Below are 57,671 nucleotides of genomic sequence, written 5' to 3' on the forward strand. Positions count from 1 at the left end.
ATGTACGTCACCGGCGGCGTACTCCTGCCGTTCTTCTCCTTCATGACGTTCCTCATCGCCGTACCGACCGGCGTGAAGTTCTTCAACTGGATCGGGACCATGTGGCAGGGGTCGTTGTCCTTCGAGACGCCGATGCTGTGGGCGACCGGCTTCCTGATCACGTTCGTCTTCGGTGGTCTGACCGGCGTCATGCTCGCCTCGCCGCCGATGGACTTCCCCGTGTCGGACACCTACTTCGTGGTGGCGCACTTCCACTACGTCATCTTCGGCACGGTCGTGTTCGCGATGTTCGCCGGATTCCATTTCTGGTGGCCCAAGTTCACCGGCAGGATGCTCGACGAGCGGCTCGGGAAAATCACCTTCTGGACCCTGTTCATCGGCTTCCACGGCACATTCCTCGTGCAGCACTGGCTGGGCGCCGACGGAATGCAGCGCCGCATTCCCGACTATCTGGCGGTGGAAGGCCTGACGACGCTCAACACGGTGTCGAGCATCTTCTCCTTCGTCCTCGGGCTGTCGTTCCTGCCGTTCTTCTACAACGTCTGGAAGACCGCCAAGTACGGCGAGAAGATCGAGGTCGACGACCCGTGGGGCTACGGCCGTTCGCTCGAGTGGGCGACCTCCTGCCCGCCGCCGCGCCACAACTTCCTCACCGTGCCCCGGATCCGCTCCGAATCCCCGGCGTTCGACCTGCACCATCCGGAGGTCACCACGGCGGGCGTGTCCTCGGGCCCGGCGGTGGGCACAGCCGCCGGGGCACCGGTGGAGGTGCGATGACGGCCAGGGACGACCACCTACCCGACGCGAACGTGCTGATCAGGCAGTTGGAGGGCCACCTCCTCGTCGAGGCCGCGCGGGCGGAGGGCAGGGCCGAAGCCGTCCTGTTCACCGGGTCGTTGCGATGGCTCACGGACACCCAGCGGGAGGAGGTGGAGTCACGCTTCGCCGAGCACCATCTCGCGCTCACCCGCCGCTGCTGGGAGCGCACGGCGGAACGCGGAGCGCAACTGCGTTCGGAGTACGAGGCGTTGTACCGCTCCCTGCGGCGCCGTCTCTGCGCCGGGGCGGTGCTGGGCGCCGCCCTGGTCTCGGCGGCGTCGCTCGTCCTGGCCGTCACGGCCGCCCGGCGCTGAGCCGTTCGGCGCGGCGGGGCTTCAGCCGCATCCGGGACGACTCGTCCACGAGGTGCCGCAGTACGGCCAGGTACTCCTCGTCGCCGCCCAGTGCGCGCAGCAGCCGGTACGCGTCGCCGCGGAAGGCGTCGAGGTCGTCCCGGCAGCTCCGGAGCAGCGGGGCGTCGACGAGCGCCGCGGTGACCTCTGCGCGCGCGGAGCCGGAAGTCGGGGCGGCGGCATACGACTTCAGCAGGCGTGCCCTCCCGGCGGGCGGGGCGTCCTGGAGCGCGCAGGCCAGCAGGTAGGTCACCGTGCCGTTAGCCAGGTCCTCGTCGCGGCCCGACAGGATGTCCTCCTGGTCGTTGAAGATCTGCCACAGGACGCCGAAGACGTAGCCGAATTCGCGCCACAGTTCGGTCCTTTCCGCCGGCGCCCCGGCCAGGATCGCCGCCATCGCCGTGATCATGGCGAACGGGGCGCCGGACTTCCCCCGGTAGGCGGCGACCACCCGTTCCCGGTCGGCGCAGGCGACATCCGTCCTGAGATCGTGCAACTGGCCCTCGGCGGCGCCGACGAGGCCGTTCAGGACCTCGGCCGTCAGGTCGCCGCGCACGGCCTCGGGGATCCGTGGTGACCGCAGGGCCAGGACGGGCAGCGGCAGCCCGGCGACGACGGCCGCGAGGAGCGCTTCGTTCGGGTGCAGGTCACCGACGCGGACCGCGCCCTGCGCGTCGGCCAGGTCGTCGAGGTGGCAGGCGGACGTCCACCACAGCACGTGCACGGCGGCCAGCGGGGCGGCCGGGCCGGGGACGCCGGTCTCCACGGCGTGCACGATCATCGGCAGCACCGACAGCGGATACGCCAACTCGCGGTGCCGCAGGAGTCCCGTCACCGCGCTCCTCACGGCGGGCGCCGAGGGTTCGAGTCGCCCGACGGCGGCGCGCACCTCGGCCTCTATGTCCGCGGACACCTGTCGGTGCAGGTCCACGTACGTCGTCACTGGCACAGCCGTTCCCTTCGCTGAGGACGAAGAGGTGATTCGATCATCGGGCGGAGAGCGGAGCCAGAGCGCGTTCCGGCCACGTCCCCGCGCGGCCGGACCGGTGGACGGAGCGGGTGAACGGCACCGCGCGGCACCCCGCGACGGGGGGCCTCAGGAGTGGTGACCGTCCGGGGACCAGCCCACGGGGCGCAGGACGGCGAGCAGTTGGCGGACGAGTTCCTCGACGACCTGGTCCAGGGTGGCCTCGACCCGGCCCGCGCTCCAGTCGTGGAGCAGTCCGTTCACGCCACCGATGAACGCGGTCGCGGCTATCCGGTAGTCGCGGGGAGCCGCCTCGCCGCGTGCCACCGCCGCGTCCGCCTCCGCGCAGATGAAGTCCACCCAGCGGGCCCGGCGGTCGAGCCGCTGCTCCTCCAGCGCCGGGCTGACCCCGATGATCTCGACGAACGTGATGCGGATCCGGCGTGGATCGGCGGTGACGTCGGCCGCGTAGGCCCCGAAGACCGCGGCGACACGCTCGGCGAGCGGCAGGTCTCGGGCCTCGGCGAGCGCCGCGAGGGCCGCCGCCTCTGCCCAGTCGTTGACCTGGAGGTGCAGCGCGGCCAGCACGTCCTCCAGCGTGCGGAACTCCTCGTAGAACTGGCGCGTGGACAGGCCCGCCGCCTCGCTGAGCGCCGCGACGGTGGCCGCCCGGAAGCCGGGCCGGTCGCCGAACACCTGGAGACCGGCCTCCAGGAAGCGCCGCCGCCGCTCGGCCTGCCGCTCCTCGGCGGACCGGCCGCCGTACCGTCCGGTCGGCTGTCTCAGCCTGCCCGCCACCCCTGCCTCCCTCGCCGCCGGCCGGTCCGGCCCGCCGTCGATTTTGTCGTGCACGGAGTCTTGTGGAGAGGGCGCCTCGCTCCTTACTTTCCAGTAAGTCAACTCTGAACGCGGGCGTGTTCAGATTCCCTTGTCATGCCCTTGCCACTCTCACCCCCCGCCTACGACAAGGACCGCCATGTCTGCCCCTCGCCCAAGGCACCTGTGCACCCTGGCCACCGCGCTGACCCTCGCCCTGTGCGGCACCACGACCGCCGCCACGGCCGCCTCCCCCGCGGCCCCCTCCGCCGGACCGCGCGAGGTGATGTTCGTGGGGAACAACTGGGACGGCACCGCCGACGTCATCGAGTCCACCGGGGACCTGGCGAGAATCGGCCGGATCGACGTCGTACCGGACAAGGCGGCGCGCCTGGCGGAGATCAACGCCGATCCGATCAAGTGGGCGTTCTTCCTCGGCATCCGCAACGGCGTCGGGGAGGGCCACGACCAGCTCGTGGACGACATGTACGCCACGCCCGACGGGAAGTCGATGGTCGTCTCCCGCCCGAGCTTCGCCGACGTGGTCTCGATCGACCTCGCCACCGGCCGGATCAACTGGCGCTTCAAAGTCTCCGGTTACCGGGCCGACCACATGGCCGTCTCCCCCGACGGCACCCGTGTCGCGGTCTCGGCCTCGACCGCGAACACCGTGCACGTCCTGGACATCGTCAGCGGCCGGCAGATCGGTTCCTTCGCCACCGGCGACAAGCCGCACGAGAACGTCTTCTCGCGCGACGGCCGGTACATCTGGAACATGTCCATCGGAGACGTCAACACCGCCCTGGACGAACCGTGGCTGGACTGGACGAAGGGCGACCGCCGCATCACCGTCGTGGACACGAGCACCTTCAAGCAGGTCAAGGTGATCGACATGCGGCAGCGGCTCGACGCGATCGGCCTCAAGGACTATTCGGACGCCGTCCGGCCCGCCGTCTTCAGCCCCGACGAGTCGAAGCTGTACTTCCAGGTGTCGTTCTTCAACGGCTTCCTGGAGTACGACGTCGCGAGCGACCGGATCACCCGTGTGAAGACCCTCCCGAAGAACCCGGCCACCACCACCGACCGCACGAAATGGGTCAACGACTCCCGTCACCACGGCATGTCGATCAGCCCCGACGGCACCAAGCTGTGCGTCGCCGGAACGATGGACGACTACGCCACCGTCGTCGACCGGGAGACCCTCCAGGAGGGGCCGCTCGTCACCGCCTCCAAGCCGTACTGGGCGACCGTCAGCGGCGACGGGCGGTCCTGCGTCGTCTCCGAGAGCGGCGCCGACCGGGTCACCGCGATCGACTTCGCCACCGGCCGCAAGACGGCGTCCGTGGAGGTCGGCGACCACCCGCAGCGCGTACGGCTGGCCCGGGTGCCGGCCGGCTGGACCGGCCCCTCGGCCGGCTGACCTTCGCCGCCGCCCTGGCCACGAGCTCCGGACGGGCCGCGCCGGCAGAACCGCGGACGGCACCATGGCGTCGTCCGCGGCCGGCCCCGCCATCCGGCGCCGCCCTCCCGCTCAACTTCCCACCCTTCGCGTCACCTTGAGCAGATATCCCTTGCGGTCCAGCGGGTTGTGGTCCGTGCGTGGGCGCTCCGGGACGGTCCCCCGCGCGACGGGTGCGTAGTGGTCGAACACGGCGTCCAGTTCGGCCTCGCCTCGGGACAACCCCGGTAGCAGCAGACCGAGTTCGTGGACCGCCGCCGCCGGGATCCGGCCCTCCAGCACACTCGTCGCACCGCGCGTCCCGGTCGTCTCGGGAACGGCCCGCAGCTTCGCCAGCACGGGCAGGACGGCCGTGAGCGTGTCGGCCGGTGTCTCCAGGCGTAAGCGGTGCATCGGCTCGTGCACCCGGGAGCCCGCCCGCCGCAGGGCGCTCATCAGGACCAGCGGGGTCAGCCCGCGGAAGTCCGCGCCCGTGCTCGACATGCTCTTGTCGAAGCGCTGGTGCGCGTGGCTCTGGCGCGGCGAGTAGCCGGAGTGCGTCATGGTCACCGTGCAGTCGGTGACCTCCCAGCCGTGCACCCCCTGGCGCAGCGTGTCCCGCACGGTGTCCTCGACCGCCTTGAAGAAGGCGTACGGCATCGACCCGAGCTCCACCGCGAGCCGGAACCGCACACCGCTCCCCGCCGGGGCCGGGTCGACCCGCAGCCCGACGGTGGCGAGGAACGGGTTGGGCTCCCTGCCGTTGAACTCGACCGCCGCGCCGCTGCCGACGGGACGCTCGACGCAGATGGTCGTCGTCTCCCGGAAGGTGACGTCGAGTCCGAACTCGTCCGCGAGGGTCGCCTGGACGACCTCCTTCTGCACCTCCCCGTACAGCGACACGGAGATCTCCTGCCGCAACTCGTCGGTGCGCAGCGCGATCAGCGGGTCCTGTTCGGCGAGCTGGGTGAGCGCCACGTGCAGCGCGCCCCTGTCGCCGGGCCGGCGGGGGACGACGACCGTCTCCAGGGTGGGCGGCGCGAAGTGACGCTCCGCGCCCCGCCCCGACGGCCGGCCGAGGGTGTCCCCGACGCGGATGTCCGCCAGCCCCCGGAGTCTGCCGATCCGTCCGGCCGCGACACTCGTGCCGTCGACCGCCGTTCCGTTCTCGAACACGCTGATCCCCGTGACCTTGCCCTCCCGGCCGTCCCCGTAGGCGATCCGGTCGCGCGTCCGCAGGGTTCCGGAGAACATCCGGGCGTAGGCGATCTTCTCCCCCGCCGGACCCCGCTCGACCTTGAAGACGGTCCCTTCGACCTCCCCGTCGGTCCGGCCCCCGGCGGCGGGCAGCAGCTCCCTGATCCCGGCGACCAGCTCCGGGACCCCCGCTCCCGTGATGGCGGACCCGAAGTACACCGGATGCACCCGGGCCCGCCCGGTCTGGCGCACGAGGGAGGCACGCAGCCGGTCGTCGGTGACGCCTCCGTCGACGTACTCGGCGAGCAGCGCGTCGTCGTGCCCGGCGAGCACGTCGAGCAGTGGCGCCCGCAGCCGCGCCGGAGTGAAGGGCACGAAGCCGACGTCCGGGGTGCCCGGGGCACGGACCTCGCCCATGGGGACGATGGCCGGGGTGAGCCTCGCGGCCACGCTCTCCAGCAGCGGCGCGTACCGGGCGCCGGACCGGTCGGTCTTGTTCACGAACACCAGGGTCGGGATCCGCAGCCGCTGCAGGGTCCGCATCAGCACGCGCGTCTGCGCCTGGACGCCCTCCACGGCCGAGACCACCAGGACCGCCCCGTCGAGCACGCTGAGCACGCGCTCCACCTCGGCGATGAAGTCCGGGTGGCCGGGGGTGTCGATCAGGTCGACGGTGAGGTCGCCGAGCGCGAACGACACGACGGCGGACTTGATCGTGATGCCGCGCTGCCGCTCCAGCGCGAGGGTGTCGGTGCGGGTGCTGCCGTCGTCGACACTGCCGAGCTCGTCGATGACCCCGACGGTGTGCAGGAGCCGCTCCGTCAGGCTCGTCTTACCGGCGTCTACGTGCGCGAGGATTCCCAGATTCAGGGTGGGCACAGGGCGTCATGTCCTTTGAAGAGGTGATCGTTCCTTCGGCGGTGGACATGGACGCTGCGCGCATCGGTGCTCCTCGTTCGGGGACAGCTCGTCCCAGTGCAGCAGGCCCTGGTGGCCGGGGGCAACGGGATTTGGCGCGGAGGAGATCGTTCGGGGCGCGGGTGATCCGTGGTGCCGTGGGTACCCGCAGCGTCGCCCGTGCGTGACGGGCGACGCCGACGGCCCCGCGGAAGGGGCGCGGCGCCACGGTCGCCGCAGCGGTTCGGTGTCCCCGGCACGCCTGGCGGACCCATCAGGACACCGGTGTGCGCCCGAACGGCGCCCCGGTCGACCCGGAAGGCTGATCATGAACGAGCGCACCCCGTCCCAGGCCGAGGGCGAGCCGGACACCGGCACGGACACCCCGGGCACCGGTTCCTCCGGGGCCACCCACGACACCGGGCACACGGACCCCGGCCTCCCCACCCCCTCGCAGGCCGAGGGCGAGCGCGACGACGACGAGACGGCCGAGACCGCCGAGACCGCTGACGAGTCCGGTACCTCTTGAGCGGGGCCCAAGGGACATCGGCGGGAGCGGGCGATGCGTGAGATCCTCCCGGCGCTGAGCCGCTGGTACGCGCAAGGGTCGCCCTTCGGCCTGGCCACCGTCGTCGCCGTCAGCCGCAGCGCGCCGCGCGATCCGGGGGCCGCCATGGCGGTGGGCCCCGGCGACGAGGTCGTGGGCAGCGTGTCCGGCGGCTGTGTGGAGGGGGCGGTCTTCGAGCTGGCGCGCGAGGTGCTGGAAAGCGGCGAGGCGCGGCTGGAGACGTTCGGGTTCAGCGACGAGGACGCCTTCGCCGTGGGGCTGACCTGCGGCGGGGAGATCACGGTGCTGGTGCGCCGCGTCTCACCCGGCGACGACCCCGCCTTCGGGCTCCTCGCCCGGTCCGTGGCGGCGGGCCGGCCGGTGACGCTCGCGACGGTGACCGACGGGCCCGCCCGGCGCGGGGCCTCGCTCGCCGTGTGGCCGGCCGGGGAGGCGGCGCCCGACGACGGCGTCCACGGCACGCTGGGCACGAGCGGACTGGACGTCGCCGTGAGCGCCGACGCGCAGGGCGAACTGGCCCAGGGCGCCTCGGAGCTGCGCCACTACGGGCCGCACGGCGAGCGCCGCGAGGACACCGTCGCCGTCTTCCTGCACTCCTTCGCGCCACCGCCGCGCATGCTGGTCTTCGGCGCCATCGACTACGCGGCCGCCGTCGCCCGCATCGGCGACTTCCTCGGCTACCGCGTCACGGTGTGCGACGCCCGGCCTGTCTTCGCCACCCCTCAGCGCTTCCCCGCGGCCGTCGAGGTCGTCGCCGAATGGCCGCACGTGTACCTCGCCGGCACGACGACGGACGAGCGCACGGTGATCTGCGTCCTCACGCACGACCCGAAGTTCGACGTCCCGCTGCTGGAGGAGGCATTGCGCCGTCCGGCCGCGTACGTCGGGGCGATGGGCAGCCGGCGTACCCACGAGGACCGGACGGCGCGTCTGCGTGAGGCCGGCCTGAGCGCGGGCGAGCTGGCCCGGCTGCGGTCGCCCCTCGGGCTGGACCTCGGAGCCCGTACTCCGGACGAGGTGGCCGTGTCGGTCGCCGCGGAGATCGTCGCGCTGCGGTGGGGCGGCAGCGGTGCGCCGCTGACGGCGACGGCGGGCGCGATCCACCCGCCCGGCACAGTGTCACGCTGAGCGGACGGCCGCGGCCCCGGCCGAGGAACGGCCACTTGTGCACCGACGCCGGCGGCATGCACACGAGCCGGGTCGCCGTCCCCTCCCGGGGACCTGGGCGCCGGATGACCGTCACCCGGCCCAAGACATACGCGTCCGGGTCCCCGTCGGTGACGGGGACCCGGACGCGCGGGTGAGGACGGTCGGCTCCTGGAGCGCCGTAGGAGACCCGTGGGTCGGCCAGGCGCCCTGGGGAGCATCCCTAGGTCAGCAGCTTCGTCTTCGCCCGCTGGAACTCCTCGTCCGTCAGCGCGCCCTTGTCCCGGAGCGCCGCCAGCCTGGCGAGTTCGTCGACCTTGCCGCCGCCACCGGAGTCGGCGCCGGTGCCGCCTTCCGCCGCGGCCTCTCGGACGTACGCCTTGAAGGCCGCCTCCCGCTCCTGGGCCTGCGTGACGTCCCGCTTGCTCATCGACTTCCCCCGGGCGATCACGTAGATCAGGACGCCCAGGTAGGGCACCAGCAGTGTCAGGACCAGCCAGCCGGCCTTGCCCCAGCCGCTGAGGTCGTGACTGCGGAAGATGTCCGAGATGACCTTGAACAGCAGGAACAGCCACATGATCCAGAGGAAGAACCAGAGCATGGTCCAGAACAGGTTGAGGAGGGGGTAGTCGTCCATCGTCGCTCCCGCCGATCTCCGGGCCGCCGACCCGAATGGCCGGGCGCCATTCCTTGGTATCACCACAAATCGGGCGCCGCTCGTTGTGGCCGGTTCCGGGGACCCTTGGCCGGTTCGCCTCGCGGCCGCCGTGACGCAGGTCGCGGGACCGTGCCCGAGCGGCGGCCGCTCAGGCGGTGCCCCACTCGTGCGGAGGCCCGCCGCGCCACTCCACACGGCCCGGGTCGTCGAGGATCTCGTCCGGGTCGAGCAGACCGGCGGCCTCCAGGAACACGATCAGGTCGTGGTCGGAGTGGGCCAGTCCGAGATCCACGTCCCGGCCGCCCCGGCGCACGCTCACCCGCCTGCCACCGCTGGACGAGGGCCGGTGCACGACGATCAGAGAGTCTGCCACGGGATCAAGAGTGCCCCGGCGACGAGACCGGCGCAGCCCGGCGGTCCCGGCCCGCGTTCCGCGGGCCGGACGATCGGACGGCCTGCGGCGGTCCGGTGGACGGGACTGCGGATTGGTGACGCGCCCGCCTGGCCGGCCAGCGGGCAGTGTCCGGCGAACGGACGGAGCGGGCCGGTGCACGGTCCCTGCCTGCCGCTGGGCCGGACGGTCGGACGGAGGACCGGAGTGGCCAGGGGGGTGGGCCGGACAGCCGGGCGGAGGGCCGGAGTGGCCGGGGGGGGGGGGGGGCGGCCAGAGTGCCGGGCGGTGGGACGGGCGGCCGGGCGGGGCTGCCGGTTTCGGTCAGCTCGGTCGCCGGGCCGGCCGGCTCGGGCCGGTGGTCGCGCCCCGGGCGGCCGTGGCCGCCCGGGGCGCGTCGCGGTCAGCGACCGCGGACCGCTCCGCGCTGCTTGTTCGCGGGACGCGAGGGAGGCAGGAAGGACGCCTCTTCCTCCTCGTCCAGCGGCGGCAGGTCGACGGTGTAGCACGGCTGGAGGAACAGACCGTGGTGCTGCGGCGCAGCCGGCGTTCCTGCCGGGTTCTCCACGGGCTGGGCGGAGTCGTGCTGAGGCGAGGCGGGCATCCAAGACCATCCGGAGTTGAGGGTCGCACGGATCGGAGACGGAACTGTCGAACGATGCCGTTCGGTATCTGTCCGTCTCGCGTGCGGCTGCCCATTAGATCCTATCGGCGGCGGCAGGACGACAGGGCGCGGTGCGCGAACCGGCACGGACGGGAGCGCGCGCCCTCCGCGGACGCGCCCCGGACACCGGTTCAGGTGCCCGGAACAGGGTCGTCGCTCGCCTCGCATGGCGCCGGGACGTCACCGCAGGGCGCTGCCCGCCCGCCACTTGGCCCAGTCCACGTTCCAGTCCCCGTAGCCGTTGTTGGCCGGCACGGTGCCCTTGGAGTTGAGGACGGTGACCGGGTCGCCGTAGTCGACGTGCTCGAAGAACCACTTGGCGTCCCCGGTGCTCATGCCGATGCAGCCGTGACTGCCGTTGACCCGCCCGAACTTGCCCTCGTTCCACGGCGCCGCGTGGGCATAGGTGCCCGAAATCGTCAGCTGCACGTCCCACTTGACCTTGCCGAGGTCGTACGCCTCGCGGCCGAATATGCCGACGGTGGACGAGTCCATCCGGATGGAGGGGACCTTGCTCAGCACCACCATCGTGCCGTCCCAGGTCTCGAACCCCTTCTTGCCGGTGGACACGGGCAGGGTCCGCAGTTTCCTGCCGTTCTCGGTGACGGTCATCGTCTTCTTCGCCACGTCGACGGTGCTGACGACGGACTTCCCGACGGTGAAACCGATCTTCCGGGTCTGGGTGCCGTAGAGCCCGCCGCCGGCGGCGACTCCGTCGAGGTTCATGCGCAGGGTCACCCGGGTGTCCGGCTTCCAGTACTCCCGGGGGCGGTAGTCGATCCGGTCCTTGCCGTTGCGGTCCTTCATCCAACTCCACGCGCCCTCGACGGCGGGGGACGACGTGACCCGGAGACGGCGTTCGACGGCCGCCTTGTCGCTGATGGGCTTGTTGAAGACGATCGACACCGGCAGGGCGGTACCGACGGTCGAACCCTTCTCGACGTTGTACTCGCCGACGAAGGTGCGCGACTTCGGGGGCTCGGCGGTGGTGAAGGTGCGGCGTTCGGTGATCTTCCGGCCGTCGGACGCCGTGGCCCTGGCCTCCACGGTGTAGGTCACGCCGGGGGCCAGCTCGGCGCCCGAGGTCCAGGAGTCCCTGTTCCCGGAGTACGTGCCCTTGAGGGCGCCCGGACCGGGGGCGGTCACCTTCACGGACGTGAGCTTCCCGCTGCCCGCGCGTATCCGCACCTTCTTGTCCACCGGCACGGACGAGGCGTCGGCGGCGGGGGCGACGCGTATCCGGTGCGACTCTGCGCTCCGCTTGCCGTCGCCGTCGTCCGACGACCCGCTGCAGGCCGCGAGGGCGAGGGACCCGGTCACCGCCAGCACGGCGATACTCGTGGTCGTTCGGTGCCCGGGAGACCTCCCGGCGGGCCGTCGCTGTCCGCGTACTTGGTCCATGACCCCCTCCAACGGCGATACCGGCGGCAGACTCGTGGCCGAACCGCCTCCCGGACGGTCTCGGCTCGCCCACCGCCTACCCCTCGAACGGCCTTTCACAGCTACGGGACCGTCCACGGCGCCTCCCCGCCACAGAACGTCCGGAACCGGCGCACCCTCGTGCGGTGTCGCGGACGCCGGGCCGACCGGTCCGTAAGCACGGGCCGCGATCGGAATCTGACGGACCGTCTGATCGCTGTCGCACTCGGCCTGTTGCTGCATCCAAGGCGCCCGAGACTTCGACCGCGCTCCGCCGTCGTCGGTGCTTCCGAAGAGGCCCGTGCCGCTGTCACGGAACGGGCTCACCGGCCCCCGGGGCGGCGAACTGACGTCACCCGTCTTGTCCCGCACTCCCCCGCGCCCCTACAGTCCCTCGCAGCGGCGATTGGGAGCGCTCCCACGCCCGTTCGGCCCGACACGGGCGTCCGCGGGCCCGGCCTGGCCCCGAAGGTCCGGCCGCGGGCGTCGGCATCCCGCACCTCCCACTCCACCAAGGAGCCCGGACGTGAAACGACGCAGAACCACGCTCCTCACCACGGCGGCACTCGTCGCGGCGGCGCTCGTCACCGTGCCCGCCGGACCGGCGGCGGCCGACGAGGTCGAGCAGGTGAAGAACGGCACCTTCGACGACTCCAGCGCTCCGTGGTGGACCACGAGCAACGTCACGGCCGAGCTGTCCGCGGGGCAGTTGTGCGCGGACGTGCCCGGCGGCACCGCCAACCGCTGGGACGCGGCGGTCGGACAGAACGACATCACGCTCGTGAAGGGCGAGTCGTACCGGTTCAGCTTCACCGCGTCGGGCGTGCCCGAGGGCCACGCCCCGCGGGCCCTGGTGGGCCTGGCCGTCGAGCCGTACGACACGTACTTCGAGGCGAGTCCGGCGGTGAGTGTCAGCGGTGACACGTACACCTACACGTTCACCTCGCCGGTCGACACCGCCCAGGGGCAGGTGGGCTTCCAGCTCGGGGGCGGCGCCGACCCGTGGCGGTTCTGCATGGACGACGTGTCGCTGCTCGGCGGGGTGCCGCCCGAGGTCTACGAGCCCGACACCGGGCCGCGGGTGCGGGTCAACCAGGTCGCGTACCTGCCCGCGGGCCCGAAGAACGCCACGCTGGTCACCGACTCCACCGAGCCGATGCCCTGGCAGCTGAGGAACGCCGACGGCAGGACGGTGGCCCGGGGCCGGAGCGTGCCGCGCGGCACCGACGTGTCCTCCGGCCAGAACGTCCAGTCGATCGACTTCGGCGCCTACCGCAAGCGCGGCGAGGGCTTCACCCTCGTCGCCGACGGGCAGACCAGCCGCCCCTTCGACATCGGCACGGCCGCCTACGAGGGCCTGCGGGCCGACGCGTTGAAGTACTACTACACCCAGCGCAGCGGCATCGAGATCCTCGGCTCGCTGCGCCCCGGGTACGCGCGTCCGGCCGGGCACGTCGACGTGGCGCCGAACCAGGGCGACGGGAACGTGCCCTGCCAGCCCGGGCTCTGCGACTACACGCTCGACGTCACCGGCGGCTGGTACGACGCGGGCGACCACGGCAAGTACGTCATCAACGGCGGCATCGCCACGTGGGAACTGCTGAGCACGTACGAACGCTCCCTGACGGCCCGGACGGGCAGCCCCGGCAGGCTCGCTGACGGCACGCTGGACATCCCGGAGAGCGGCAACAAGGTGCCGGACATCCTCGACGAGGCGCGCTGGGAGCTGGAGTTCCTGCTGAAGATGCAGGTCCCCGCCGGCCGGCCGCTCGCGGGCATGGCGCACAGCAAGATCCACGACGAGCAGTGGACCGGGCTGCCGCTGCTGCCGAGCCAGGACCCGCAGAAGCGCGAGCTGCACCGGCCCACCACCCAGGCCACGCTGAACCTCGCCGCCACGGCCGCGCAGGCCGCCCGCCTGTACCGGCCCTACGACCGGGCCTTCGCGGCCGAGGCGCTCAAGGCCGCGAGGACCGCCTGGAAGGCCGCGCTCGCCCACCCCGACACCTACCCCTCGGAGACCGACGGGACGGGCGGCGGCGCGTACTACGACTCCGACGCGCAAGACGAGTTCTACTGGGCGGCCGCCGAGCTGTATCTCACCACCGGGGACAAGGAGTTCGCGGACCACGTCCTCGGCTCACCGCTGCACACGGCCGACGTCTTCGGGCCCACCGGATTCGACTGGTCCAGGACGGCGGCACCCGCCCGGCTCGACCTCGCGACCGTCGCGAACCGGCTGCCGGGCCGCGACAAGGTCAGGCGCTCCGTCGTCGAGGCGGCCGACGCCTACCTCGCCACGCTCGACGCCCAGCCGTACGGCATGCCGTACGCCCCCGCCGGCAACGCCTACGACTGGGGCTCCAGCAGCCAGGTGCTGAACAACGCGGTCGTCGTCGCCACGGCGTACGACCTCACCGGGCGGAGCCGGTACCGCGACGGCGCGGTGCAGAGCATGGACTACATCCTCGGCCGCAACGCGCTGAACCAGTCGTACGTGACGGGCTACGGCGAGGTCGCCGCACACAACCAGCACAGCCGCTGGTACGCGCACGAACTCGACCCGAACCTGCCCGGCCCGCCGAAGGGGACCCTCGCCGGCGGCCCCAACTCCAGCATTCAGGACCCCTACGCGCAGAGCAGACTCACCGGCTGCGTGGGCCAGTTCTGCTACATCGACGACATCCAGTCCTGGTCGACGAACGAGACGGCCGTGAACTGGAACGCGGCGCTGGCCTGGATGGCGTCCTTCGTGGCGGACCAGGGCTAGGGCCTGTCGTTTGGATCAGGTCGGCCGTGACAGACGGTTCGTCCCGGCCGACCCGAGCGGGGTCTGGTGCGTGCAGCTGCAAGGCGGAGGAGGGAGTCGAAGCGGAGCTTCGGCGACCGACGACAACGCCGCAGATGTGCGTGCCAGACCCCGCGACACCGGCCTGATCCAAACGACAGGCCCTAGGGCCTGTTCCCCCGGGGCGGCAGCCGGTGCAGGACGACCTCCGTCAGGCCGCCGTCGGCCACCCGCGCGGTCATGTACGTGCAGTGCGGCTGGCGGCGGCGGTCCGTCGGGGAGCCCGGGTTGAGCAGGCGCAGCCCGGGCTCCGCCGTCGTGTCCCAGGGGATGTGGCTGTGTCCGAAGACGAGGACGTCCAGGTCGGGGAAGCGCTCGGCGCAGCGGCGTTCGCGTCCCTGGGCGGCCCCGGTCTCGTGGACGACTCCGAAGCGCAGGCCGCCCAGTTCGGCGCGGGCGACCTCGGGGAGGCGGGCGCGCAGACCGGGGCCGTCGTTGTTGCCGTACACGCCGATCAGGGCCCTCGACCGGGCCTCCAGCAGGTCGAGGGTGGCCGTGTCCACCCAGTCGCCCGCGTGGATCACCACGTCGGCGAGCGGGAGTTCGGCCAGCAGCGGCGCGGGGAGTTCCTTGGCGCGCTTGGGCAGGTGGGTGTCGGACATCAGCAGCAGACGCACCCGCTCAGGGTGCCATCACGGGGGCGGCGGCGCTCACTCCAGGACCAGCTCGCTCCACACCTGCTTGCCGCCGCTGACCGGCACGGTCCCCCAGGACGCCGACATGGCCTCGACCAGGAGCATGCCGCGGCCCCCGGTGGCCTCCCAGCCGATGCTGGTCGGCTTGATCGGGGTGCGCGGCGAGTTGTCGGCGACGGTGATCCGCAGCCGGTTGCCGAGGAGGGTCAGGTCGAGTCGTACCGGCCCGTCGGTGTGGACGAGGGCGTTGGTGACGAGTTCGGAGACGACGAGGAGCACGGCGTCCGCGTCGACGCCGACGCGCCACGCGCGCAGGGCGCGCCGGGTGAAGCGCCGGGCGTGCCGGACGGCTTCGGGGACCCGCCAGACGGTCCAGCTCTCCCGTAGCGGGCGCAGCGCCATGCCGTCGTAGCGCAGCAGGAGGAGGGCCACGTCGTCGCTTCGGTTGGCGTCGGCGAGCAGGGCGTCGGCGACGAGTCCGAGGTGGGCGGGGTCGGAGGCGGCGAGTCCGGCGGCGAGCCGGCGGAGGCCGTCCTCGATGTCGAGCTCAGCGGACTCGACCAGGCCGTCCGTGGTCAGCGCCACCAGCGTGCCGGGCTGCAGGCGCAGCGGGCTCATGGGGAAGTCGGCCTGCCGGACGACGCCGAGCGGCGGGCCGCCTTCGGACTCGGCGATCTCCGTACGGCCGTCGGGGTGGCGCAGCACCGGCGGGAGGTGTCCGGCGCGGACGAACCAGGCGGACCCCTCCTCCATGTCGACGTCGACGTAGCAGCAGGTGGCGAAGAGGTCGGTCTCCATGTCCATGAGGAGGCGGTTGGCGTGGGAGACGACGACGTCCGGGGGGTGTCCCTCGACGGCGTACGCGCGCAGGGCGGTGCGCATCTGGCCCATCAGGGTGGCGGCCCCGGCGTTGTGTCCCTGGACGTCGCCGATGACGAGGGCGACGTGGTTGTCGGGCAGCGGGATCACGTCGTACCAGTCGCCGCCGACCTCCAGGCCGGCCGTGGTGGGCAGGTAACGGGCGACGGCGACCGCGCCCGGCAGTTTGGGCAGCCGGCGCGGCAGCAGGGTGCGCTGGAGCATGCCGACGAGCTCGTGCTCGGCGTCGAAGGCGTGGGCGCGCATCAGGGCCTGCCCGGCCAGGCCCGCGGCGGCGGTGAGCAGGGCGCGTTCGTCGGGGCCGAAGTCGTGCGGGGTGTCCCAGCCGATCAGGCAGGCGCCGCCCATGCGCCCGCCGGCGGCCAGCGGCAGCACGGCGAGTCCGCCGGGCCCCACCTCGGCGAGGGCGGGCTCCAGGTCGGTTCCGGCGGGCCAGATCCCGGCGCGGCCCTCGCGCAGGGCCGCCGCGAGGGTCGGCATGGTGCGCACGGGCGCGTCCGGCCACTCCGAGCGCCACTCCGTGCGCCACAGCTCGGGCCAGGCGTCCGGCTCGGGCGGGTCCAGGACGGTGACGACGAGACGGTCCCCCTCCAGTTCGGCGAGGGCGATCCGGTCGGCCTGGAGGGGCTTGCGCAGGGCGGTGACCACGGCGTGGCTGACGTCGCGGACCGTGCCCGCGGTGGCGAGCGCGGCGGCGAGACGCTGGACGCGGGCCACGTCGTTGACGCCGGAGCGCAGTTTCGAGGCGTCGGCGACCGTGCCGACCAGGCGGGCGGGCTGGCCGTCGCCGCCGGGCAGGAGCCGCCCGCGCAGCCGCAGCCACCGGGGGACGCCGGACGGCTGGAGGATGCGGAACTCCAGCTCGCGGTCGCCGATGGACATGTGGTCGGCCTCGACGACCGACATCAGCGCGGGCAGGTCCTCGGGGACGGTCAGGGAGAGGAGGGTCTCGACGTTGCCGTCGAAGTCCTCGCGGCTGATGCCGAAGAGTTGCAGCATCTCGTCGTCGATCTCGACCCGGCCGCTGTCCATGGCGAGGCTGAAGGAACTGGCGGGCAGCTCGTCGGGGTCGCCCGCCGGGGTGGGCGAGGGGAAGGTGGCGGCGTCGGCGATCAGGGTCAGGCACTCGCGGTCCTCGGCGTCGAAGCCGCGCTCGTTCTCGCTGACCGCGGCCAGGCAGCCGCCGCCACTCAGCGGCAGGACGGCCAGGGAGAACTCCTGGGTGGGCAGCCGCCGGGCGTCGGAGCAGCGGGCGAGGTCCTTGGGGGTGAGCCAGCGCGGACGTCCCGAGCGGTGGACGTCGGCCGCGGGGGCGGTGCCGGCCAGGGGGTAGCTGTCGCGCAGCCCGTACAGCGTCCTCGGCAACCCGGCGGACTCGACCAGGCACAGCTCGTCGCCGCCCTCGCCCGGGGCGTACACGGCGGCCAGGGTGACCCCTGCGAAGACGAGCGCCTGTTCGAGAACGCGGCGCAGCCGTTCGCGGGAGCCGAGGTCCGCGGTGAGCGCCTTGAGGGCAAGTTCGGCACGCGACGATCTCGTTCTGCGTCCCGCAGCGCCCTCACTGACCACGTCCGTCATTACAGCGCTTCCCGGACGCGCGCGCAGCCCCTGGGACGGTTCCCGGGCCCCGGGACGACGGCCGAGGCCCGCCGCCGGGCAGGGCCCGCACAGGGCGTCACACCGGGGTGACCCTTCGTCTTCGTACGGGCGTACGGGTACTCCTGTGCGAGCACGTACGTCCCGCCGCGCGTGTCCGAGACGGGACCGGGGCGCGACCGCCCAGGTCCCCTCCGTGCGGGCGCCGCCCCGCTCGCCGTGCGGGAAACGGCCGCGCGCGAGAGCCTTGACCCCTGAGGACCCGTCGCGGCCATGCGAGGAGGTGGTCGGCGTGTCCGACTGGCAGGCGTCCGGTCAGGCACCGGTCGCCCCACGGGCACCGGTCGGCAAACCGCTGCTCTCGCTCACCCTCGCCACGATCATGGACGACGTCGAGGCCCATTCGGGTGCCGTGTACCTGCTGGCGCCCGACGAATCGGTCCTGGAGATGGCCGTCATGGCGGGGCTGCCCCGGGCCTTCGCCGCGCCCTGGGAGCGGGTCGGGATCAACGCGCCGATCCCCGTCGCCGAGGCGCTGCGGCGACGACGGCTGATCTGGGTCAGCGGCGAGGAGGAGATGGCGCGCTGCTATCCCCGTATCGCGGTGGTCCTGCCCTACCCCTTCGCGCTGGCCGCCGTCCCGGTGGCGACCGGGCACACCCCGTACGGCGCGATGTTCGTGACCTGGCCGAGCACGCATCCGCAGGAGCTGTCCGACCGGGAGCGGTCCCATCTCATCGCCGCCGGCGACCGGCTGGCGCTGCGCCTGGAGCGCGCGGTGAAGCAGAACCGCCCCCTGCCCTCGGAACCCGATCTGCCCACCTCGGCGACGGAACTGACCGGCAGGTTCGGCTCGGTGGAGGCGGCGCGCCTGGTGGAGCGGCTGCCCTACGGGCTGTGCGCGCTGGACCTGCACGGACGGGTCAGCTTCGCCAACCAGGCCACGGCCGAGCTGCTCGGAGTGCCCGTCGACGACCTGGTGGGCACGCAGCCCTGGGCGTCCGTGCCCTGGCTCAACGACCCGGTGTACGAGGACCGGTACCGGGCGGCCCTGATGAGCCAGCACGTGACGTCGTTCGTTGCGCTGCGCCCGCCCGGCGAGTGGCTGTCGTTCCGTCTGTACCCGAGCACCAGCGGGCTCAGCGTCCGCATCGCCCGGGCCCGCGCGGTGTCCGAGATGAACCGCGCGCAGCCCCGGCGCACGGACACCAATCCGCGGCTGGTGACCATCTCCCACATCCTCAGTCTGGCCAGCGCGCTCACGGAGGCGGTGAGCGTGCAGGACGTGGTGCAGCTGGTCGCCGAGGAGGTCGCGCCCGCCGTCGGCAGCAAGGCGCTGGTCGTCCTCGGGACGCAGGGCGGGCGCATGCACGTGCTAGGGCAGCACGGGTACACCGACTCCCGGGTGGTGGAGCACTTCGACGGGCTCCCGCTCACCGCGCACACCCCGGGCACCCGGGCGCTGAGCACCGGTGTGCCCGCCTTCTTCGAGTCGCGCGGGCAGCTGGAGCACATCTACCCCGCCCGCGGCGCGACGCCCGACGGCATGGCCGCGTGGGCGTACCTGCCGCTCGTCGCCTCGGGGCGGCCGGTCGGCACGTGCGTGCTCGCCTACGCGGAGCCGCACGCCTTCCCCGCCGACGAGCGGGCCGTGCTGACCAGCCTCGGCGGGCTCGTCGCCCAGGCGCTGGAGCGGGCGCTCCTCTACGACGCCAAGCACCAGCTGGCCCACGGCCTGCAGGCAGCCCTGCTTCCGCACTCCCTGCCGTCCCTGCCCGGGATCGAGGCGGCGGCACGCTATCTGCCCGCCACCCTCGGCATGGACATCGGCGGCGACTTCTACGACCTGGTGCCCACCGGCGGGCAGGCCGCCGCGGTGATCGGTGACGTCCAGGGGCACAACGTGACGGCGGCCGGCCTGATGGGGCAGATCCGGACCGCCGTACGGGCGTACACGACCGTCGGGCAGGCGCCCGGCGAGGTCATGCGCAGCACGAACCGGCTGCTGATCGACCTGGGCGCCGAGCTGTTCGCCAGCTGCCTGTACCTGCGGCTCGACCCGGCACGCGGACGGGCGGTGCTGGCGCGGGCCGGGCACCCTCCGCCGCTGCTGCGCACACCGGACGGCCGGGTCCGCGTCCTCGACCTGCCCGGCGGTCCGCTGCTGGGGATCGACGCCTCGGCCACGTACCCGACGACCGAGCTGGAGCTCGCCCCCGGTTCCGTGCTCGCCCTGTGCACCGACGGTCTCATCGAGGCGCCCGGTGTGGACATCGAGGACTCCCTGGCCGAGCTCGCCGGGCGGTTCGCCGAGCTGGGCGACCAGCCGCTGGACACGCTGGCCGACACCCTGGTCCGGAGCACCGAGTCGGCGCAGGAACGGCCGGACGACGTCGCGCTGCTCCTGCTGCGGACCCGCGGCTGACACCCGGGCGGGACACGGAGCGGTCCGGCCCTCCCGCCGGAGAGCCGGACCGTTCCACCGCCCGGACGAACCGCTTTTGCGTCCGGTACGGCGGTTCCTGTGCCGGTGACCCGGGCGCTGTCCTCACCCGTGGGTCACCGGTCGCGGCCGGCCGGTGTCAGTGGCCCTCGACAGCCGCGCCTGAGCCGTCGACAGCCGCGCCTGAGCCGTCGTCGGCCGCGCCCGAGCCGTCATCGGCCGCGCCGTCCGCCGGGGCCGAGGGGTCGACCGCCTCGCCGCCGCCTCCGGCCTGCTCGTCCCCGCCGGCGCCGGCCCCTTCCTCACCGGCACCGGCCTGGCCCTCCTCGCCGGCCTGGTCGCCCGCCTGGTCGCCGGCCTCGTCGCCCGCGCCCGCTCCGCCGGCGCCGAGGGTCGCGCCGACCGCCTCCAGCGCGGTGGTGACGGGCTGGAAGAACGTCTCCCCGCCGTTGGTGCAGTCGCCGCTGCCGCCCGAGGTCAGGCCGATCGCGCTGCCGTCCTGCGTGAACAGGGAGCCGCCGCTGTCCCCGGGTTCGGCGCAGACGTCGGTCTGGATGAGACCGGCCACCGTGCCCTCCGGGTAGTTCACGGTGGCGTCGAGGCCCGTCACGCTGCCGTCGTTCAGACCCGTCGTGCTGCCCATGCGCAGGACCTGCTGGCCCACGGTCGCCTCCGCGGCCTGGGCGATCTCCACCGTCTTGCCGTCGCCGACGTCTACGGTGCTGGGGGCCTCGGTGTTCGGGTCGTCGTACTTGACCAGCGCGAAGTCGCCGGCCCCGGGGAAGGTGGCCTGGTCGACGGTGGCGATCGGGGCGCCGTCCTGCGCGTCCGACCACTCGGCGGCGGCGACGCCGCAGTGACCGGCCGTCAGGAACGCCGGACTGCCGTCGTCCGCCGTCACGTTGAAGCCGAGGGAGCAGCGGGCCCCGCCGCCGAAGATGGCGTCGCCGCCCTCCACGAACGTCTTGAAGGTGCCGGAGGAGCGCTTGACGGTCGCGACGTCGGAGCCGAGCGACTTGACGGTCGAGGTGAGCTGGTTCCAGCGGGCGCCGGTGACGGTGCTGTCCGCGGTGACCCGGATCTCGTTGGTCTTCGGGTCGACGGACCAGGCGGTGCCGGGGATCGTCGCGTCCGTCCGCAGCGTTCTGGCGGCGGCCTTGAGGGTGGCGGTGCTGTTGTCCACCTGGTTGGGGACGGCACCGGCCTCGCGGATCTCGTTGACGACCTCGCTGTCGTCACCGACGACGTTGATGATGATCTGCTGCCTGCCGGCGTCGTAGTACGAGCCGGCGAAGGCGTCGCCGAGCCGGGACGCGAGCTGCGCCGCGACGTCCGAGGCGTCGGCCGCCTTGAAGGTACGGGGAGCGTCCGCCTGGTCCGTCTGGGACGCCATGGCGTTGGGCAGCACGAGTGCCGCCGCTCCGAGCGCCACCACGCTTCCTGCCGCGATCGCGGCCTTGCGCTTGGGTATGCGTTTGTGACTCAACTCTCGACCTCCTGGGGGGCGGGGTCCGAGCCGCCGTCCGGCAGCTGACTGGGGGCGCCTGGATGGCAGTTGATACGCACGGGCCGTCCGGGGCGTTCAACGGGGGAAGAATCGCCGCATGACACTGACACGCGCCGAAGCCGACCGGATCCTCGCCGACAACTTCGCCCCCTGGGTGCTCGACCTGGGCCTTTCCGTACGGCAGTTGGGGGACGACCGGGCCGTCCTGCGGCTCCCGTGGTCGGCCCGGCTGGCCCGTACCGGCGGCTCCCTGTCCGGTCAGGCGCTGATGGCGGCCGCCGACACGGCGACCGTGATCGCGGTCTCGGCGGCACGCGGCGGCTTCGTGCCGATGACGACGGTGCAGCAGTCCACGAGTTTCCAACGGGCCGTCACGGACGCGAACGTCTCGGTGGAGTCGGTCCTCACCAAGCTGGGCCGCCGGATGGCCTTCGCTGACATCACCATGACCGCCGAGGGGTCGGACGACGTCGTGGCGCGGGCGAGCACGGTGTACGCGCTGCTGGGCTGAGGACGGCACCCTCCGGAGTCGCCTGGTGACGTTCCGTCCAGGACACGGAGCGGAATCCCGGCTTCAGCGAATCTGCACATCGAATGCGCAACGAGGGCACCGCGCACGGCGGATCTGCACACGCGGCCGCCGTGCGCCGCGCCCCGGGCCCGGACTGTCCCTTTCGGACTCCGGGAGGCAAGGGGTAGCGCGAACCGATGCCGCGCAGCATGTGAAGAAGTCGCCGCCGAGACGTGGGCACGCCTGCACGCTTGGACCGCCTCGGCTCCCAAGTGCCCTGGTCGGAGCCCTGATTGATTGGAAGGGCGGCGCGCCACCGTGCTTTGATCCGTGGCACCGCGGTTCGCACGAAGGTTCCCGGAGACGGGAGCCGCAAGCCCGCGGTCGCGGCCGACCATCTGTCCCCAGAGGGGGCCGCTCCCCCCTTATGAATCCCCATACGAAGGGAAGTTCCATCATGAACTCCACCCCCCAGGTTGCGACCGTCGAGATCTCCGACGCCGAGCTCGACAACGTCGCGGGCGGCCTGTCCGTCCAGGCCGTCGGCACCGTCACGGACCTCGTGGACTCGGTCGCCCCGGTCTCCGGCCTCGTGGGCACCGTCGTCGGCACCGTCGAGGGTGTGACCGGCCTGAACACCGCCCCGGTCACCGGCCTGGTCGCCGGTCTCTGATCGCATCCACGCGCCGTCGAGTCCCGGAACCACTCCCCGGTTCCGGGACTCTCGGATGCCCTGACTCTCCCGGACAGCCGAGGGAAGACCCGTGCAGTTCCGCCAACAGGCCCTCACCAAGCTGCAGTCGCCGGAGGAACTCGACCTCCCGGTGCGTTTCGCCCGCCCCCAGGGCTGGCTCGTCCTGTCCGTGACGGTCGTCGTCATGGCCGCCGCGTCCGTGTGGGCCGTGACGGGCACCGTCGCGTCCACGGTCAGCGCCCCCGCCGTCCTCACGCACGGGGAGGGCAGCTACGTCCTGCAGAGTCCGGTCGCCGGGCAGGTCACCGCGGTTCTCGCCGAGGAGGGCCGGCGGCTCCCCGCGAACTCCCCCGTCCTCGAAGTCCGCACGGCCGAGGGCGAGAAGAGGGTCGTCCGCACCGTCGCCGCTGGCCGGATCACCGCGCTCGCCGCGACCATCGGGGCGATCATCACCACGGGCGCGAACGTCGCCGCCGTGGAGAAGGTCGCCCGCGTCGGCGACCCCCTGTACGCGACCGTGTACGTCCCGGCGGAGAACGCCTCGGGCATCCCGGTCGACGCGGCGGTGGACCTGACCGTCCAGTCCGTGCCGACGCAGCAATACGGCGTCCTGCGCGGTCATGTGAAGGCGGTCGACCGGACCGCGCAGACCCGGCAGCAGATCACCGCCTACCTCGGTGACAGCCAGTTGGGCGAGCAGTTCACCGAGAAGGGCAGGCCGGTGGCCGTCCTGGTCCGCCTCGACCGGTCTTCCGGCACGAAGAGCGGCTACCGGTGGTCGTCCGCCGACGGGCCGCCGTACGCCCTGGACTCCATGACCCTGGCCACGGGTTCGATCCGCCTGGCCGATCAGCGCCCCGTCGATTGGCTTCTGCCGTGACCGCTCCCCAGGACACCCTCCCGCCACCCGTCCGGGGCAGACGCCGCGCCGCCCCGCCCCGGCGCACCGTGCCCAAGGGCCGCGGGAAGACGGTCCGCACCCCCACCGTCCTCCAGATGGAGGCCGTGGAGTGCGGCGCCGCCTCCCTCTCCATGGTGCTCGGCCACTACGGGCGGCACATCCCGCTGGAGGAGCTGCGCATCGCCTGCGGGGTCTCCCGCGACGGCTCACGGGCCAGCAACCTGCTGAAGGCCGCCCGGAGTTACGGCCTGACGGCCAAGGGCATGCAGATGGACACGAGCGCGCTCGCCGAGGTGCGCGCGCCCGCGATCCTGTTCTGGGAGTTCAACCACTACGTCGTCTACGACGGGATGGGGCGCCGGCTCGGCCGGCGCGGGGTGCACGTCAACGACCCCGCCAAGGGCCGCCGTTTCGTCCCGATGGAGGACTTCGACACCAGCTTCACCGGCGTCGTCCTGGTCATGGAGCCGGGCCCCGACTTCCGCCGGGGCGGCCGCAGGCCGGGAATCCTGGGTGCCATGCCGGCCCGGCTGCGCGGAACGTCGGGCACCATGCCCGCCGCCGTGCTGTCGAGTCTGCTGCTGGTGGCGGTCGGCGCGGCGGTGCCCGCGCTGAGCCGCACCTACATCGACATGTTCCTGATCGGCGGTCAGACGTCGCTGCTGGGCGTGCTGTTCGCGTCCATGGGCGCCTCCGTACTGCTCACGGTGGTTCTCACCTGGCTCCAGCAGGCGAACCTGCTGCGCGGGCGGCTCATCTCCTCCACGCTCAGCAGCGCCCGTTTCCTGCGGCACCTGCTGCGGCTGCCGGTCACCTTCTTCTCCCAGCGCAGCCCGGCGGACCTGGTCCAGCGGCTCCAGTCGAACGACGCGGTGGCCGAGACCCTGGCCCGCGACCTCGCGGCGGCCGGGGTGGACGCGGTCGTGGTGGTGCTGTACGCCGTGCTGCTCTACACGTACGACCCGCAGCTGACGGCCGTGGGCACCGGCGTCGCGCTGCTGAACGTGGTGGCGATGCGGGTGGTGATCCGGCTGCGAGCCAACCGGACCGCGAAGCTGCGGGCGGACAGCGCCCGGCTGACCAACACCGCTTATACCGGCCTCCAGTTGATCGAGACGATGAAGGCCACCGGCGGTGAGGACGGCTACTTCCGCAAGTGGGCCGGGCAGCACGCCACCACTCTGGAGGAGCAGCAGCGGCTCGGCGTGCCGAGCGCCTGGCTGGGGGTGGTCGCGCCCACACTGGCGACGCTGAACAGCGCGCTGATCCTGTGGATCGGCGGCCTGCGCGCCGTCGAGGGGCACATCTCGGTGGGACTGCTCGTCGCCTTCCAGGCGCTGGTGACCCGCTTCACCGCGCCGATCACCCGGCTCAACGGGGTCGCGGGCCGCATCCAGGACTTCGCGGCCGACGTGGCCCGGCTCAAGGACGTGGAGAACTTCGAGGCCGATCCGCTCTACGCGCGTGGCGGCACCGGCGACTCCACCAGGCGGCTGCACGGCCATGTCGAGCTGGAGAACGTCACGTTCGGCTACAGCCCGCTCGACAAGCCGCTGCTCACCGGGTTCTCGCTCACGGTGGGGCCGGGGCAGCAGGTCGCGCTGGTCGGCGGCTCCGGCAGCGGCAAGTCGACGGTGTCGCGGCTGATCTCGGGGCTGTACGCCCCGTGGGAGGGCACGATCCGCATCGACGGTCGGCGTCTTGAGGACATCCCGCGCGGCGCGCTCGCCGCCTCCGTCTCCTTCGTCGACCAGGACGTGTTCCTCTTCGAGGGGACCGTCCGGGACAACGTGGCGCTGTGGGACCCCTCGATCCCGGACGACGCGGTCACCGAGGCGCTGCACGACGCGGCGCTGTACGACGTGGTGACGCGCAGGCCGGGGGGCATCCACAGCCGGGTCGAGCAGGACGGGCGGAACTTCTCCGGCGGTCAGCGGCAACGCCTGGAGATCGCGCGGGCGTTGGTGCGCAGGCCCAGCATCCTGGTGCTCGACGAGGTGACCAGCGCGCTGGACGCGGAGACCGAGCAGGTCGTCATGGACAACCTGCGCAGGCGCGGCTGTGCCTGCGTGGTGATCGCGCACCGGCTGAGCACGGTGCGCGACAGCGACGAGATCGTGGTGCTCCAGCACGGCACGGTCGTGGAGCGGGGCCGGCACGACGCCCTGGTGGTCGCCGGCGGTCCGTACGCCGAGCTGGTCAGGGAGCGTTGAGATGACGACGGTTCAGGACGGCGACCTCGTCCTCGGGGCGCTCGGCGGCATGGGGACGCCGGTCGACTGCGCCGGGTCCAACCGGCTCGACCTGGAGGGCCCTCAGGTCCTGTGGCTCGTCGCGGCGGGGGCCATGGACCTGTTCGCGGTGGACGCGGCCCTGCAGGGACACTGGCACCATCTGGGCCGCCTGGAGGCGGGTTCGCTGCTGCTCGGCCCGGTCGCGGGGCCCCAGCACACGCTCGTGGGGCGGCCGTCGCGGGACTGCGCGGTGCGCCGGATCGGGCTCCGCGAGCTGTACCAGCAGGCCCCCACGCAGACTTGGTCGTACGACGCGTACGGCAACCCCCAGTACGTGCCGCCGACATCGAGCCCGCTGGAGTACGCCCTCGCGCTCGGTGTCGGCCGCAGTCTGTCGATCCTCTTCCAGGCGCCGATGGCCACGGAGAGCGCCGCGGCGCCCACCGACGACGACGTCTTCTGGATGCAGGTGCCGCCCGGGAGTGTGCAGTACGGCTCCCTGTACGGCGCTGAGGCGGCGGCCGACCTGCTGATGGACCCAGGTGTCTGGCAGGGCATGGTCGACCAGCAGTACCGCCTGCTTGCCACGCTCGACCGGTGGATCGAGCGGTTGGAGGAGCACCACGAGCACCGTACGGCGGCCGGCATCGAGGCGGGCGAGGCCGTCCGCGCCCAGGCCGACCGCACCCTGCTGGCGTCGATCGGCAGGCAGTCGGGCAGGCGACCGACCGCCGCCGACGCGGACGCCACCTACGCGGCCTGCGAACTGGTCGCCCGGGCGGCCGGGATCACGCTCGCGCAGCCCGCGCGCGGCGGTGCCGACGGCGAGCGGCTCGACCCGGTCGAGCGCATCGCCCTGGCCTCGCGCGTACGGGCCCGGGCCGTGCGCCTCGACGGGCGCTGGTGGCGCGACGACATCGGTCCGCTGGTGGGCCACCGTGCCGTGTCGGGGGCGCCGGTGGCGCTGCTGTGGCGGCGCGGCGGATACGTGGCGGTGCACCCGTCCTCGGGCCGCGAGACACCGGTGGAGAAGGCCAACGCGGCGGAGTTCGAGCCGCGGGGCGTGATGTTCTACCGGCCGTTGCCCGAACGCCGGTTGAGCCCGCTGCGCCTGATGCGGTTCTGCCTGCGGGGCAGCGGCGGCGATCTGCGCAATCTGGCGATCAGCGGTCTGGTGACGGTGGCGATCGGGGCGCTCGTGCCGATCGCCACCGGCAAGGTGCTCGGCGAGTACGTCCCCAAGGCGCAGCACGGGCTGATCGCGCAGGTCTGCCTGGCCGTCATGGTGTCCGGCGTGGTGTCCGCGGCGTTCATGCTGCTGCAGAACCTGACCGTGCTGCGGATGGAGGGACGCATCGAGGCGGTGCTGCAACCGGCGGTGTGGGACCGGCTGTTGAGGCTTCCGACGACGTTCTTCACCTCGCGTTCGACCGGTGAGCTGGCGAGTGCCGCCATGGGGATCAGCTCGATCCGCCGACTGCTGGCGGGTGTCGGGCCCACGGTCCTCCAGGCCGGCACGGTCGGCGCGATGAACCTGGGCCTGCTGCTCTGGTACAGCGTGCCGATGGCGCTGGCCGCGATCGGGATGCTCGTCGTCATCGCGGCCGTGTTCCTGGGACTCGGTCTGTGGCAGGTGCGCTGGCAGCGCAGGCTGGTCGTGCTCGGCAACAAGCTGAACAACCAGGCCTTCCAGACCCTGCGCGGGCTGCCGAAGCTGCGCGTCGCCGCGGCGGAGAACTACGCGTACGCGGCCTGGGCGGGCGAGTTCGCGCGCAGCCGTGAACTGCAGCAGAGGGTCGGCCGCATCAAGAACCTCACGACCGTGCTGGGCGCGGTGTACCTGCCGTTGTGCTCGCTGCTGATGTTCATGCTGCTGGCGGGCCCGGCGCGCGGCTCCCTGACGGCCGCGGAGTTCCTCACCTTCAACACCTCGGTCACCATGCTGCTCACCTCGGTCACCCAGCTGACCAGCGCGTTCGTCTCGGCGGCGGCCGCGCTCCCGATGTTCGAGGAGATCAGGCCGGTGCTGGACGCGACGCCCGAGGTGCGTACGGCGAGCACGCGACCGGGCCCGCTGTCCGGGGGGATCGAGGCGCGCGGGCTCTCCTTCCGGTACTCCGACGACGGTCCGCTCGTCCTGGACGACGTGTCCTTCGCCGTCCGGCCGGGCGAGTTCGTGGCGATCGTGGGGCCGAGCGGCTGCGGCAAGTCCACGCTGCTGCGGCTGCTCATCGGCTTCGACCGGCCGGTCTCGGGCAGCGTGCTGTACGACGGTCAGGATCTGGCGGCCCTCGACCAGTCGGCCGTGCGCCGTCAGTGCGGGGTGGTGCTCCAGCACGCCCAGCCGTTCACCGGGTCGATCCTGGACTGCATCTGCGGCACGGAGCCGTACACGCCCGAGGAGGCGATGGCGGCGGCCGAGATGGCCGGCCTGGCGGAGGACATCCGGCGGATGCCGATGGGGCTGCACACCATCGTCTCGGGCAGCGGCGCGGTCTCGGGCGGCCAGCGGCAGCGCCTGATGATCGCTCAGGCGCTGATCCGCCGGCCTCGGATCCTGTTCCTCGACGAGGCGACCAGCGCGCTGGACAACGAGACGCAGCGCACGGTCATCGAGAGCACCCGGGCGCTCGACGCCACGCGCGTGGTGATCGCGCACCGCCTGTCCACCGTCATGGACGCGGACCGCGTCATCGTGATGGAGGACGGCCGGATCGCGCAGCAGGGTCCCCCCGCGCAACTCCTCGCGGACACGGGCGGCCGGCTGCACGAGCTGGTACGACGCCAGATGCACTGAGCACCCACCGACGCAGGCCGAGACCGGCGTCCCCGAGGGGACCCGGCCTCCTACGCGAGGACGCCCGCCGCGCCGCCGGTGCGGCGGGGACGATCGGCGCCGCCGGGCACTCGGTGCGGCGGGCTCGGTGCCGTGGCGGGACCGGTGCCGCCGGGCGGCCGGTACCCCGGGGCGGCCGGGGCAGTAGGCGCAACGGACTGGCGGGTGCCCCGAGGCCGCTGGTGACGGGGCAGCGGCGCTCCGGGTCGGCCGAGGCCCAGGCGCCCGGCGTTCCGGCGCTCCGAGCCGACCGGTGATCCCAGGCAGCCTGCGCCCCGGGGCAGCCGGTGCTCCAGGGCGGCCGGTGCTCCGGGCCGCCGACGCCCCAGGGCAGCCGGTACTCCCGAGCGGCAAGGGCTTCGGGCCGCCCGATACCCCCGCGCGGCAGGCGCTCCGGGCCCGCCGATGCCCTGCGGCGGCCGGCGCTCCGGCGGTCCGGGCCGGCGCGTGCGCCCGGCCGGCCGGCAGTCCTGGGCAGCCGGCGCTCCAGAGGGCCAGCGCTCCGGCGCTCCGTGCGGGCCGGTGCTCCCGGGCCGCCGCCGCCCCCGGCCGGCCGGGACTCCGGGGCGGCCGGTACCACCGGCGGGCGGTGCTCCCAGGCGGGCGGCCTCCCCGGCCGGGGTGTGAGGGCGGTGTCGCGCGCCGACGCCCTGCGGCGGCCGGTGCTCCGGCGCTCCGGGCCGCCGGGTGCGCCTGGCCGGCAGGCAGTCCTGGGCAGCCGGCGCTCCAGGGGGCCGGCGCTCCAGGGGGCCGGTGCTCCAGGGGGCCGGCGCTCCGGCGCTCCGTGCGGGCCGGTGCTCCAGGGACGCCGATGCCCCCGGCCAGCCGGGGCTCCCGGGCGGTCGATGCCACCGGCGGGCGGTGCTCCCAGGCGGGCGGCGCTCCCGGCCCGGGCGTGAGAGCGGTGTCGCGCAAGCGAAACTTTGCCGTTTCGATCGGCGTGGTCTACGCTCGACGTGTACGAAACCGTTTCGTTTACGTATCCGTAACGCAGCGCAACTTCCCTGGAGCGTTCTCTGATGTCCCCGACCCTGACCGAAAGCACCCGCGCGGGTGCGGCGGAAGCGCCCGCGGCGCATCCGGCGAAGCGGTGGTGGATCCTCGCGATCGTCGGCATCGCGCAGCTGATGGTGGTCCTCGACGCCACCATCGTGAACATCGCACTGCCCTCCGCCCAGGCGGACCTCGGCTTCTCCGACGGCAACCGGCAGTGGATCGTCACCGCCTACTCGCTGGCCTTCGCTTCCCTGCTGCTGCTCGGCGGGCGGATAGCCGACCTCTTCGGGCGCAAGCCCGCCTTCCTCGTCGGCGTCGCCGGCTTCGCCGGGGCGTCCGTGCTCGGCGGCGCGTCCACCAGCTTCGGCATGCTGGTGATGGCGCGCGCCCTCCAGGGCGTGTTCGGCGCACTGCTCGCCCCCGCCGCGCTCTCACTGCTGAACACGACGTTCACCGAGGCCCGGGACCGCGCCAAGGCATTCAGCGTGTACGGCGCCATCGCGGGCGCCGGCGGTGCGGTCGGACTGCTGCTCGGCGGTGTCCTGACCGACGCGCTCGACTGGCGCTGGACGCTTTACGTCAACGTCGTCTTCGCGATCGTCGCCTTCGTCGGCGGCTGGATGCTGCTCGGCAACCACCGTGACGCGGCGAACTCCAAGCTCGACCTGCCGGGCACCCTGCTGGTCTCCTCCGGTCTCTTCGCCGTGGTCTACGGCTTCTCCAACGCCGAGACCCACGACTGGAGTTCGCCCGCCACCTGGGGCTTCCTGGTCGCCGGCGGCCTGCTGCTCGCCGTGTTCGGCTGGTGGCAGACCCGGGCCAAGCACCCGCTGCTGCCGCTGCGCGTCCTGCTCGACCGCAACCGCGCCGCGTCCTTCGTCGCCGTGCTCATCACAGGTGCGGGCATGTTCGGTGTCTTCCTCTTCCTCACCTACTACCTCCAGCTGAACCTCGGCTTCAGCCCCACGAAGACCGGCGTCGCCTTCCTGCCGATGGTCGCGGCCATGATGGTCATGGCCCAGCTCTCCACCACCGTCCTGGTGCCGCGTATCGGGCCGAAGGCAGTCATCCCGGCGGGCTTCGCCATCGCCGCGGCCGGCATGGCGTGGCTGACCGGCATCGGTGTCGCCTCGGACTTCTCCACCGCCGTACTGCCCCAGGTGATCCTGATCGGCGCGGGCCTCGGCATCGTGATGCCGCCCGCGATGGCGCTCGCCACGAGCGGGGTGGCCGCCGAGGACGCCGGTGTCGCCTCCGCGACCGTCAACACCATGCAGCAGGTGGGCGGTTCGATCGGCACGGCCCTGCTGAACACCCTGGCCGCGAGTGCCGCGACGAGCTACCTGGCCGGCCGGGACGCCACCGACAAGCTCGTGCAGGCGCAGTCCACGATCGAGAGCTATACGACCGCCTTCTGGTGGTCGGCCGGCTTCTTCGTCGCGGGCACGGTCATCGCCTTCCTGCTCTACCGCCGCGGGACGCAGGAGCCGGACCCGGACGCCGCACCGGTCGTCCACATGTGAGCGGGTCCGGACCGCCGACGCCGGTCCGGAGCGAGTTCACCCGCGAGCCGAGGGGCCGCCGTCCTCAGGGAGACGGCGGCCCCTCGCCCGTGCCCGGTACCGGGCGGTGGCGGCGGCGAGACGCGCCTGCTGGGCGAGCTCGTTCTGCGGCAGCGCCGGCCGGTAGACGACCAGTGCCCGCGCGGCCTTCGTCAGTGTCAACTCGTCCGGGGACCGGACGACTTCACCGTCGTGGGCCAGCGGCCCCGTCCCCGCGAGGCCGGCCAGCTCCACCCGTGGCACGGTCTCGCCGCTGTACACGCGGGAGCGGCCCAGCGCCCCGGCCACCGCGGAGACGAGCACCCGGGTACGCGCGAGACGGTGACCGGCGTCGACCATCCGCAGGTCCAGCAGCCCGTCGTCCAGGCGCGGCCGGTAGGTCGGGGCGAAACCGTCGGGCAGATAGCGGCCGTTGCCCGCGAACAGCAGCCAGAGCCGCCGCGGCCGGCCGTCGACACGCAGCTCGACGGGCGTGGACGTGCGCAGGACCCGGGCCGTGGCCACGGCCGCCGCCGGCCACTTGCCCCAGCGCTTCTCCAAGTGCTCGCGGATCCGGACCAGTTCCGGGTAGAACCCGATGCTGAAGGTGTTGAGGAACCGCACCTCCTCGCCCGTCGCCGACGCGGCCACCCCGATGTCCACCGCCACCGCCTCGCCCCGTGTGACGGCGACCGCGGTGTCCTCGAACTCCGGTACGCCCACGTCCAGCGCGAAGTGGTTGAGGGTGCCGCCCGGGAACACGGCGAGTGCCAGGCCCGCCTGTGCGGCCGCCCGGGCCGCCGCGTTCACGCTGCCGTCGCCACCGCACACTCCCAGCGCGCCGCCCGACCGCGCGGCCCGCTCGACCGAGTCGGCGAGCAGCCGCGTGAAGTCGTCCCCGGGGCCGCACTCGACCAGTTCGGCCCGCGGCAGCAGTCCGCGCAGCCGGTCCACGGCCGGCAGCGGTGGACTCGGCACGCCGTTGCCCGCGCCGCTGTTGACGAAGACGACCAGTCCCTCGCCGTCGGGCAGGGCGGGGGCGCCGGCCGCCGGACGTTCGCGCTCCGGGGCCGGGGTGCGCGGGGGCCACCACCGGCAGGTGAGCGCGGCGGCCCCGACTCCGATGGCGGCGCCGGCCAGCACGTCTCCGGGGTAGTGCACCCCGACGTAGACCCGCGAGAAGGCGACGGACGCCGCCAGGGGCGCGACCAGGGCGCCGTAGCGGGTGGACTCCAGGGCGACACCGGTGGCGAAGGCGGCGGCCGAGGCGGCGTGCCCGGAGGGGAAGGACGTGGTGTGCGGCTGGCGCCGCAGGTGCCGTACCGGCGGCACATGGTCGAGGAGCGGACGGGGGCGCCGGGCGCCCCACTTCACGACGGTGTTCACGGTGAAGGAGGCCAGGGCGAGCGAGCCGGCGCCGCGCAGGGCGGCCCGCCGGGCGGTGCGGCCGCCGAGCACCGCCAGTCCGGCGGCGGCGCCCAGCCAGAGCCTGCCGTGGTCGGCGGAGCGGCTGAGCCGGGTCACCGCCGGATCGGCGCCCGGCAGCCGCGTGCCGGCGACCCGCGTGAACAGCAGTCGGTCCCACTCGCCCAGTACACCCATGCTCCACCGTTACGGGATCGCGCCCCGACCGGCATCCGGGGCGACCCGGACCGGTGACGCCGCTGCTCCGGTCGGCGCACCCGTGCGGCGGTCGCCAGGAGGGCGTGCTTCGACGGCAGCCGGGTACTTCCCGGGACATGCGACTGAGCGTGGTGGATGTGGGATCGAACACTGTCAGACTGGTTGTCGCGGACGCGGAGGGCGGGGTGCCGTTGCCGGTGCACACGGCCAAGTGGCGCCTACGGTTGTCCGAACACGTGGAACCGGACGGCCATATACCCGAGGAATCGGTGCAGCAACTCGTCCTCGCGGTGCGCGCCGCCGCGCGGACCGCTCAACGGTGGGGTGCCGTGGGCCCGTTGGCGTTCGCCACCGCCGTGGTGCGCAACGCGCCCAACCGCACGGAGATCCTGCGGGCCGTACGGAGCGAGACAGGCGTGCCGCTGTGCACCCTGCCGGGCGAGGTGGAGGGCGAGCTCACGTTCCTCGGCGCCCGAAGATGGATGGGCTGGCGGTCGGGGCCGCTCGCGCTGATGGACATCGGCGGCGGCTCACTGGAAGTCGCCTTCGGCCGGGGCAGGTTGCCGGACTTCGTGGCCTCGCTGCCGCTTGGCGCAAGCCGGTTGACGCAGGAGTTCCTGCTGGACCAGGACCCGCCGACGCCGGAGGCGCTGCGGGCGCTGCGGCGCCGGGTGCGCCACCAGTTGCGGGACGTCGCGGCGCGGATCCGCTGGGAGGGGCCCCGTACGGCGGTGGCCACCTCGCGGACGTTCCAGCAGCTCGCGCGGCTGTGCGGGACGGCGCCCGGTCGCAACGGGCCCTTCGTGGAGCGGGAGCTGCACCGCAGGGAGCTGGGCGCCGCGATCCCGCGCCTGGCCGCCCTCCCGGCCCGCGAACGCGCCCGGCTCCCCGGCATCTCGGCGCCCCGTGCCGCGCAGAGCCTCGCCGGCGCGGTGGTCGGGCACACGACGATGAAGCTCACGGGCCTGAAGAGGGTCAGCATCTGCCCGTGGGCGATCCGCGAGGGCGTACTGCTGAGGCACATCGAGGAGGGCGGGTCCTGGTGGGCCGAGATCAGCGAGCACTGCGACGACATGCCGCCTCCGCCCACCGGCGCGGGGACCGTGCCGCTGCGCATCGCGGCGCAGGCCCGCTGACCCGGCACTCCGGCTCCGGGTGACCTGTCCGCACCAGGCCGGGCGGGACCGCCGCCTCACTGCGGCGGCGCTGCGAGCGGGTTCTCGGCCAGGGCGCGCGCGACGCCGTACAGGTTGGCCGCCATGGCCCGGCCGGTGCGGTGCGACCATTCCCGGCCGCGCTCGTCGTCCAGGTAGTCGGGGCCGGGTCCGGGGCCCAGGTGCCAGTACGTCCATGCCTGGCCGGGGATGGTGTAGCCGATGTCGGCGAGCGCGCCGGAGATCTCGCTGATCACGTGGTGCGCGCCGTCCTCGTTGCCGGTGACGACGACGCCCGCGACGCGGTTGTAGGCCACGGGCCGGCCCTGGTCGTCGGTCTCGGACAGCATGCCGTCCATGCGTTCGAGCACCCGCTGGGCTACGGACGAGGGCCGGCCGACCCAGGTCGGCGACGCCATCACCAGGATGTCCGCGGCCAGGAGTTTCTCGTGGACGCCCGGCCAGGCGTCGCCCTCGCCGGCGGCCTCGCTGGTCACACCCGGCAGGATGTCCAGGTCGACGGCGCGTACGACCTCGACGGCGACGCCCTCCTTTACCAGCTGCCCGACGACCACTCGGCCAGGGCCTCGGTGTTGGAGGGTGCGGGGGACCGCTTGAGCGTGCAGTTGACGACGAGTGCCTTCATGACGCCTCGGAGTACCCGCCCGGCGCGTCCCCACACCGCGGATGACCTGGCGCGTGGCGGGTACCCGGCCGCCATGACAGAAGATCGTCCAGGACCGAAGCTGCCGCGGGGCCGCGGCCCCCTCTCGACGGCCGTCACCGCCCACCTGACGGGCACGGGCGCCCTCCCCACGCCCGAGGACGTCCGGGCGGCGTCGCCCTACGGCGACGACCTGCAGCTGGCCCTGTACTGCTGCTACGAACTGCACTACCGGGGCTTCGCCGGGGTCGATCCGGACCTGGAGTGGGACCCGGAGCTGCTGAGGACCCGGCGGGCCCTGGAGGACCGGTTCCTGAGCGCCCTGCGCGCCGACACCCAGGTGCACGACAGCGTCGAGGCGGCGGTCAAGGAACTGCTCGTGGAGCCGGCGGAGGGTACCGGAGTCAGCCACCATCTGCGCGACGAGGGCGAGTTGTGGCAGGTCCGCGAGTACGTGGCCCAGCGCTCGCTCTACCACCTGAAGGAGGCCGACCCGCACGCCTGGGTGCTGCCACGGCTGTGGGGCCGGGCCAAGGCGGGCATGGCGGCCGTCGAGTTCGACGAGTACGGCGGCGGCAGGGCCGAACGGGTGCACGCCCAGCTCTTCGCCGACATGATGGAGGACCTGGGGCTGGACACGGCGTACGGCGCCTACCTGGACTCGGGGTCCGCCGAGATGCTGGCCGTCGTCAACATGATGTCCCTCTTCGGTCTGCACCGGTCGCTGCGCGGCGCCCTGGTCGGCCACTTCGCGGCGGTCGAGATCACCTCCTCGCCCGGGTCCCACCGGCTCGCGGAGGCCATGCGGCGTACCGGCGCGGGCCCCGCGGCCGAGTTCTTCTACGACGAGCACGTCGAGGCCGACGCGGTGCACGAGCAGGTCGTCCGCCGTGACGTGATCGGCGGCCTGCTGGCCGAGGAGCCGCACCTGGAGGCCGACGTGGTCTTCGGCATCGACGCCACCGGCCATCTGGAGGACCGTCTCGCCGAGCGTCTCCTCGCGGAGTGGAGGGTCGGAAGGTCCACGATGCGGGATACCCATATTTCATGATTCCCCGGGTACTCGGCCCCGCGTGAAACCTCTGGCACTCCCGGGCGTGTACGCCCCACAGGATGACACCACTCTGCTGGTCGACGCGCTGGCCGACGAGCCGCTCGCACCCGGGGCCCGGGTGCTGGACGTCTGCACGGGTACCGGCGCCCTGGCCCTGGAAGCCGCGCGGAAGGGCGGCCGGGTGACAGCCGTGGACGTCTCGTGGCGGGCCGTGTGCACCGCCCGGCTGAACGCCCGCCTGGCCGGACTGCCCGTGCGCATCGTGCGCGGGAACCTCTTCGCCCCGGTGGCGGGCCAGTCGTTCGACCTGATCCTCACCAATCCGCCGTACGTGCCCGCGCCCGGCGCCCAGAGCATGCCGCGGGGCGCCGCCCGGGCCTGGGACGCCGGTCAGGACGGCCGGCTCGTACTGGACCGGATCTGCCGCGAGGCGCCCGCCCTGCTGCGGCCGGGGGGCGTGCTGCTGATGGTCCACTCGGCGCTGAGCGGGGCCGATCCCACCCTCAGGCTGCTGCGGGCGGCCGGGCTGACCGCCTCGGTGACGGAGCGGCGCTGGGTCGCTTTCGGACCCGTGCTGCGCGAACGGGAGGGCTGGCTGCGCGAACGCGGTCTGCTCTCCGCCGACGACGAGAAGGAAGAGCTGGTGGTCATACGTGCCGAACGACCCGTCTGACGCCGCGCGCCGGATCACCGTGCAGCGCCGCGGCCCGCTCCTGGTGGACGGCCCGGTCGAGGTCGAGCTGGAGGACGGCAGCGTCGTCTCCTCCGACCGCTTCCGCGTCGCCCTGTGCACCTGCCGGCTCAGCCGCCGCTACCCCTGGTGCGACACCAGTCACCGGCGCTCGAAGCCGACGTGAGATCCGGCGGACCTCCGCCGTGCTCCGCTCCAGGACGCCACCCTCGTATGCGGCGATGCGCTCCGCCCCGGGCACATGCCGAGGGCCGGCGGACGGCCCCACTCCGTCCTGCCGGCCCTCGGTGCGAGATCACGTGGTCCTCCGCGACGGGGGCTCGCACTCCCCAGTTACGGCCCTCGACAGATGCTCACGGGGGCCGCGCGATCCCGGTCCCTCAGAACGCGAAGACGGTCATCCCGTAGGAGTTCTTCACGCACTCGTTGGCGAAGGTGCGCTCGTACGACACGCGGCGGCCCTGCCATACGCCGTCGACGGTCACGACCACCGGATCGAACTGCTTGGTGCACATCACCTCGTCCCTGACGTCCAGGGCGTCGAAGTCCCCGCCGGAGGCGCGGAGTTCGGCACACGCCCGGACCGGGTCCGGATGGGTGCCCGAGGCGGTCGGGGCACAGCTCAGAGTGACCGCCCGTTCGGGCGTGACGCCCTCCGCGCCGTCGCCGTGCCCGGTGGTGAGCACCAGGGCCGAGGGGGCGTAGAGCGAGGCGGGCGCGGGGGTGGGGGCTGCGAGGGCGGAGCCGGCGAGGGGTCCGCAGACGGCGGTGGCCGTGAGGGTCAGGGTCGCTGCCCAGCGCGCGGTGTTCGGCATTGTGTGCATCCTTCCGCTGTTCGGAGGCGTACCGGCTCGGGTTGGTTGCCGGTGCGGCGAGCGCGAGTCTGCCGAGTCCGGCACGGAAACACACATCGACCCCACGCGTTTCGGTAACTTTGAGTATTGAATCAGTGGCGCGAAGTCACAGAATTCGAACGTGCAAGCCCCATGGCTACGGGGTCGGTGATCGCCGGAATCGGCCCGCTGGCCGGTTTCCCACGGCTCGGCAATAGGCCTGAAACATTCCGGTTCGGCCTGCGGCGACACCGTCCGGCGGCGTCCCGGACACCTCTACGCCGAGGCGCGCACCACGAGTTCGGGCGTGAAGACCAGTGAGACGGGCTCGGTGCGCACCCCGCGGATGTGCTCGTCGAGCAGCCGTGCCATCGCCGCCGCCATCTCCTCCACGGGCTGCCGCACGGTCGTCAGCGGCGGACGGCAGGTCACCGCCACGCTGGAGTCGTCGAAGCCGACCACGGCGACGTCGTCCGGCACCCGCCTGCCGCGCTCCCGCAGCAGTTGGCAGACACCCTGGGCCATCAGGTCGTTGGCCGCGAACACCCCGTCCACGTCCGGGTGTTCGGCCAGCAGCGCGGACATCGCCGACATCCCGCTGTCCAGCGTGAAGCCGCCCTCGGCGACCGGCACGTGCGGGTGCCCCCGGCGGGCCATCGTGTCGCGGAAGCCGGCGAGCCGGTCCTGGCTCGCCGAGACGGCCAGCGGGCCGGTCACCGTGACGATCCGTCGGCAGCCCCGGTCCAGCAGGTGCTCGGCGGCCAGCCGCGCCCCGTCCCGGTGGGCCAGGTCGACGTGACTGAGCGGCACCGGCCGCGACGGACGCGCGAACAGCACGGCGGGCACTCCCGCGTCGGCCAGCAGCGCGGGCAGGGGGTCGTCCGCGTGGGTGGAGACGACGAGCGCGCCGTCCGCGCTGCCCTGCCGCAGGTAGGCCAGCGCCTGCTCCCGTGCCGCCGGCGACTCGGCGAACATCAGCACCGGATGCATCGAGCGGGGCCGCAGATAGCCCACCACTCCCCCGACGACGCGCCCGAAGAACGGATCCGCGAACACGCGGGTCGCGAACCCGTTCTGCTCCTCCTCCGAGGCGTCACCGGCGCCGGAGACGATCAGCGCGACGGTCTCGGTCCGCCGGGTCACCAGGGAACGGGCCGCCCGGTTGGGCGCGTAACCGGTCCGCTCGATGGCCCGGCGCACCACGTCCTGGATGGCCGGATCGACGTTGCGTACGCCGTTGACGACCCGGGACACGGTCGCCCGGGAGACCCCCGCCTCCCGCGCGACGTCCTCCAGCGTAGGAGCCTGTCTGCTCATCCCCGCACCCTAACGGGCCGGTCCGCGAACGGTATAGAGCGCTCTCCCGCACCCGCGGGCCGGGTCAGCCCGGAGCCGTCACCTCCACCGCGGCCGTCAGCGGCAGATCACCGGCCGACCGCCCGGCCAGCACCAGGAAGCGGCCGGGCTCCGTCCGCCAGGCCCGTTCCGCGGGCGACCAGTGCCGCAGGGCGCGCGCCGGCACCCGGACGCACGCCGTCACCGTCTCGCCCGGGGCCGCCCGGACGGCCGCCCAGCCCGCCAGCCACCGCGCCGGGCGCTCCCACTCCGAGGCCGGCCGGGCGAGATACACCTGTACGACCTCACGTCCCGACCGGCCGCCGGTGTTGCGGACGTCGACGCGCACCGTGAACGGCGCGCCCGCCTCGGCCTCGGTCGGCACGCTCACGTCCTCGTAGCACCAGGTCGTGTAGCCGAAGCCGTGGCCGAACCAGTAGGCCGGCTCCCGGTGTTCGCGCAGCCAGGCCCGGTAGCCGATGTGGAGGCCCTCCTCGTAGTCGAGCCGTCCCGCGTGCGGGCGGGTCCGGGTGACCGGCGCGTCGGCCAGGGCGGCCGGCCAGGTGGTGGGCAGGCGCCCGCCCGGTTCGGCGCGGCCGAACAGCACGTCGGCCAGTCCCGCGCCGGCCTCCTGTCCGGGGAACCAGGTCAGCAGGACGGCGCCGGCCCTCGTGTGCCAGGGCAGTTCCACCGGTCCGCCGCTGTTCACGACGACCACGGTGCGGGGATTGGAGTCCGCGACCGCGCGCACGAGGTCGTCCTGCCTGCCGCCGAGGGCGAGGCCCGTCCGGTCGTGGCCCTCCGACTCGTCGTGCTCCGTCGTGCCGACGACCACGATCGCCGCGTCCGCCTCCCCGGCCGCACGGGCCGCGGCGGCCAGCGACTCCTCGGCGCCGATGTCCGGCGGTGCGGCGCTGACGACCGTCGCCCGGCCGGTGCCGGGGGCCAGTTCACGCCGCGCCACCAGGTGCGCGGTGCGCCCGGCGGCGAGGTGGACCCGGCCGTGGTGGGCGGGTGGGTTCACGTGGACGACTGCGGGATCGTCGGTCTGCCTCGGGAAGTCGCCGTCCACCAGGGTGTGTTCGTCCACGGTGAGGCTCAGCCGGCCGAAACCGGCGATGCCGAAGGTCCATTCGCCGGTGGTCCTCGGCAGCAGCAGGGCGCTGATCTCCACGGTGTGCGCGGCCGGCACGACGAGTGGCTCCAACTGGCGCCCGGTCTGGCGGTGTTCGGCGTAGATCTCGGCCCCGGACACGTCGAGCACGCGCAGCAGCACACCGGGGACGCCCGAGCGCGGGTCCCGGCACAGGTCCATGTCCAGGGGCGGCGGCGGAGCGTCCGGTGAGGGCCCCGGCACGTGGACGACCCGGGCCCGGCCGCGCAGCCAGGTCCGGATGCCGTCGAGCGGGGTGACGACGGCCGACGGGAAGACACCGGCGCTGCCACCGCCCTGCACACGCGGACGGGTGGCGTGCGCCCCGATGACGGCGACGGTGCCCAACGCGTCCGGGTCCAGGGGCAGTACGTCGCGGTTGTGCAGCAGCACTGTGCTCGCGGCGACGGCGCGGCGCAGGAGGAGCCGCGCGTCGCGGGAGCGGACCGGGGGCGCCGTGGCCCGCGGTCCGCCGAGCGCGCCGGCCCGGTCGGCGAGCCGCAGCAGCCGGCGGACCTTGTCGTCGACGGCCGCCTCCGGGACCGCCCCCTCCTCGACCGCGCGGACGAGCGCCTCCCCCCACGGGCCGTCCGGGCCCGGCATCCCGAGGTCGAGACCGGCGGCGCCCGAACCCGCCGTCGAGCGCACCGCGCCCCAGTCGGACAGCACGACGCCGTCGAATCCCCACTCCCCCTTGAGGGGGTCGGTCAGCAGGGGGCTCGCCGTCATCGTGTGTCCCCCGACTCCGTTGTAGCCGGCCATGACGACCCGGACACCCGCCTCGACGGCCGCCTCGAACGGGGCGAGGTACACCTCGCGCAGCGCCCGCTCCCCCACCCGGACGTCGACGGTCAGCCGGTCGGTCTCGGAGTCGTTGGCGACGTAGTGCTTGGCGGTGGCGGTCACCCCGTGCGCCTGGACACCGCGGATCAGGGCGGCCCCGGTGCGGCCGGTGAGTTCGGGGTCCTCCGCGAAGCACTCGAAGTGCCGTCCGCCGAGCGGGGTGCGGTGCAGGTTGAGGGTCGGGGCGAGGACGACGTCCACGCCCTTGCGCCGGGCCTCGGCGGCGAGGAGCCCGCCGAGGCGCTCGGTGAACTCCTCGTCCCACAGGGCGCCGAGCGCGGAGGCCGAGGGCAGCAGCAGCGCCGGGTCGCGCTCGTCCCAGGCTTCCCCGCGCACCCCGGCGGGCCCGTCCGACATCACCAACTCCCGCAGTCCGACCGCCGGTTCGGCCGCGGTGCGCCAGGTCGTCGCACCGGTGAGCAGCCGGACCTTCTGCGGCAGGGTCAGCTTGTCGAGCAGGCGCTCGAGTTCTTCGTCGGTCATCGTTCACGGACTCCGCTCAGCGGTAGACGCCGAAGTGATACAGCGAGTAGCCCCAGCCGGTGCCCCGCGCCGTCCCGTTGACCCGCACGTACCGGCCGGTGCCACTGACGTCGAGGTCGTCGACGCCGCCGTTGCCGTCGCTCACGCTGCGGACGGTCTGCCAGTTCTGGCCGTCGTCGGAGGTCTGGACGGTGTAGGCCTTGGCGTACGAGGTCTCCCAGACGAGCTGGACATGGGTGAACGACGTACGGGACCCGAGGTCGACCCGGATCCACTGGGGGTCGCTCCAGTCGCTGGCCCAGCGGGTGTCGGCCTTGCCGTCCACGGCGTTGGCGGCCGGGCAGGGGCAGTCGCCGCCCGAGGGCTGGTACGAGGAGGCGGTGGCGGGCTTGCCGAGGGCGACGTCGGTCCCGTTCACCGGCGGGGCGACCACCCGGATCGAGCGGGTCTCGACGCCGACGTTGCCCTTGCCGTCGGTGGCCTTGACGTACAGCTTCCACACGCCGGGCCGGTCCGGCGCGGTGAAGCGGAGCCGGCCTCCCCCGAGATCGGTGGCGGGCAGCGAGTTGAGCTGCTTGGACTGGTCGACGTAGTTGCTGTTGACCAGGACCTCGTAGGAGACGGGGTCGCCGTCCGGGTCGGTGGCCTTGGCGCTGACGGTCACCTGGCGGCCGGCCGGCACCTTGGACGGGTCGGCGTCCAGGGCGAGTTCGGGGACGACGGGCGGGGTGTTGTCGCGCGAGGTGTCGGCCCCGTACGCCTTCTTCACCGCGTAGTACGACAGGCGCTTCTGGCCGGCCGGCAGCAGGTTGAACCAGATGCCGCCGAAGTCGTACTCGGTGCCGTAGTGGAACATCGTGGCGCCCAGCGCGACACCCTGGTGGCCGGTGACGCAGTTCCAGGCGCGGGTGTAGCCCTCCGCCTTGGCCTGGGCGGTGGGCTCCTTCGGTACGCCGTTGGCGTCGTCCGGGACCTCCCACTCCCCCGCGGGCCCGGTCTCGGTGACGATGTACGGCTTGGTGTAGCCGCCCTGCTGCCAGTTGGCACGCACGTCACACACCGCGTTGTAGGCGTTGACGGCGTACAGGTCGAGGTCGGGCGCGTTCCTCTTGTAGTAGGGCCAGGCGCCGGTCCACGCGTCGGTCGAGGTGACCGGGTGATTGGGGTCGACGGCGTGGATCTTCCTGGTGATGTCGTTGACGAGGGTGGTGTAGGCGTTGCGCTGCCGTTCCAGTTCGTCCCCGCTGTAGCAGTTCTGCAGACCGAGGACCGACTCGTTGCCGACGTTCCACATCAGGACGCCGGGGTTGTCCTTGTAGGTGGCGGCCCACTTGGGGAACTCGTCGAGCACCTGGTTCTTGTACGTGGTGTCGGTCAGGTAGTTGACGCAGCCGCCGCTGCCGGGGCCGCCGCCCGGCTGGAGCCAGAAGCCGGCGATGACCTTGATGCCGTTGGCGGCCGCCGAGTCGAACAGGGGCTTGCTGGAGGCGTCGGTGCCCCAGGTGCGGATGGTGTTGACGCCCATGGACCTCAGGTCGGGCAGGTAGCGGTCGGCGTCCGCGACGGAGGGTCCCCAGGTCAGTCCCTTGACCTGGTAGGGGCGGCCGTCGACGGTCAGCTGCCAGTTGCCCTGCGAGCCGGTCACCTTGACGACGCTGCCGGCGGCCTGGGCCTGCTGTGCGGGCAGGGCGAGTGCCCCCGCGGCGAGCAGGGTCGCCACGGCGGGCGCCGCGGCCCGGCGCGCGGCGGTACGGGATCTGGTCATGTCTGCATCTCCGGTGTGCGGGAGGGGGGAGCCGGTCGGCCTGGGGGAAGGAGCCGGGGCCGGCGGTGGGGGCCCGGCCGGAGGGGCGGGTGCCGCTCCGGCCGGGCGGCTCCGGGTCAGGGGAGCCGGTAGTTCGCGTCCAGCGCCGCCCCGGCCTCGGGGTGGGTCTGGTCGTAGCCGCGGGCGTCGCACTGGAGCGCGCCGACGACGCAGTGGTCCACGAGCGCCTTCAGCGTCGGGTCGTCCCAGGCGTTGAAGAAGTCGTAGTGGAAGGAGTAGCCGGGCCCGCTCGCCAGCCTCACCTGCGAGAGGTCCCCGTTCACGGGGAAGGCCATCTTGAACTCGATCATCGGCAGCGCGACCGGGTGGGACGCGGGGCAGATGTTGTTGTTCGTGCCGGGGTTGACCACCGGATACGCCATGTGGCTCTGGTGGTCCGGGGTGTCCAGGTACCGGCCGTCCCAGCAGCTCGGCGCCTGGAACCGGATGTTGAGCTGGACGTCGGGGCTGGTGGGGCAGCCGGCCGGGAACTGCACGTTGAAGTAGCTGTTCCCGCACTCCCATCCCTCGACGAAGCCGCGGTGGTTGCGGAACTGCTCCGCGGTCTGCATGGGGCTGCCGACCACGAACCGCAGCCCCTTGGGGAAGGGCCGGACGCTGGTGTAGTCCGTGACGCCGGCCTTGTAGTAGATGGTCTGCGGTCCGACCGGCAGCACCGCCTGCGTCCCCTTGAACAGGGTCGGCATCCAGTACGCGGACTTGTCACCGGGCGCCTTGCAGGTGGTGGACCCGCCGCCGAGCGAGGCGGTGGAACTGGCCGCGCTCGTCGTGGTGTTGCCCATGAAGGTGTGGTCGTGGGACTTGCCCGGCTGGCCCGGATAGACGATCGGGTCGTCCGGACGGGTGTGGGAAACCGAGCAGTTGGCCTGGAACTCGTGGAAGTAGCGGTGGGGCGGCTCCTTGGTGGAGGGCTGGACGCCGGTCACCTGCGGGACGGCCGGGATGTAGCCGTCGCCGTCCGGGTCGTCGGGTGAGGCGGCCGTGGACGCGGCCATCACATGGCCGGCGTGCGAGACCGCGGCCGGTTCGGCCTGCGCCCCGCCGGTGGGGAGCGTGTCGGCGCTCATGGCGACTCCGCCGAGGCCGAGCGAGGTCAGCAGCAGTGCGCCGCTGACGAGCATTCCTGAGACGATCTTCGATCTCCGTGCCATGGAGACCTCCTGCCACGTCGAGGGACGGTGGGGGTCGGGCGGCCGTGAGGGCGGCGTGCGTCCCGCGACGGCTCACCGAGGGACGATCACCTGTGCCGGAAACAGGTGGGAGAGCGCTCTCCCGTCCTGGAGTGTTGTGGCGGTGACGCGGGAGTGTCAAGGCATCCGACGAGGTGTCATATGAGCGCCGTCACGCATCTCTTGAACTCAACCCCGGACCGGACGCCGGGACCGTGGAGAACTCCCGTCCCGTCGAACAGGGCCAAACCGGCGCGTAGTTGCCGTTGCCTCCGCAACAACTCGCGGGACTGCGGTCACAACTCTTGACGCGTCGTTCACACGGATGAAGCATTCATCGGCGAGAGAGCGCTCCCAGACACCCCACACCGTTCATTTCCTGAACCAGGAGAGTCTCCCCCCATGCCCCCTGCCCCCACAGGTCCCTCCTCGTCCGACCGGTCCCCCCTCGCCCGGCGCACGGTGCTCGGCGCCGTGGCCGCCGCGGCCGCCGCACCCGCACTGCTCGCCGCCTCCTCCCCCGCGCAGGCGGCGCCCGGCACCGCCGGCGCCCTGCCCGGCGGCGGCGACCTCGGTCCGAACGTGATCGTCTTCGACCCCGCCACCCCCGGCATCCAGGCCAGGCTGGACCAGGTCTTCGCCCAGCAGGAGTCGGCGCAGTTCGGCACCGGCCGCTACGCGCTGCTGTTCAAGCCGGGCACGTACAACGGCCTCAACGCCCAGCTCGGCTTCTACACTTCGATCGCCGGCCTCGGACTGTCCCCGGACGACACCACGATCAACGGCGACGTGACCGTCGACGCGGGCTGGTTCAACGGCAACGCCACCCAGAACTTCTGGCGTTCGGCGGAGAACCTCGCCCTCAACCCCGTCAACGGCACCAACCGCTGGGCCGTCGCCCAGGCCGCCCCCTTCCGGCGCATGCACGTCAGGGGCGGTCTGAACCTCGCCCCCGACGGCTACGGCTGGGCCAGCGGCGGCTACATCGCCGACAGCCGCATCGACGGCACGGTCGGCCCGTACTCCCAGCAGCAGTGGTACACCCGCGACAGTTCCGTGGGCGGCTGGACCAACGCGGTCTGGAACATGGTGTTCTCGGGCGTCCAGGGCGCACCGGCGCAGAGCTTCCCGAACCCGCCGTACACCACGCTCGACACGACGCCTGTCTCCCGGGAGAAGCCCTTCCTCTATCTGGACGGGAGCACCTACCGGGTCTTCCTGCCGGAGAAGCGCACCAACGCGCGCGGCACCACCTGGGGCAGCGGGACACCCCGGGGCACCTCGCTCCCGCTCACCCGGTTCTACGTGGCCAAGCCCGGTGTCACCGCCGCCACCCTGAACGCGGCGCTGGACCAGGGCCTGCACCTGCTGCTCACCCCGGGGATCTACCACCTCGACCAGCCGGTCCAGGTCAAGCGCGCCAACACCGTGGTCCTCGGGCTCGGTTACGCGACGCTGATCCCGGACAACGGCGTCACGGCCCTGAAGGTCGCCGACGTCGACGGCGTGCGGCTCGCCGGGTTCCTGATCGACGCCGGGCCCGTCAACTCGCCCACGCTGCTTGAGGTCGGCCCCGCCGGAGCCTCGGCCGACCACTCGGCGAACCCGACGACGGTGCAGGACGTCTTCATCCGCATCGGCGGGGCCGGCGCGGGCAAGGCGACCACCAGCATGGTGATCAACAGCCGGCACACCATCATCGACCACACCTGGGTCTGGCGCGCCGACCACGGGACCGGCGTCGGCTGGGAGACCAACCGCGCGGACTACGGCATCCGCGTCAACGGCGACGACGTGCTGGCGACCGGCCTGTTCGTCGAGCACTTCAACAAGTACGACGTCCAGTGGTACGGCCAGCGCGGCCGCACGATCTTCTTCCAGAACGAGAAGGCGTACGACGCGCCGAACCAGGCGGCGATCCAGAACGGCTCCGTCAAGGGGTACGCGGCCTACAAGGTCGGCGACTCCGTGACCACGCACGAGGGCTGGGGTCTGGGCAGCTACTGCTACTACAACGTGGACCCCACGATCGTGCAGCACCACGGATTCTCCGCGCCCGACAGGCCCGGGGTGAAGTTCCACGACCTGCTGGTCGTCTCGCTCGGTGGCAACGGCCAGTACGAGCGCGTCATCAACGACACCGGGTCGCCGACCTCCGGCACCTCGACCGTGCCGTCCACGGTGGTCTCCTACCCCTGACCGCCCGTACGAGCGGTTGCGTCCCGGGCGTCCTGCCGCCACCCCCACGGCACAGGGCGCCCGGGCCCCCGCGCCGCTTAAGCGAGCCCTAAGAGATCTTTATGCAGCAAGGCTGCGGAAAAACCCGCAGGTCGGGGCCCCTCTCCCGGCGACGCGAAACGTTGGCCGGGGCAACCGTCCTGCGTAGCATCACTCCCATCCCCCTGACGATCGATCCCGCACATCCGCAACTCCCCACCCCCACAACGAGGTTCGGCATGTGCACACACCGCTGCCGCTCTCTGCCCTCCGGCGGCCCGGCCGCCCTCGCGACGGTTTCGCGAACCTCGGCAGGGGGCCGGGCGCCGTCCACGGCCCGATCCGCGGGCCCGGCCGCTCCGGCACTCCGAACTCCACGACAGCGGGGGCACTCCGGGCCGCCCCGGCTCCCGGACGTCGCCGGCACCACCTCCCCCACGAGAACAGGAACCGCATGATCACCCGTAGAAGGATGTTCGCCTCCCTCGCCGCCGCAGCCGTCGCCGGACCGGGCCTCGCCCTGGTCGCGCCCCGCGCCCTGGGAGCGGCCGTCCCGGACGGCTCCGGCACCGCGGCGGCCGGAGCGCTCCCGCTGACGATCGTCAACTCCACGGGCGAGTACGCCAATTCGTCCGTGTACGTCTACATCGTCGGCAACCAGGACGGCCGCCAGGTGCGGGTCACCCCGAACGGGACCCTGGCGCCCGTGGCCCTGTCCGACAACGGCGCCGACGGGTACACCGACTACGCCATCCCGCTGGCCGCGGGCGGCGAGACAACGTTGTCCCTCCCGTACATGTCCGGCCGTGTATACGTCGCTCTGGGCAGCAAGCTGAGGTTCAAGGCCGTCACCGACGGCGCGGGGAACGCGGCGCTCCAGTACCCGGCGGGCTGGGTCGCCTCCGACCCCAACTACGACGTGCTGCACGACTGCGCCGAGTTCACCTACAACTCGGCCGGGATGTTCTGCAACACCACGACGGTCGACATGTTCAGCGTGCCGATGGCGATCCGGCTCACCGGCGCCGCCGACCAGACCACCGGGTGGCTGGTGGCGGGCGGACGCGACAAGGTGTTCTCCGCCGTCAGGGCCGTCGACGCCTTCGCTCCGCTGGTGGTGGGCGACCGCCGGGTCATCGCCCCCGGACACGGTCTGGACGCCGGGCTGTTCGCCAAGGACTACCTCGCTTCGTACATCGACGAGGCGTGGAGCACGTACGCCTCCAGGGACCTGTCGGTCACCACCAACGCCGGGACCTTCATCGGGCGGGTCAGCGGGGGCACGCTCTCCTTCACCGGGCCCGCCTCCGTGTCCTTCGCCAAGCCGTCCACGCGTGACGTGCTCTTCTGCGACGGTGCGCTGGCCGCGCCCAACGACGGCAGGACCGGTCCCGTCGCCGCGGTCCTCGGAGCCGCGTTCAACCGCACGACCCTGGTGAGCACCGCGGACCAGCCGACCACCGACCCCGCGTCCTTCTACCGCACCGCGGTCACCAACCACTACGCGAAGGCGGTGCACGCGGCCACGGCCGACGGGAAGGCGTACGGCTTCGCCTTCGACGACGTGGCGGACTTCGCCTCGTACGTCCAGGACACCGCCCCGACCGGCATCCGCCTGTCCCTGACCCCGTTCTCCTGACCCCACCGCGAGCCGCCCGCCGGACCTCTCCCCGCCCCTGCGGCGGGCGGGGCCCTGCGGGGGCTTACGCCCGATCGGCGGTCACCCTCAGCGGGCGGCGGGCTTCTCGCTGCGGGGCTCGGCGAAACCCTGGACCTTGATGTGGTCGATCGCCTTGGGATGGCAGGTCAGCCATTCCCCGCACACCCGCCACTGGTGGACGGTGCCGTCAGCGAACTGGACGAAGACCTCGGCCACCAGCAGGGCGTCGCAGTGCCCGGCCGTGGTCATGGAGCAGACACGGTCCTTCGTCTGCGCGACCGCGGGGAAAAGCGGGCGGATCTCCAGGATCGGGGACTTCATCTCCGTTACGACGTGCATGCGTTGAGACTACGGCCCCACCCGCTTCCCCGGCCGTCGTTCTCCGGTGACAGGGCGTGTACGCGGTGGACCCGGGTCGGTCGGCCCGGAGGGCCTCAGAATGCGAGCGTGCGGGCGATGTCCAGTGTCAGGCGGTGCCAGGTGTCTCGGGGGTCGCGGCCGGTGAGGGTGTGGACGCGGCGCAGGCGGTAGCGCAGGGACTGCGGGTGCAGGTGCAGGCGGCGGGCGGCGGCGTTCGCCGAGCCGGTGTCCAGGTAGGCGACGAGGGCGTCCAGCAGATGGCGTCCGGCGGGTTCGGCGAGCGGGCCGAGGACGAGCCGGCCGATGTGGTCCGGGGCGGCGGCCGGGTGCCCGGCGAGCAGCGCGAGGACGTGCGCGTCGGCGTCGGTGAGCACGTGACCGGGCCGGTGGGCGTGCGCCGGTGCCGTGTCGAGGGCGTCGGCGGCGAGGCGGTGGGCGACGGCGACGCGGTCCAGGCTCTCGCCCGTGAGCGCGCAGCCGCGCCAGGAGCGTGCGGCGAGCACGGTCCCGGCCCCGTCGGCGGCGGTGGCCGGCAGCAGCAGGACGGCGCGCGGTCCCCGTACCGTCGCCAGGGACGTGGTGTCCCCGTCGGGTGCGGTCAGGTCGTCGAGGAGGCCGGCCGCCGCGTCGTGCGACATGTCGGAGCCGTCCGCGACGGCCGGCTCGGCGACCAGCAGGCAGTACAGGTCGGGGAGTTGGATGCCGAGCCGGGCCGAGCGGTCGGCCAGCGCGCCCACCGAGGCGTGCCGGCCCGCGATCAGGTCGTCGAGCAGCAGCCGCAGCGCCCGGCCGCGGTCCCCGGCGAGGTCCTCGCTGGTGGCGGCGTACGCGGTGGCCATCTCCTCGGAGAGGGTGTCGAGCGCGGTCAGCAGCATCCGGGTGAGGGCGAAGGCGTCCGCGGCGGCCAGGTCCGGCGCGCGGGCCGCGATCTCGTCGGTGAGCACGGTCGCGGCCACCCGGTAGGCGCGCAGCACCGCCTGGACGGGACGCCCGTCGGCCGCCCGGGCCGCGGCGATGCCGCGGAACCGCCTGAGGTCCGCCGCCTCCAGTACGCCGTCGGTGGCCCACAGGTGCAGCAGGCGTTCGAGGCCCCAGGCCGCGATGGCCCGTACCTCCGGCAGCCGGCTGTCGTCGAGGGCCGCGTAGACGGGGACCTGCTCGTGCACGGCGGCGACGACCGCCGCGACCACGCGCGGGTCGGCGAGCAGTTCCTGCCGGACACGCTCCCTGTCCCCCGCCGGGGGCGGTGCGGCGGGGGACAGCTTAGGCGTCCTGCTTGTCACACCGTGATGATCCCAGCCGCGCGATGTGCGCACCACGGTGGACGGGCCTTGTCACACTCGCCAGGATCGACGTCGTACAGCGCGGTCTCAGGGACGAGAGGCGGGACGTACGGATGGCGAAGCACTGGGCCGACTTCCAGTACGAGATCTATCTGAACGGGATGACGGGAGCCGTACCGCGGCTGCCCACCGATCTGACGCGGCTGGAGGAACTCACCGAGCAGCGGCTCGGCCCCGGTCCGGTCGGCTATGTCGCGGGAAGCGCGGGCAACGGCAGTACCGCCCGCGCCAACCGGGCCGCGCTGGAGCGGCGCAGGATCGTGCCGCGGATGCTGCGGGACGTGCACGAGCGGGACCTGTCGGTCGAGGTGCTGGGCCGTTCACTGCCCGCCCCGCTGGCGCTCGCGCCGGTGGGCGTGCTGTCGATCATGCATCCGGACGCCGAGTCCGCCGCCGCGCGGGCCGCCGCGGCGCAGGGCGTGCCGTTCATCCTGTCCTCGGCCTCCAGCACGCCGATGGAGCAGGTCGCGGAGGCGATGGGCGACGCGGAACGCTGGTTCCAGCTGTACTGGGCCAAGGACCGCGAGGTCACCAGGAGTTTCCTGGACCGGGCGAAGGCCGCCGGGTACACGGCGCTGCTCGTCACCCTCGACACCCCGATGCTGGCCTGGCGTCCGCGCGATCTCGACCAGGCGTACCTGCCGTTCCTGCACGGGGTGGGCACCGCCAACTACTTCTCGGACCCGGCGTTCCAGGCGGGCCTCGCCAAGCCGGTGCACGAGGACCCGAACGCCGCCGTGATGCATTTCGTGAGCATGTTCGCGGACCCCGGCAAGACGTGGCCGGACCTGGAGTTCCTGCGGGAGAACTGGGACGGGCCGATCCTCCTCAAGGGCGTCCTGCACCCGGACGACGCCCGCCGTGCCGCGAGCGCCGGGATGGACGGGGTGATCGTCTCCAATCACGGCGGGCGCCAGGTGGCGGGTTCGGTCGCGGCGGCCGACGCGCTGCCCCGCGTCGTGGAGGCCGCGGGCGACCGGCTGACCGTCCTGTTCGACAGCGGTGTCCGCACCGGCGACGACATCTTCAAGGCGCTGGCCCTCGGTGCGCGGGCCGTGCTCGTGGGACGCCCCTACGCGTACGGGCTGGGCCTCGACGGGCAGGCGGGCGTGGAGCACGTCATCCGCTGCCTGCTCGCCGAGTTCGACCTCACGCTGGCCCTGTCCGGGCACGCCACCCCGGCCACCGTCGGCCCCGACGACCTGATCGAGGAGACCGCATGACCTCCGCGCACGACTCCGGGAGCGACACCGTGAAGAACGTGCTGGCCGTCGTGTCACCCCATGTCGGGGGCCGCGCGGCGGGGGCGGGGCTCGCCGCCGTCTTCCCCGGGCAGGCGCGGGTGACCGTCGTGGAGGCGGCGGACGAGGACCCCGTCGCGCTGCGCGAGGCGCATGTCGTCATCACGGGGCTCGGTCCCGTCGACGCCGGGCACATCGCCGCCGCGCCGCGCCTGGAGCTGATCCAGTGCGCGAGCCACGGTTTTGACTACGTCGACCTGGACGCGGCGCGGGCCCGGGGACTGCCCGTCTGCAACATCGGCTCCAGCGGCGCCGAGAAGCAGAACGTCGCCGAGCAGACCTTCGCCCTGATGCTCGCCCTGGCCAAGCAGCTGGTGCCGGCCCACGCCGCGCTCGTGGACGCGGACTGGGCACTGCCACGGCTCCAGCGGTCGATCACCGAACTGTCCGGCAAGGTCCTCGGGATCGTCGGACTCGGCCACATCGGCGAGGAGGTGGCCCGGCGCGCCGTCGCCTTCGACATGAGCATCGTGTACGCGGGCCCGCAGCCGCTGGGCCCCGAGGCCGAGGCACGGCTGGGCGGTGCCCGGTACGTCGAACTCGACGAGCTGCTGCGGGTGTCCGACTACGTCACCCTGCACGCGCCGCTCACCGAGGCGACCCGGCATCTGCTGAACGCGGAGCGGCTCGCGCTCCTCAAGCCGACCGCGTTCGTCGTGAACACCGCCCGGGGCGCGCTGATCGACCAGGACGCGCTGGCGGACGCGCTGGAGGCGGGCACGCTGGCCGGTGCGGGCATCGATGTCTTCGACCCCGAACCGCCCACGGCCGCACTGCGGTTGCTCAAGGCGCCGAACGTGGTGCTCTCCCCGCACGTCGCCGGGGTCACCCGCGAGACGCTCGTGCGGATCGCGCTGGCCGCCGTGCAGAACGTCGCCGACTTCCTCGCGGGCAAGGCACCCCGGGACGTCGTGTCGTAGCCGCGGCGTGCACGGCGTGGGGGCGGGCCCGGAGCACCGGGTCCGCCCCCACGCACGACGGTCAGAGTCCGACGCCCGCCAGGACGTCGGACGGCTCGACGGGCAGCTGGACCGGCGCCGGCAGGACCGGGGCCCGGCTCGTGTCGTCGCCGACGGTCACGGCCCGGCGCAGCCCGTGCCGCTGCGACGGGGACTTCTTCGGGTGTGCCGAGGGGGCCGCCCCTCGACCGTCCCGCTCGTCCCGCTCGTCCGGGTCCGTGGACGGATCGCCCGACGGAGTCCCGGAGGGCCGCGCCGGTGGTGCGACCGTGCCCGCGACGGACAGCGAATCGGGGCTCGCCGCCGGGGAGTCGGTCGCCCAGCGCTGGTCGTCCGAGCCGTCCCGCTCCTTGGTCACCACGTCCGCCTTCGGATCCGTGGCGGCGGGTGCGACGGCCAGCTCCTCCTTCCACCGGGGCAGCAACTCGCCCTGGACGGTGAGGTCGTAGCGCACGTCGTCACCGCGCTTCGCGTCCTCGGCGACGCAGCGGCCCAGCACGACGAGGCCGGAGGCGTCGGCATGCGAGTCCAGGCACAGTCCGGGAGCGGCGACGCTGCGCAGCAGGCCGTCCTCCTCGTAGGACCACTGCTGGGTCCACGCCGAGGAGCACACGGCGAGCGCGGTCCCGGTGCCGGCCTCCGCCTTGCCGCCTCTGACGTCCAGGCACAGGTCGGCGGCGAGGTTGCGCAGCCGGGTCTGGCGCGGGGCGTCGGGCAGACCCGCGGAGTTGGGCGGTGACGTGGCGCCGGGCGGGGTCCGGGAGCCGGGGGCGGGCGAGGCCGCGGTGGCGCCGGTGGCGCCGGTGGAGGTGGCCGGGCCGGTGGTCCCGCCGTCCTGCGACCAGACGCTCGCGACGAGCACGGTCGCCAGCACCGCCGCCGAGGCGATGCCGACGCCGGTGACGACGGCCTTGGCGTCCGGCCCGCGCTGCGGGTTCCAGCGACCGGGCGTGGGGATGCGGGACATGAGCCGGTGGCGTGCGCCTCCCGCGGCCCGTCGCCGTCCCCGTCCGCCAGCCGGACGTCCGCCGCGGCGCGGGCGGTCGCCGCCGGTGGGGACGCTCACACCGCTGCGCGCCCCCTCGCGGCGGCCGGGGCGGGATTCCAGGTAACGCCTGGCACCCCAGCCGAGTACCGATTCGGCGAGCAGGGTGCCCAACCCGCTCTCGAAATAGCCCAGTTGTTCGGCGGCGAATCGGCAGTGGCGGCACTCCTGGAGATGCTGCCGGACATCGGGGAGCAAGGCGCCGCCCCGCCGAATGGGAACGTCCAGCAGCCTGTTGTAGAAGCGGCATTCCTTGCTGGGCGCGAGTTCCTGATGGGCGCGTACACAAGCCGCCCGGAATTGTTCACGCGCCTGCTCCAGCGCGGCAGCGGCGGAGCCGGTGCCCAGCCCCGACAGACCGGCCGGTACGGATATGGGCTCGGCCTCGACCTCGGTGTGCCACAGCAGGCACTGGGCGAGTCCGGACAGGCTCAGGAAAGCGCGCTCGGCGAGCCTGCGGTTCTCGGGTGTCACCGTCGTCGCCGCCCGCAGGCCGCGCGCCCCGGCGGGCTTCGCCAGCTGCGGCAGCACGGCGGTCACCGGGTCCTGGCCGGACCAGTCCGCCACCGTGTCCCGGACCGTGACGAGCAGCCGGGGACGCAGCGCGGCGCCGGACCCGCCCAGCGTCAGGTCCTCCAGGACCTGGTGGAAGGACGCGGCGGCCACCATCGAGGCGACGCCCGCCGAGGAGGCGAGGCAGATGACGGAGTAGTCGTACGCCGACTGCCAGTGCCGTGCCATGAGCAGGGCCACGGAGTGCGGCGCCCCGCCCTCCGGTCTGCCGCTCAGGCGGGCGGCCAGGCTCTCGTCGGATTCGCCGGCGGGCGGCCCGGGCCTCGGGGGATGAGCGGGGGGTGGGGGGTGGGGGGTGTGCACAGAGCGGATTCCTTCCAGGGTTCACACCGGCAAGAGTTCCGCTTGCCCGAATGACCCTTCGTTGGTGCGTACCTTTTCGGCGAGCGCGGGGGAAAGCGGCCGGGGACGAGGCCGCGGGGCGACCGCTGCCGAGGGCCTTTCGAGCCTGTCGACGGCCCGAAATACCGAAGTGGTGAATCAGACCTGGTCATTGCCCCTGCGCAGGGAGTTCACCCTCGCACAACTCGCGTTCGACCAACAAGGCACTTGGGCAACATCCGCGGCAATTGAAATTCCGTCAGCAAGGGCGGGACGACTTCTCTCGCTCGCACCGGCATTCGATATCGGAAGCGCCCCGTGTGAAGTCCTCGCTCGCGCCGGCGCCCCGCGCACGCTCCCGGCGCGCGAAAAGCCGTAGTCCACTGGGAACCGGCCCTTCTCGGAGGCCCCGCGCGGGACGGCGGCTCTCCCGCGCGAAACCGGCCGCCGGCCCTGCTCCTCCCGCCCTCGGCCGGCGGCCCCGAAGGGTGTCGAGCGGGCCGCGCGCGTGGACGCGACGCCCGGTGGGAGCGCTCCGACGGCCCGGACGGACGTGCGTGCGACCGCCCTGCGACACCTTCGTCGATGACCGCCAACCGCTCGCAACTGACCGCGTGTGAAAGGAATCTGACGGACAGACACCTTCAGCGGACGGAGGACCGGCGGCATGCGTCCGTCCCGCCCCGTGCGGAGCCCTGGTCCGGGGGCCTGCACCGGGTATCCCCGCCGCGCGTGCCGACCGGGACCGTCCGTCCCCCGGGTGCCGGACCGCGCCACCCACTAGGCTGGAACACGAGTGACGTTGCTTGTTCACTGTGGGTGTGCGCAAGGGAGTGGCGACGATGGGCCCGGTGCTTCCCCTCGACGAGTCGGCCACGGCACGGGCCGTCATCGACGAGCACGGCATCGTGCGCCACTGGAACGAGGGTGCGCGCCGGCTGCTGGGACACGCGGCCGCCGACGTCGAGGGCCATCCCGCCGCCCGCCTGCTCGCCTCCGCCGGCCTGCCCGCGGCCCCCGCGCCGGACCAGAACCGCTGGAGCGGCACCCTGGACCTGCGGCACCGTGACGGCGGCACACGGACCGTGTCCGTCCTCGCCCATCACCGGCGGCCCGGGAGCGGCGGACCGGGTGACTGGCTCGTCCTCAGCCCGCTGGAGGGCGTCCGCGCCTCCACGGACGACCTCCTCGTCCTCGCCGCCCTGGACCAGTCCCCCTGCGCGACGGCCGTCTACGACGACCGCATGCGCCTCCGGGGGATCAACGACGCGATGGCGGGGGTCATCGGGCTCCCCGAGGACCGCGTCCGCGGACTGCGGGTCACCGAGATCAGCGGCACTCCGCAGAGCGCCGACCTCGAACGCCAGATGTGCGAGGTGCTGGCCTCCGGCACCCCGCGCGACGTCGAGACCTATCTGCGCTCGGGCGGCGAGGAGCACGCCCACGCCTGGCTGGCGCGGATCGCCCGGCTGACCGACGCGGACGGCCGGGTGCGCGGCGTGTGCGTGTCCGCCCACGACTTCAGCGACCAGTACCGGGCCCGGCAGCGGCTCCAGGTCGTCAACGAGGCGAGCGTCCGCATAGGCACCACCCTCGACGTGACGCGTACGGCCCAGGAGCTCGCGGACGTCTGCGTCCCCGCCCTCGCCGACTTCGTCAGCGTCGACCTGCTGGAACCCGTGGACCACTCGGGCGACCCCACCCCGGCCCCGGTCTCCGCACCCGTGACCCTGCGCCGGGCCGCCCACCGGTCCGTCAACCCGGGCGCTCCCGAGGCCGTGGTCGGGCTGGGCGAGGTGGACGTCTACCCCGCCTCCTCACCGCAGGCGGACTCCCTGCTGGCCGCGCGGACCATCGTGGCGCCGGACGAGACCGCCGCCCTCGCGGACTGGCTGTCCTGGGACCGTCGGCGGGGCGAGCGGGTCGCGGAGTACGGCATCCACGCCACGATGTCCGTCCCCGTCCAGGCGCGCGGCGCGACCCTGGGCGTCGCCGTCCTCAGCAGGTTCCGCCGCCCGGACCCCTTCACCGCCGAGGACGTCCTGCTGGCCGAGGAGATCACCGCGAGGGCCGCGGTGTGCATCGACAACGCCCGCCGCTACTCCCGCGAACGCGAGACCGCGCTGGCCCTGCAGCGCAGTCTGCTGCCGCGCTCCCTGCCCCGGACCGCCGCCGTCGAGGCGGCCTCGCGCTATCTGCCCGCCGCGCGCGCCGGGGTCGGCGGCGACTGGTTCGACGTGATCCCGCTGTCCGGGATGCGCGTCGCCATGGTCGTCGGCGACGTCGTCGGCCACGGGATCCAGGCCTCGGCGACGATGGGCCGGCTGCGCACCGCGGTGCGCACCCTCGCCGACATCGACCTGGCGCCGGAGGAGCTGCTGACGCACCTCGACGACCTCGTCGTACGGCTGTCCGCGGAGGCGGGCAGCGACGGCACCACCGGCGAGCTCGGGGCCACCTGCCTGTACGCCGTGTACGACCCGGTGTCGCGCCGCTGCACCGTCGCGCGCGCCGGACACCTCCCGCCGATCCTGATCCCGCCGGACGGTCCGCCCCGGCAGCTCGACGTGCCGGCCGGGCCGCGGCTGGGGTTGGGCGGCATGCCCTTCGAGTCCGCCGAGTTCGAGCTGGCCGAGGGCAGCGTGCTCACGCTCTACACCGACGGGCTGGTCGAGAGCCGCGAGCGAGACCTGGACGCCAGCCAGGAACTGCTCTGCGACGTGCTGGGGCGCTACTCGGGCTCCCTGGACGACACCTGCCACGAGGTCCTCCAGCACCTGCTCCCGCCGGGCGGCGCCTCCGACGACGTGGCCCTGCTGCTCGCCCGGACCCGCGAGCTGCCGTCCTCCCAGGTGGCGGCCTGGGACGTGCCGGCCGACCCCTCCCTCGTCGCCCCGGTCCGCAAGCGCGTGGTGGAGCAGCTCGACGCCTGGGGACTGAGCGAGGCCGGGTTCACGGCCGAGCTGGTGGTCAGCGAGCTCGTCACCAACGCCATCCGCTACGGCGACCACCCGATCCGGCTGCGCCTCATCCACGACGACACCACCCTCATCTGCGAGGTCTCCGACAGCAGCCACACCGCGCCGCACCTGCGCCGGGCCAAGACCTTCGACGAGGGCGGCCGGGGGCTGCTGCTGGTCGCCCAGCTCACGGAGCGCTGGGGCAGCCGGCACACCGCCGAGGGCAAGACGATCTGGGCGGAGATCGCGCTCCTGGAGGAATGAGACGCCGCCGGCGTGCGCGTCCGCCCGAACGGTGAGCACGGCTGGGGGTCCCCCGCGGCCGGGTCCGCTGCGGTCCGCCCGGCACGGCCTGCTTTCATGAACGGGCACGAAGAACCGCGCCCGGAGGACCGAACCCTGAACACCCCGCTCGCCGAAGCACTCTCGGTCGTCCTGCTCGTGGCCGTCCTCGTCTGCGCCGTGGTCCGCCCCTTCGGGCTGCCCGAGGCCGCCGTGGCGGTCCCCGCGGCGGGCATCGCCGTCGCGACCGGCGCGATCTCGCTCGACCACGCCCGCGCGGAGAGCGCGCATCTGGGTCCGGTGGTCGGCTTCCTGGCCGCGGTGCTGGTCCTCGCCCGCTACTGCGACGAGGAGGGCCTCTTCCAGGCGTGCGGGGCGTGGACGGCCCGCTGGGCGGCGGGCAGTCCGGGGCGGCTGCTGACCGCCGTCTTCGCCCTCGCCTCGGCGATCACCGCCGTGCTGAGCCTGGACGCCACCATCGTGCTGCTCACCCCGGTGGTGTTCGCCACGGCCGGCCGGATGGGTGTCCGCCCCAAACCGCACGTGTACGCCTGCACGCACCTGTCGAACACGGCCTCGCTGCTGTTGCCGGTCTCGAACCTCACCAACCTCCTCGCGTTCACCGCGAGCGGGCTGAGCTTCACCCGTTTCGCCGCCCTGATGACGCTGCCCTGGCTGGTCGCCATCGGCGCCGAGTACCTGGTGTTCCGGCGCTTCTTCGCCCGCGACCTGAACGCCGCCGCCCCCGTGCCGAGCGCCGGCGCGCCGCCCGAGGTGCCCGTGTTCGCGCTGGTGACGGTGGCCTGCACACTGGCCGGTTTCGTCGTGGCCTCCGCGCTCGGCGTCGACCCGGCGTGGTCCGCGACGGC

42 protein-coding genes and 1 pseudogene (1 of these 43 running past the window's edge) are annotated in these 57,671 nt (G+C 73.1%); 23 read left to right on the forward strand and 20 right to left on the reverse strand.

Annotation, left to right across the window (positions count from 1 at the left end):
• Together ACFYQQ_RS29640 and ACFYQQ_RS29645 are read left to right on the forward strand one after the other, a co-directional pair.
• A partial coding sequence (locus ACFYQQ_RS29640; protein WP_355793883.1) for a cbb3-type cytochrome c oxidase subunit I occupies positions 1-777 on the forward strand: 777 nt, incomplete at its 5' end.
• Positions 774-1,133 (forward strand): hypothetical protein, encoded by a 360-nt coding sequence (locus ACFYQQ_RS29645; protein ID WP_355793882.1) that lies wholly within the window; start codon positions 774-776, stop codon positions 1,131-1,133. The genes ACFYQQ_RS29640 and ACFYQQ_RS29645, both read left to right, overlap by 4 nt.
• On the opposite strand, the gene ACFYQQ_RS29650 is transcribed toward ACFYQQ_RS29645, so the two are convergent.
• Both ACFYQQ_RS29650 and ACFYQQ_RS29655 read right to left on the reverse strand, forming a co-directional pair.
• Positions 1,114-2,121: a polyprenyl synthetase family protein gene (locus ACFYQQ_RS29650; RefSeq protein ID WP_355793881.1), complete on the reverse strand. Its 1,008-nt coding sequence runs from the start codon at positions 2,119-2,121 to the stop codon at positions 1,114-1,116. The two genes, ACFYQQ_RS29645 and ACFYQQ_RS29650, sit on opposite strands and share 20 nt — an antisense overlap.
• 147 nt (positions 2,122-2,268) lie before the next feature.
• Positions 2,269-2,937 (reverse strand): TetR/AcrR family transcriptional regulator, encoded by a 669-nt coding sequence (locus ACFYQQ_RS29655; protein ID WP_356176195.1) that lies wholly within the window; start codon positions 2,935-2,937, stop codon positions 2,269-2,271.
• 178 nt (positions 2,938-3,115) lie between these two features.
• Here ACFYQQ_RS29655 and ACFYQQ_RS29660 point away from each other — a divergent pair, with 178 nt between their 5' ends.
• Positions 3,116-4,375: a YncE family protein gene (locus tag ACFYQQ_RS29660; protein ID WP_388905743.1), complete on the forward strand. Its 1,260-nt coding sequence runs from the start codon at positions 3,116-3,118 to the stop codon at positions 4,373-4,375.
• A 111-nt stretch (positions 4,376-4,486) separates the two neighbouring features.
• Here the strand turns inward: ACFYQQ_RS29660 and ACFYQQ_RS29665 are convergent, their stop codons facing one another.
• On the reverse strand, positions 4,487-6,469 hold the full coding sequence (locus tag ACFYQQ_RS29665) for a GTP-binding protein (RefSeq protein WP_388905746.1): 1,983 nt from the start codon (positions 6,467-6,469) through the stop codon (positions 4,487-4,489).
• A 346-nt stretch (positions 6,470-6,815) separates the two neighbouring features.
• On the opposite strand from ACFYQQ_RS29665, the gene ACFYQQ_RS29670 reads away from it, so the two are divergent.
• Together ACFYQQ_RS29670 and ACFYQQ_RS29675 are read left to right on the forward strand one after the other, a co-directional pair.
• On the forward strand, positions 6,816-7,016 hold the full coding sequence (locus ACFYQQ_RS29670) for a hypothetical protein (RefSeq protein WP_356176189.1): 201 nt from the start codon (positions 6,816-6,818) through the stop codon (positions 7,014-7,016).
• A 33-nt stretch (positions 7,017-7,049) separates the two neighbouring features.
• Complete coding sequence (locus ACFYQQ_RS29675; protein WP_388905750.1) at positions 7,050-8,183, forward strand: XdhC family protein; 1,134 nt, start codon at positions 7,050-7,052, stop codon at positions 8,181-8,183.
• A gap of 241 nt (positions 8,184-8,424) precedes the next feature.
• Here ACFYQQ_RS29675 and ACFYQQ_RS29680 read toward each other — a convergent pair whose 3' ends face one another.
• The 4 genes from ACFYQQ_RS29680 to ACFYQQ_RS29695 all read right to left on the reverse strand — a co-directional run bounded on the left by ACFYQQ_RS29680 (position 8,425) and on the right by ACFYQQ_RS29695 (position 11,315).
• Positions 8,425-8,838, reverse strand: a complete 414-nt coding sequence (locus ACFYQQ_RS29680; protein WP_388905753.1) for an SHOCT domain-containing protein — start codon at positions 8,836-8,838, stop codon at positions 8,425-8,427.
• A 169-nt stretch (positions 8,839-9,007) separates the two neighbouring features.
• Complete coding sequence (locus ACFYQQ_RS29685) at positions 9,008-9,232, reverse strand: hypothetical protein (RefSeq protein ID WP_356176181.1); 225 nt, start codon at positions 9,230-9,232, stop codon at positions 9,008-9,010.
• A gap of 421 nt (positions 9,233-9,653) precedes the next feature.
• The gene (locus ACFYQQ_RS29690; protein ID WP_355792064.1) at positions 9,654-9,854 is read right to left on the reverse strand and encodes a hypothetical protein; all 201 of its coding nucleotides are present in this window, start codon (positions 9,852-9,854) and stop codon (positions 9,654-9,656) included.
• Between the two features lie 240 nt (positions 9,855-10,094).
• Positions 10,095-11,315, reverse strand: coding sequence for an Ig-like domain-containing protein (locus ACFYQQ_RS29695; protein WP_388905756.1), 1,221 nt, complete (start codon positions 11,313-11,315; stop codon positions 10,095-10,097).
• 544 nt (positions 11,316-11,859) lie between these two features.
• On the opposite strand from ACFYQQ_RS29695, the gene ACFYQQ_RS29700 reads away from it, so the two are divergent.
• Positions 11,860-14,103 (forward strand): glycoside hydrolase family 9 protein, encoded by a 2,244-nt coding sequence (locus tag ACFYQQ_RS29700; RefSeq protein ID WP_388905759.1) that lies wholly within the window; start codon positions 11,860-11,862, stop codon positions 14,101-14,103.
• A 182-nt stretch (positions 14,104-14,285) separates the two neighbouring features.
• Here the strand turns inward: ACFYQQ_RS29700 and ACFYQQ_RS29705 are convergent, their stop codons facing one another.
• Together ACFYQQ_RS29705 and ACFYQQ_RS29710 are read right to left on the reverse strand one after the other, a co-directional pair.
• On the reverse strand, positions 14,286-14,798 hold the full coding sequence (locus ACFYQQ_RS29705) for a metallophosphoesterase (RefSeq protein WP_355795579.1): 513 nt from the start codon (positions 14,796-14,798) through the stop codon (positions 14,286-14,288).
• A 33-nt stretch (positions 14,799-14,831) separates the two neighbouring features.
• Complete coding sequence (locus ACFYQQ_RS29710; protein ID WP_356172770.1) at positions 14,832-17,273, reverse strand: SpoIIE family protein phosphatase; 2,442 nt, start codon at positions 17,271-17,273, stop codon at positions 14,832-14,834.
• Between the two features lie 301 nt (positions 17,274-17,574).
• Here ACFYQQ_RS29710 and ACFYQQ_RS29715 point away from each other — a divergent pair, with 301 nt between their 5' ends.
• On the forward strand, positions 17,575-19,716 hold the full coding sequence (locus ACFYQQ_RS29715; RefSeq protein ID WP_388905764.1) for a SpoIIE family protein phosphatase: 2,142 nt from the start codon (positions 17,575-17,577) through the stop codon (positions 19,714-19,716).
• A 157-nt stretch (positions 19,717-19,873) separates the two neighbouring features.
• Here ACFYQQ_RS29715 and ACFYQQ_RS29720 read toward each other — a convergent pair whose 3' ends face one another.
• Positions 19,874-21,220: a S1 family peptidase gene (locus ACFYQQ_RS29720; RefSeq protein ID WP_388905767.1), complete on the reverse strand. Its 1,347-nt coding sequence runs from the start codon at positions 21,218-21,220 to the stop codon at positions 19,874-19,876.
• A gap of 118 nt (positions 21,221-21,338) precedes the next feature.
• Between ACFYQQ_RS29720 and ACFYQQ_RS29725 the strand changes: the two genes are divergently transcribed.
• The 6 genes from ACFYQQ_RS29725 (at position 21,339) to ACFYQQ_RS29750 (ending at position 30,936) form a co-directional block, all read left to right on the forward strand.
• Entirely contained in the window at positions 21,339-21,752 is a 414-nt protein-coding gene (locus ACFYQQ_RS29725) for a PaaI family thioesterase (RefSeq protein ID WP_355785509.1), read from the forward strand.
• A 457-nt stretch (positions 21,753-22,209) separates the two neighbouring features.
• Complete coding sequence (locus tag ACFYQQ_RS29730; RefSeq protein ID WP_121407520.1) at positions 22,210-22,425, forward strand: type A2 lantipeptide; 216 nt, start codon at positions 22,210-22,212, stop codon at positions 22,423-22,425.
• 91 nt (positions 22,426-22,516) lie between these two features.
• Positions 22,517-23,326 carry an HlyD family efflux transporter periplasmic adaptor subunit gene (locus ACFYQQ_RS29735; RefSeq protein WP_355785506.1) on the forward strand — a complete coding sequence of 270 codons (810 nt, stop codon included), beginning with the start codon at positions 22,517-22,519 and terminating at the stop codon, positions 23,324-23,326.
• Entirely contained in the window at positions 23,323-25,560 is a 2,238-nt protein-coding gene (locus tag ACFYQQ_RS29740) for an NHLP family bacteriocin export ABC transporter peptidase/permease/ATPase subunit (RefSeq protein ID WP_355785503.1), read from the forward strand. Before ACFYQQ_RS29735 ends, ACFYQQ_RS29740 begins: the two co-directional genes overlap by 4 nt.
• Before the next feature lies 1 nt (position 25,561).
• On the forward strand, positions 25,562-28,378 hold the full coding sequence (locus ACFYQQ_RS29745) for an NHLP bacteriocin export ABC transporter permease/ATPase subunit (protein WP_388905772.1): 2,817 nt from the start codon (positions 25,562-25,564) through the stop codon (positions 28,376-28,378).
• A gap of 1,055 nt (positions 28,379-29,433) precedes the next feature.
• Positions 29,434-30,936 carry an MFS transporter gene (locus tag ACFYQQ_RS29750; RefSeq protein WP_355793282.1) on the forward strand — a complete coding sequence of 501 codons (1,503 nt, stop codon included), beginning with the start codon at positions 29,434-29,436 and terminating at the stop codon, positions 30,934-30,936.
• A 36-nt stretch (positions 30,937-30,972) separates the two neighbouring features.
• Here ACFYQQ_RS29750 and ACFYQQ_RS29755 read toward each other — a convergent pair whose 3' ends face one another.
• Positions 30,973-32,556, reverse strand: a complete 1,584-nt coding sequence (locus ACFYQQ_RS29755; protein WP_388905775.1) for a bifunctional phosphatase PAP2/diacylglycerol kinase family protein — start codon at positions 32,554-32,556, stop codon at positions 30,973-30,975.
• Between the two features lie 137 nt (positions 32,557-32,693).
• On the opposite strand from ACFYQQ_RS29755, the gene ACFYQQ_RS29760 reads away from it, so the two are divergent.
• Positions 32,694-33,713 carry a Ppx/GppA family phosphatase gene (locus ACFYQQ_RS29760; RefSeq protein WP_356241454.1) on the forward strand — a complete coding sequence of 340 codons (1,020 nt, stop codon included), beginning with the start codon at positions 32,694-32,696 and terminating at the stop codon, positions 33,711-33,713.
• A gap of 56 nt (positions 33,714-33,769) precedes the next feature.
• On the opposite strand, the pseudogene ACFYQQ_RS29765 reads toward ACFYQQ_RS29760, so the two are convergent.
• A pseudogene (locus ACFYQQ_RS29765) lies at positions 33,770-34,377 on the reverse strand (flavodoxin family protein).
• A gap of 73 nt (positions 34,378-34,450) precedes the next feature.
• Here ACFYQQ_RS29765 and ACFYQQ_RS29770 point away from each other — a divergent pair.
• The 3 genes from ACFYQQ_RS29770 to ACFYQQ_RS29780 are packed head-to-tail and all read left to right on the forward strand — an operon-like array spanning position 34,451 to position 36,306.
• Positions 34,451-35,446: an iron-containing redox enzyme family protein gene (locus ACFYQQ_RS29770; RefSeq protein WP_355790378.1), complete on the forward strand. Its 996-nt coding sequence runs from the start codon at positions 34,451-34,453 to the stop codon at positions 35,444-35,446.
• Between the two features lie 46 nt (positions 35,447-35,492).
• Positions 35,493-36,122, forward strand: coding sequence for a HemK2/MTQ2 family protein methyltransferase (locus tag ACFYQQ_RS29775; protein ID WP_355790381.1), 630 nt, complete (start codon positions 35,493-35,495; stop codon positions 36,120-36,122).
• Positions 36,103-36,306: a CDGSH iron-sulfur domain-containing protein gene (locus ACFYQQ_RS29780; protein ID WP_355790384.1), complete on the forward strand. Its 204-nt coding sequence runs from the start codon at positions 36,103-36,105 to the stop codon at positions 36,304-36,306. Before ACFYQQ_RS29775 ends, ACFYQQ_RS29780 begins: the two co-directional genes overlap by 20 nt.
• 214 nt (positions 36,307-36,520) lie before the next feature.
• Here ACFYQQ_RS29780 and ACFYQQ_RS29785 read toward each other — a convergent pair whose 3' ends face one another.
• The 5 genes from ACFYQQ_RS29785 to ACFYQQ_RS29805 all read right to left on the reverse strand — a co-directional run bounded on the left by ACFYQQ_RS29785 (position 36,521) and on the right by ACFYQQ_RS29805 (position 43,763).
• Positions 36,521-36,955: a protease inhibitor gene (locus ACFYQQ_RS29785; RefSeq protein ID WP_355790386.1), complete on the reverse strand. Its 435-nt coding sequence runs from the start codon at positions 36,953-36,955 to the stop codon at positions 36,521-36,523.
• 294 nt (positions 36,956-37,249) lie between these two features.
• Positions 37,250-38,290 carry a LacI family DNA-binding transcriptional regulator gene (locus tag ACFYQQ_RS29790; RefSeq protein WP_355790389.1) on the reverse strand — a complete coding sequence of 347 codons (1,041 nt, stop codon included), beginning with the start codon at positions 38,288-38,290 and terminating at the stop codon, positions 37,250-37,252.
• 64 nt (positions 38,291-38,354) lie between these two features.
• A complete protein-coding gene (locus tag ACFYQQ_RS29795) occupies positions 38,355-40,787 on the reverse strand; it encodes a glycoside hydrolase family 3 C-terminal domain-containing protein (protein WP_388905781.1) in 2,433 nt (810 codons plus the stop codon).
• Positions 40,788-40,803: 16 nt separating this feature from the next.
• Positions 40,804-42,552 (reverse strand): discoidin domain-containing protein, encoded by a 1,749-nt coding sequence (locus tag ACFYQQ_RS29800; protein WP_388905784.1) that lies wholly within the window; start codon positions 42,550-42,552, stop codon positions 40,804-40,806.
• Positions 42,553-42,668: 116 nt separating this feature from the next.
• Complete coding sequence (locus ACFYQQ_RS29805; protein WP_356172731.1) at positions 42,669-43,763, reverse strand: DUF1996 domain-containing protein; 1,095 nt, start codon at positions 43,761-43,763, stop codon at positions 42,669-42,671.
• Positions 43,764-44,183: 420 nt separating this feature from the next.
• Between ACFYQQ_RS29805 and ACFYQQ_RS29810 the strand changes: the two genes are divergently transcribed.
• Positions 44,184-45,980, forward strand: a complete 1,797-nt coding sequence (locus ACFYQQ_RS29810; protein WP_356172729.1) for a coagulation factor 5/8 type domain-containing protein — start codon at positions 44,184-44,186, stop codon at positions 45,978-45,980.
• A 472-nt stretch (positions 45,981-46,452) separates the two neighbouring features.
• Positions 46,453-47,637 (forward strand): glycoside hydrolase family 64 protein, encoded by a 1,185-nt coding sequence (locus ACFYQQ_RS29815; protein WP_355789342.1) that lies wholly within the window; start codon positions 46,453-46,455, stop codon positions 47,635-47,637.
• An 87-nt stretch (positions 47,638-47,724) separates the two neighbouring features.
• Here ACFYQQ_RS29815 and ACFYQQ_RS29820 read toward each other — a convergent pair whose 3' ends face one another.
• Together ACFYQQ_RS29820 and ACFYQQ_RS29825 are read right to left on the reverse strand one after the other, a co-directional pair.
• Positions 47,725-47,997, reverse strand: a complete 273-nt coding sequence (locus tag ACFYQQ_RS29820; RefSeq protein ID WP_355789339.1) for a hypothetical protein — start codon at positions 47,995-47,997, stop codon at positions 47,725-47,727.
• Positions 47,998-48,092: 95 nt separating this feature from the next.
• Complete coding sequence (locus ACFYQQ_RS29825) at positions 48,093-49,301, reverse strand: PucR family transcriptional regulator (RefSeq protein WP_388905788.1); 1,209 nt, start codon at positions 49,299-49,301, stop codon at positions 48,093-48,095.
• 113 nt (positions 49,302-49,414) lie between these two features.
• On the opposite strand from ACFYQQ_RS29825, the gene ACFYQQ_RS29830 reads away from it, so the two are divergent.
• Both ACFYQQ_RS29830 and ACFYQQ_RS29835 read left to right on the forward strand, forming a co-directional pair.
• Positions 49,415-50,584: a lactate 2-monooxygenase gene (locus tag ACFYQQ_RS29830; protein WP_355793890.1), complete on the forward strand. Its 1,170-nt coding sequence runs from the start codon at positions 49,415-49,417 to the stop codon at positions 50,582-50,584.
• Positions 50,581-51,582 (forward strand): NAD(P)-dependent oxidoreductase, encoded by a 1,002-nt coding sequence (locus tag ACFYQQ_RS29835; protein ID WP_355793891.1) that lies wholly within the window; start codon positions 50,581-50,583, stop codon positions 51,580-51,582. The genes ACFYQQ_RS29830 and ACFYQQ_RS29835 overlap by 4 nt, the downstream gene beginning before the upstream one ends.
• A 61-nt stretch (positions 51,583-51,643) precedes the next feature.
• Here ACFYQQ_RS29835 and ACFYQQ_RS29840 read toward each other — a convergent pair whose 3' ends face one another.
• Positions 51,644-53,542, reverse strand: a complete 1,899-nt coding sequence (locus tag ACFYQQ_RS29840; protein WP_388905793.1) for an RICIN domain-containing protein — start codon at positions 53,540-53,542, stop codon at positions 51,644-51,646.
• Between the two features lie 860 nt (positions 53,543-54,402).
• On the opposite strand from ACFYQQ_RS29840, the gene ACFYQQ_RS29845 reads away from it, so the two are divergent.
• A complete protein-coding gene (locus tag ACFYQQ_RS29845) occupies positions 54,403-56,784 on the forward strand; it encodes a SpoIIE family protein phosphatase (protein WP_356241707.1) in 2,382 nt (793 codons plus the stop codon).
• A 96-nt stretch (positions 56,785-56,880) separates the two neighbouring features.
• On the forward strand, positions 56,881-57,671 hold the 5' portion of the coding sequence (locus tag ACFYQQ_RS29850) for an arsenic transporter (protein WP_388905795.1). 505 nt of this gene lie beyond the right edge of the window; only the first 791 of its 1,296 coding nucleotides appear in the window; it begins with the start codon at positions 56,881-56,883; its stop codon lies off the right edge, out of view.

Origin of the sequence: Streptomyces sp. NPDC005496 (assembly GCF_042872045.1) — a bacterium.
GTDB lineage: Bacteria > Actinomycetota > Actinomycetes > Streptomycetales > Streptomycetaceae > Streptomyces.

Bases quoted from the DNA above. Each gene is read 5' to 3' on its own strand.
- ACFYQQ_RS29845 (WP_356241707.1), top strand. From the start codon at position 54,403: ATGGGCCCGGTGCTTCCCCTCGACGAGTCGGCCACGGCACGGGCCGTC.
- ACFYQQ_RS29760 (WP_356241454.1), top strand. From the start codon at position 32,694: ATGCGACTGAGCGTGGTGGATGTGGGATCGAACACTGTCAGACTGGTT.
- ACFYQQ_RS29755 (WP_388905775.1), bottom strand. From the start codon at position 32,556: ATGGGTGTACTGGGCGAGTGGGACCGACTGCTGTTCACGCGGGTCGCC.
- ACFYQQ_RS29670 (WP_356176189.1), top strand. From the start codon at position 6,816: ATGAACGAGCGCACCCCGTCCCAGGCCGAGGGCGAGCCGGACACCGGC.
- ACFYQQ_RS29815 (WP_355789342.1), top strand. From the start codon at position 46,453: ATGATCACCCGTAGAAGGATGTTCGCCTCCCTCGCCGCCGCAGCCGTC.
- ACFYQQ_RS29680 (WP_388905753.1), bottom strand. From the start codon at position 8,838: ATGGACGACTACCCCCTCCTCAACCTGTTCTGGACCATGCTCTGGTTC.
- ACFYQQ_RS29790 (WP_355790389.1), bottom strand. From the start codon at position 38,290: ATGAGCAGACAGGCTCCTACGCTGGAGGACGTCGCGCGGGAGGCGGGG.
- ACFYQQ_RS29730 (WP_121407520.1), top strand. From the start codon at position 22,210: ATGAACTCCACCCCCCAGGTTGCGACCGTCGAGATCTCCGACGCCGAG.
- ACFYQQ_RS29805 (WP_356172731.1), bottom strand. From the start codon at position 43,763: ATGGCACGGAGATCGAAGATCGTCTCAGGAATGCTCGTCAGCGGCGCA.
- ACFYQQ_RS29770 (WP_355790378.1), top strand. From the start codon at position 34,451: ATGACAGAAGATCGTCCAGGACCGAAGCTGCCGCGGGGCCGCGGCCCC.
- ACFYQQ_RS29675 (WP_388905750.1), top strand. From the start codon at position 7,050: ATGCGTGAGATCCTCCCGGCGCTGAGCCGCTGGTACGCGCAAGGGTCG.
- ACFYQQ_RS29645 (WP_355793882.1), top strand. From the start codon at position 774: ATGACGGCCAGGGACGACCACCTACCCGACGCGAACGTGCTGATCAGG.
- ACFYQQ_RS29745 (WP_388905772.1), top strand. From the start codon at position 25,562: ATGACGACGGTTCAGGACGGCGACCTCGTCCTCGGGGCGCTCGGCGGC.
- ACFYQQ_RS29820 (WP_355789339.1), bottom strand. From the start codon at position 47,997: ATGCACGTCGTAACGGAGATGAAGTCCCCGATCCTGGAGATCCGCCCG.
- ACFYQQ_RS29810 (WP_356172729.1), top strand. From the start codon at position 44,184: ATGCCCCCTGCCCCCACAGGTCCCTCCTCGTCCGACCGGTCCCCCCTC.
- ACFYQQ_RS29830 (WP_355793890.1), top strand. From the start codon at position 49,415: ATGGCGAAGCACTGGGCCGACTTCCAGTACGAGATCTATCTGAACGGG.
- ACFYQQ_RS29785 (WP_355790386.1), bottom strand. From the start codon at position 36,955: ATGCCGAACACCGCGCGCTGGGCAGCGACCCTGACCCTCACGGCCACC.
- ACFYQQ_RS29800 (WP_388905784.1), bottom strand. From the start codon at position 42,552: ATGACCAGATCCCGTACCGCCGCGCGCCGGGCCGCGGCGCCCGCCGTG.
- ACFYQQ_RS29795 (WP_388905781.1), bottom strand. From the start codon at position 40,787: ATGACCGACGAAGAACTCGAGCGCCTGCTCGACAAGCTGACCCTGCCG.
- ACFYQQ_RS29725 (WP_355785509.1), top strand. From the start codon at position 21,339: ATGACACTGACACGCGCCGAAGCCGACCGGATCCTCGCCGACAACTTC.
- ACFYQQ_RS29690 (WP_355792064.1), bottom strand. From the start codon at position 9,854: ATGCCCGCCTCGCCTCAGCACGACTCCGCCCAGCCCGTGGAGAACCCG.
- ACFYQQ_RS29695 (WP_388905756.1), bottom strand. From the start codon at position 11,315: ATGGACCAAGTACGCGGACAGCGACGGCCCGCCGGGAGGTCTCCCGGG.
- ACFYQQ_RS29835 (WP_355793891.1), top strand. From the start codon at position 50,581: ATGACCTCCGCGCACGACTCCGGGAGCGACACCGTGAAGAACGTGCTG.
- ACFYQQ_RS29660 (WP_388905743.1), top strand. From the start codon at position 3,116: ATGTCTGCCCCTCGCCCAAGGCACCTGTGCACCCTGGCCACCGCGCTG.
- ACFYQQ_RS29710 (WP_356172770.1), bottom strand. From the start codon at position 17,273: ATGACGGACGTGGTCAGTGAGGGCGCTGCGGGACGCAGAACGAGATCG.